The 54,967-nt window shown below is 70.3% G+C and carries 55 protein-coding genes, 2 pseudogenes and 1 riboswitch (2 of these 58 running past the window's edge); of the genes and pseudogenes, 40 read left to right on the top strand and 17 right to left on the bottom strand.

The window, feature by feature from the left end; genetic code table 11:
• From lepB (ACFY1E_RS23205) to ACFY1E_RS23155, 11 genes are all read left to right on the top strand, one after another.
• A protein-coding gene (gene lepB / locus ACFY1E_RS23205; protein WP_389078957.1) for a signal peptidase I crosses the window boundary here: on the top strand, window positions 1–544 show its 3' portion. 185 nt of this gene lie to the left of the window's left edge; the window shows 544 of its 729 coding nt (coding positions 186–729); its start codon lies off the left edge, out of view; it ends in the stop codon at window positions 542–544.
• Window positions 537–1,652: a signal peptidase I gene (gene lepB, locus ACFY1E_RS23200; RefSeq protein ID WP_389078954.1), complete on the top strand. Its 1,116-nt coding sequence runs from the start codon at window positions 537–539 to the stop codon at window positions 1,650–1,652. Before lepB (ACFY1E_RS23205) ends, lepB (ACFY1E_RS23200) begins: the two co-directional genes overlap by 8 nt.
• Window positions 1,540–2,547 carry a signal peptidase I gene (gene lepB / locus ACFY1E_RS23195; protein WP_389078952.1) on the top strand — a complete coding sequence of 336 codons (1,008 nt, stop codon included), beginning with the start codon at window positions 1,540–1,542 and terminating at the stop codon, window positions 2,545–2,547. The genes lepB (ACFY1E_RS23200) and lepB (ACFY1E_RS23195) overlap by 113 nt, the downstream gene beginning before the upstream one ends.
• Before the next feature lie 91 nt (window positions 2,548–2,638).
• Window positions 2,639–3,415 carry a signal peptidase I gene (gene lepB / locus ACFY1E_RS23190; protein ID WP_389078950.1) on the top strand — a complete coding sequence of 259 codons (777 nt, stop codon included), beginning with the start codon at window positions 2,639–2,641 and terminating at the stop codon, window positions 3,413–3,415.
• Complete coding sequence (locus ACFY1E_RS23185) at window positions 3,405–3,938, top strand: NUDIX hydrolase (RefSeq protein WP_389078948.1); 534 nt, start codon at window positions 3,405–3,407, stop codon at window positions 3,936–3,938. The genes lepB (ACFY1E_RS23190) and ACFY1E_RS23185 overlap by 11 nt, the downstream gene beginning before the upstream one ends.
• 56 nt (window positions 3,939–3,994) lie before the next feature.
• The gene (locus ACFY1E_RS23180; RefSeq protein WP_003965949.1) at window positions 3,995–4,303 is read left to right on the top strand and encodes a DUF2469 domain-containing protein; all 309 of its coding nucleotides are present in this window, start codon (window positions 3,995–3,997) and stop codon (window positions 4,301–4,303) included.
• An 87-nt stretch (window positions 4,304–4,390) separates the two neighbouring features.
• Window positions 4,391–4,795 carry a YraN family protein gene (locus ACFY1E_RS23175; RefSeq protein WP_344404833.1) on the top strand — a complete coding sequence of 135 codons (405 nt, stop codon included), beginning with the start codon at window positions 4,391–4,393 and terminating at the stop codon, window positions 4,793–4,795.
• Window positions 4,795–6,420, top strand: a complete 1,626-nt coding sequence (locus tag ACFY1E_RS23170; protein ID WP_389078947.1) for a YifB family Mg chelatase-like AAA ATPase — start codon at window positions 4,795–4,797, stop codon at window positions 6,418–6,420. The genes ACFY1E_RS23175 and ACFY1E_RS23170 overlap by 1 nt, the downstream gene beginning before the upstream one ends.
• Entirely contained in the window at window positions 6,417–7,577 is a 1,161-nt protein-coding gene (dprA, locus tag ACFY1E_RS23165; RefSeq protein ID WP_389078946.1) for a DNA-processing protein DprA, read from the top strand. Before ACFY1E_RS23170 ends, dprA begins: the two co-directional genes overlap by 4 nt.
• 272 nt (window positions 7,578–7,849) lie before the next feature.
• Window positions 7,850–8,692, top strand: coding sequence for an RNA polymerase sigma factor WhiG (gene whiG, locus ACFY1E_RS23160; RefSeq protein ID WP_344404831.1), 843 nt, complete (start codon window positions 7,850–7,852; stop codon window positions 8,690–8,692).
• Window positions 8,693–8,766: 74 nt separating this feature from the next.
• Window positions 8,767–9,324: a TetR/AcrR family transcriptional regulator gene (locus ACFY1E_RS23155; RefSeq protein WP_389079293.1), complete on the top strand. Its 558-nt coding sequence runs from the start codon at window positions 8,767–8,769 to the stop codon at window positions 9,322–9,324.
• A gap of 205 nt (window positions 9,325–9,529) precedes the next feature.
• On the opposite strand, the gene ACFY1E_RS23150 is transcribed toward ACFY1E_RS23155, so the two are convergent.
• Complete coding sequence (locus tag ACFY1E_RS23150) at window positions 9,530–10,093, bottom strand: M23 family metallopeptidase (protein WP_389078944.1); 564 nt, start codon at window positions 10,091–10,093, stop codon at window positions 9,530–9,532.
• A gap of 273 nt (window positions 10,094–10,366) precedes the next feature.
• On the opposite strand from ACFY1E_RS23150, the gene rpsB reads away from it, so the two are divergent.
• From rpsB to ACFY1E_RS23090, 12 genes are all read left to right on the top strand, one after another.
• Window positions 10,367–11,248 carry a 30S ribosomal protein S2 gene (gene rpsB / locus ACFY1E_RS23145; protein ID WP_389078942.1) on the top strand — a complete coding sequence of 294 codons (882 nt, stop codon included), beginning with the start codon at window positions 10,367–10,369 and terminating at the stop codon, window positions 11,246–11,248.
• 156 nt (window positions 11,249–11,404) lie between these two features.
• Window positions 11,405–12,241 carry a translation elongation factor Ts gene (tsf, locus tag ACFY1E_RS23140; protein WP_389078941.1) on the top strand — a complete coding sequence of 279 codons (837 nt, stop codon included), beginning with the start codon at window positions 11,405–11,407 and terminating at the stop codon, window positions 12,239–12,241.
• A gap of 193 nt (window positions 12,242–12,434) precedes the next feature.
• Window positions 12,435–13,196 carry a UMP kinase gene (pyrH, locus tag ACFY1E_RS23135; protein WP_030943206.1) on the top strand — a complete coding sequence of 254 codons (762 nt, stop codon included), beginning with the start codon at window positions 12,435–12,437 and terminating at the stop codon, window positions 13,194–13,196.
• Between the two features lie 147 nt (window positions 13,197–13,343).
• Window positions 13,344–13,901, top strand: a complete 558-nt coding sequence (gene frr / locus ACFY1E_RS23130) for a ribosome recycling factor (RefSeq protein ID WP_030943211.1) — start codon at window positions 13,344–13,346, stop codon at window positions 13,899–13,901.
• Window positions 13,901–15,037, top strand: coding sequence for a phosphatidate cytidylyltransferase (locus ACFY1E_RS23125; RefSeq protein ID WP_389078938.1), 1,137 nt, complete (start codon window positions 13,901–13,903; stop codon window positions 15,035–15,037). Before frr ends, ACFY1E_RS23125 begins: the two co-directional genes overlap by 1 nt.
• Before the next feature lie 141 nt (window positions 15,038–15,178).
• Window positions 15,179–15,628 (top strand): SRPBCC family protein, encoded by a 450-nt coding sequence (locus ACFY1E_RS23120; RefSeq protein ID WP_389078937.1) that lies wholly within the window; start codon window positions 15,179–15,181, stop codon window positions 15,626–15,628.
• 196 nt (window positions 15,629–15,824) lie between these two features.
• Window positions 15,825–16,226, top strand: a complete 402-nt coding sequence (locus ACFY1E_RS23115; RefSeq protein ID WP_389078935.1) for a hypothetical protein — start codon at window positions 15,825–15,827, stop codon at window positions 16,224–16,226.
• Window positions 16,227–16,392: 166 nt separating this feature from the next.
• Window positions 16,393–17,499, top strand: coding sequence for a 23S rRNA (adenine(2503)-C(2))-methyltransferase RlmN (gene rlmN / locus ACFY1E_RS23110; protein ID WP_389078932.1), 1,107 nt, complete (start codon window positions 16,393–16,395; stop codon window positions 17,497–17,499).
• A 23-nt stretch (window positions 17,500–17,522) separates the two neighbouring features.
• Window positions 17,523–17,630, top strand: a riboswitch (TPP riboswitch).
• Window positions 17,631–17,717: 87 nt separating this feature from the next.
• Complete coding sequence (locus ACFY1E_RS23105; protein WP_389078930.1) at window positions 17,718–18,797, top strand: thiamine ABC transporter substrate binding subunit; 1,080 nt, start codon at window positions 17,718–17,720, stop codon at window positions 18,795–18,797.
• Between the two features lie 44 nt (window positions 18,798–18,841).
• On the top strand, window positions 18,842–20,443 hold the full coding sequence (locus tag ACFY1E_RS23100) for an ABC transporter permease (RefSeq protein ID WP_389079291.1): 1,602 nt from the start codon (window positions 18,842–18,844) through the stop codon (window positions 20,441–20,443).
• Complete coding sequence (locus tag ACFY1E_RS23095) at window positions 20,444–21,478, top strand: ABC transporter ATP-binding protein (RefSeq protein ID WP_389078927.1); 1,035 nt, start codon at window positions 20,444–20,446, stop codon at window positions 21,476–21,478.
• A gap of 10 nt (window positions 21,479–21,488) precedes the next feature.
• Window positions 21,489–22,286, top strand: coding sequence for a maleylpyruvate isomerase family mycothiol-dependent enzyme (locus ACFY1E_RS23090; protein WP_389078925.1), 798 nt, complete (start codon window positions 21,489–21,491; stop codon window positions 22,284–22,286).
• A gap of 61 nt (window positions 22,287–22,347) precedes the next feature.
• Here ACFY1E_RS23090 and ACFY1E_RS23085 read toward each other — a convergent pair whose 3' ends face one another.
• The 9 genes and pseudogenes from ACFY1E_RS23085 to ACFY1E_RS23045 form a co-directional block, all read right to left on the bottom strand.
• Window positions 22,348–23,037, bottom strand: a complete 690-nt coding sequence (locus ACFY1E_RS23085) for an LAETG motif-containing sortase-dependent surface protein (protein WP_389078922.1) — start codon at window positions 23,035–23,037, stop codon at window positions 22,348–22,350.
• A 162-nt stretch (window positions 23,038–23,199) separates the two neighbouring features.
• Window positions 23,200–24,321: an LOG family protein gene (locus ACFY1E_RS23080; RefSeq protein WP_389078921.1), complete on the bottom strand. Its 1,122-nt coding sequence runs from the start codon at window positions 24,319–24,321 to the stop codon at window positions 23,200–23,202.
• A gap of 50 nt (window positions 24,322–24,371) precedes the next feature.
• Window positions 24,372–24,485, bottom strand: a pseudogene (locus ACFY1E_RS23075) (IS5/IS1182 family transposase); the annotation flags it as partial.
• A gap of 113 nt (window positions 24,486–24,598) precedes the next feature.
• The gene (locus ACFY1E_RS23070) at window positions 24,599–25,075 is read right to left on the bottom strand and encodes a hypothetical protein (RefSeq protein WP_389078920.1); all 477 of its coding nucleotides are present in this window, start codon (window positions 25,073–25,075) and stop codon (window positions 24,599–24,601) included.
• A gap of 195 nt (window positions 25,076–25,270) precedes the next feature.
• Window positions 25,271–25,678, bottom strand: coding sequence for a VOC family protein (locus ACFY1E_RS23065; RefSeq protein WP_389078917.1), 408 nt, complete (start codon window positions 25,676–25,678; stop codon window positions 25,271–25,273).
• A gap of 97 nt (window positions 25,679–25,775) precedes the next feature.
• Entirely contained in the window at window positions 25,776–27,236 is a 1,461-nt protein-coding gene (locus ACFY1E_RS23060) for a hypothetical protein (protein WP_389078915.1), read from the bottom strand.
• The gene (locus ACFY1E_RS23055) at window positions 27,218–27,958 is read right to left on the bottom strand and encodes an ABC transporter ATP-binding protein (RefSeq protein WP_389078912.1); all 741 of its coding nucleotides are present in this window, start codon (window positions 27,956–27,958) and stop codon (window positions 27,218–27,220) included. The genes ACFY1E_RS23060 and ACFY1E_RS23055 overlap by 19 nt, the downstream gene beginning before the upstream one ends.
• Window positions 27,959–28,156: 198 nt before the next feature.
• A complete protein-coding gene (locus ACFY1E_RS23050; RefSeq protein ID WP_389078910.1) occupies window positions 28,157–29,521 on the bottom strand; it encodes an aspartate aminotransferase family protein in 1,365 nt (454 codons plus the stop codon).
• A gap of 19 nt (window positions 29,522–29,540) precedes the next feature.
• On the bottom strand, window positions 29,541–30,059 hold the full coding sequence (locus ACFY1E_RS23045) for an Lrp/AsnC family transcriptional regulator (protein WP_389078908.1): 519 nt from the start codon (window positions 30,057–30,059) through the stop codon (window positions 29,541–29,543).
• Between the two features lie 175 nt (window positions 30,060–30,234).
• Here ACFY1E_RS23045 and ACFY1E_RS23040 point away from each other — a divergent pair, with 175 nt between their 5' ends.
• Both ACFY1E_RS23040 and ACFY1E_RS23035 read left to right on the top strand, forming a co-directional pair.
• The gene (locus ACFY1E_RS23040; RefSeq protein ID WP_389078906.1) at window positions 30,235–31,683 is read left to right on the top strand and encodes a gamma-aminobutyraldehyde dehydrogenase; all 1,449 of its coding nucleotides are present in this window, start codon (window positions 30,235–30,237) and stop codon (window positions 31,681–31,683) included.
• Window positions 31,684–31,821: 138 nt separating this feature from the next.
• Window positions 31,822–33,012 carry a spermidine/putrescine ABC transporter substrate-binding protein gene (locus ACFY1E_RS23035; RefSeq protein WP_389078903.1) on the top strand — a complete coding sequence of 397 codons (1,191 nt, stop codon included), beginning with the start codon at window positions 31,822–31,824 and terminating at the stop codon, window positions 33,010–33,012.
• 31 nt (window positions 33,013–33,043) lie between these two features.
• Here the strand turns inward: ACFY1E_RS23035 and ACFY1E_RS23030 are convergent, their stop codons facing one another.
• Window positions 33,044–33,709, bottom strand: coding sequence for a YceI family protein (locus ACFY1E_RS23030; protein ID WP_389078901.1), 666 nt, complete (start codon window positions 33,707–33,709; stop codon window positions 33,044–33,046).
• A 219-nt stretch (window positions 33,710–33,928) separates the two neighbouring features.
• On the opposite strand from ACFY1E_RS23030, the gene ACFY1E_RS23025 reads away from it, so the two are divergent.
• The 5 genes from ACFY1E_RS23025 (at window position 33,929) to ACFY1E_RS23005 (ending at window position 36,501) form a co-directional block, all read left to right on the top strand.
• On the top strand, window positions 33,929–34,306 hold the full coding sequence (locus ACFY1E_RS23025; protein ID WP_389078899.1) for a sortase-dependent protein: 378 nt from the start codon (window positions 33,929–33,931) through the stop codon (window positions 34,304–34,306).
• The gene (locus tag ACFY1E_RS23020; protein ID WP_389078896.1) at window positions 34,303–34,917 is read left to right on the top strand and encodes a class F sortase; all 615 of its coding nucleotides are present in this window, start codon (window positions 34,303–34,305) and stop codon (window positions 34,915–34,917) included. Before ACFY1E_RS23025 ends, ACFY1E_RS23020 begins: the two co-directional genes overlap by 4 nt.
• A gap of 87 nt (window positions 34,918–35,004) precedes the next feature.
• On the top strand, window positions 35,005–35,496 hold the full coding sequence (locus tag ACFY1E_RS23015) for an RNA polymerase sigma factor (protein ID WP_389078894.1): 492 nt from the start codon (window positions 35,005–35,007) through the stop codon (window positions 35,494–35,496).
• On the top strand, window positions 35,480–35,929 hold the full coding sequence (locus ACFY1E_RS23010; protein WP_389078893.1) for a hypothetical protein: 450 nt from the start codon (window positions 35,480–35,482) through the stop codon (window positions 35,927–35,929). Before ACFY1E_RS23015 ends, ACFY1E_RS23010 begins: the two co-directional genes overlap by 17 nt.
• Before the next feature lie 47 nt (window positions 35,930–35,976).
• Entirely contained in the window at window positions 35,977–36,501 is a 525-nt protein-coding gene (locus ACFY1E_RS23005) for a hypothetical protein (RefSeq protein ID WP_389078891.1), read from the top strand.
• Here the strand turns inward: ACFY1E_RS23005 and ACFY1E_RS23000 are convergent.
• On the bottom strand, window positions 36,480–37,616 hold the full coding sequence (locus ACFY1E_RS23000) for a serine hydrolase domain-containing protein (RefSeq protein ID WP_389078888.1): 1,137 nt from the start codon (window positions 37,614–37,616) through the stop codon (window positions 36,480–36,482). The two genes, ACFY1E_RS23005 and ACFY1E_RS23000, sit on opposite strands and share 22 nt — an antisense overlap.
• Before the next feature lie 353 nt (window positions 37,617–37,969).
• Here ACFY1E_RS23000 and ACFY1E_RS22995 point away from each other — a divergent pair, with 353 nt between their 5' ends.
• Window positions 37,970–39,649 carry an RNA polymerase sigma factor gene (locus ACFY1E_RS22995; protein WP_389078886.1) on the top strand — a complete coding sequence of 560 codons (1,680 nt, stop codon included), beginning with the start codon at window positions 37,970–37,972 and terminating at the stop codon, window positions 39,647–39,649.
• Window positions 39,650–39,653: 4 nt separating this feature from the next.
• On the opposite strand, the gene ACFY1E_RS22990 is transcribed toward ACFY1E_RS22995, so the two are convergent.
• Both ACFY1E_RS22990 and ACFY1E_RS22985 read right to left on the bottom strand, forming a co-directional pair.
• On the bottom strand, window positions 39,654–40,340 hold the full coding sequence (locus ACFY1E_RS22990; protein WP_389078884.1) for a glycerophosphodiester phosphodiesterase: 687 nt from the start codon (window positions 40,338–40,340) through the stop codon (window positions 39,654–39,656).
• Between the two features lie 34 nt (window positions 40,341–40,374).
• Window positions 40,375–41,531, bottom strand: a pseudogene (locus ACFY1E_RS22985) (adenosine deaminase); the annotation flags it as partial.
• A 112-nt stretch (window positions 41,532–41,643) separates the two neighbouring features.
• Between ACFY1E_RS22985 and ACFY1E_RS22980 the strand changes: the two are divergent.
• Entirely contained in the window at window positions 41,644–42,333 is a 690-nt protein-coding gene (locus ACFY1E_RS22980; RefSeq protein ID WP_389078882.1) for a DUF4190 domain-containing protein, read from the top strand.
• A gap of 436 nt (window positions 42,334–42,769) precedes the next feature.
• Here ACFY1E_RS22980 and ACFY1E_RS22975 read toward each other — a convergent pair whose 3' ends face one another.
• Window positions 42,770–43,327, bottom strand: a complete 558-nt coding sequence (locus ACFY1E_RS22975) for an NADAR family protein (RefSeq protein WP_389078880.1) — start codon at window positions 43,325–43,327, stop codon at window positions 42,770–42,772.
• A gap of 211 nt (window positions 43,328–43,538) precedes the next feature.
• Between ACFY1E_RS22975 and ACFY1E_RS22970 the strand changes: the two genes are divergently transcribed.
• The 7 genes from ACFY1E_RS22970 (at window position 43,539) to ACFY1E_RS22940 (ending at window position 51,294) form a co-directional block, all read left to right on the top strand.
• Window positions 43,539–45,074 carry a gamma-aminobutyraldehyde dehydrogenase gene (locus tag ACFY1E_RS22970; RefSeq protein ID WP_389078878.1) on the top strand — a complete coding sequence of 512 codons (1,536 nt, stop codon included), beginning with the start codon at window positions 43,539–43,541 and terminating at the stop codon, window positions 45,072–45,074.
• Between the two features lie 51 nt (window positions 45,075–45,125).
• The gene (locus tag ACFY1E_RS22965; protein ID WP_389078875.1) at window positions 45,126–46,373 is read left to right on the top strand and encodes a PotD/PotF family extracellular solute-binding protein; all 1,248 of its coding nucleotides are present in this window, start codon (window positions 45,126–45,128) and stop codon (window positions 46,371–46,373) included.
• A gap of 5 nt (window positions 46,374–46,378) precedes the next feature.
• Window positions 46,379–47,530 (top strand): ABC transporter ATP-binding protein, encoded by a 1,152-nt coding sequence (locus ACFY1E_RS22960; RefSeq protein WP_389078873.1) that lies wholly within the window; start codon window positions 46,379–46,381, stop codon window positions 47,528–47,530.
• Window positions 47,530–48,453, top strand: coding sequence for an ABC transporter permease (locus ACFY1E_RS22955; RefSeq protein ID WP_389078870.1), 924 nt, complete (start codon window positions 47,530–47,532; stop codon window positions 48,451–48,453). Before ACFY1E_RS22960 ends, ACFY1E_RS22955 begins: the two co-directional genes overlap by 1 nt.
• Window positions 48,454–49,254, top strand: a complete 801-nt coding sequence (locus ACFY1E_RS22950) for an ABC transporter permease (RefSeq protein ID WP_344404790.1) — start codon at window positions 48,454–48,456, stop codon at window positions 49,252–49,254.
• A gap of 29 nt (window positions 49,255–49,283) precedes the next feature.
• A complete protein-coding gene (locus ACFY1E_RS22945) occupies window positions 49,284–50,711 on the top strand; it encodes an NAD(P)/FAD-dependent oxidoreductase (protein WP_389078867.1) in 1,428 nt (475 codons plus the stop codon).
• 130 nt (window positions 50,712–50,841) lie between these two features.
• Window positions 50,842–51,294: a hypothetical protein gene (locus ACFY1E_RS22940; protein WP_389078864.1), complete on the top strand. Its 453-nt coding sequence runs from the start codon at window positions 50,842–50,844 to the stop codon at window positions 51,292–51,294.
• Window positions 51,295–51,316: 22 nt separating this feature from the next.
• On the opposite strand, the gene ACFY1E_RS22935 is transcribed toward ACFY1E_RS22940, so the two are convergent.
• Both ACFY1E_RS22935 and gabT read right to left on the bottom strand, forming a co-directional pair.
• Window positions 51,317–52,180, bottom strand: a complete 864-nt coding sequence (locus tag ACFY1E_RS22935) for a phosphatase PAP2 family protein (RefSeq protein ID WP_389078862.1) — start codon at window positions 52,178–52,180, stop codon at window positions 51,317–51,319.
• Window positions 52,181–52,401: 221 nt separating this feature from the next.
• Window positions 52,402–53,736 (bottom strand): 4-aminobutyrate--2-oxoglutarate transaminase, encoded by a 1,335-nt coding sequence (gabT, locus tag ACFY1E_RS22930; RefSeq protein ID WP_389078859.1) that lies wholly within the window; start codon window positions 53,734–53,736, stop codon window positions 52,402–52,404.
• A 235-nt stretch (window positions 53,737–53,971) separates the two neighbouring features.
• Between gabT and ACFY1E_RS22925 the strand changes: the two genes are divergently transcribed.
• Window positions 53,972–54,967 carry the 5' portion of an ATP-binding protein gene (locus ACFY1E_RS22925; protein WP_389078857.1) on the top strand. It continues 1,131 nt past the right edge of the window, so the window shows 996 of its 2,127 coding nt (coding positions 1–996); the start codon lies at window positions 53,972–53,974; the stop codon falls past the right edge of the window.

Here is a 54,967-nt window from a genome sequence, read left to right as displayed (position 1 = left end):
GTTTTTGCTGCTCCTCAACACTTTCGTGGTCCAACCATTCCAGATTCCCAGCGGATCCATGGAAAACGGATTGAGGATCGGCGACCGCGTTCTCGTAAATAAGTTGGCGTACCGTTTCGGTGCCGAGCCGCGGCGCGGCGATGTCGTCGTGTTCGACGGCACCGGGTACTTCGGAAACGCCGACTACATCAAACGCGTCGTGGGCGTAGGGGGAGACCATGTGGTCTGCTGCGACAAGGAGGGGAGGATCGAGGTGAACGGCCGGTCGGTCGACGAGTCGACGTTCCTCCACCCCGGTGACAGCCCCTCCACGGTGCCCTTCACCGTCGTCGTGCCCGACGGCACCCTCTTCGTCCTCGGCGACCACCGCAGCGACTCCAGCGACTCCCGCGACCACCTGGGCTCACCCGGCGGCGGCATGATCCCCGTCTCGGACGTCATCGGACGCGCCGACTGGATCGTCTGGCCCAGCGCCCACTGGACCCGCCTGCAGCGTCCCGGCGCCTACGCGCGCGTGCCCGCAGCGGACGGTGCGCATGGGTAACCGTGGCAAACCGCGCGGTGCCGCGAGCGGCCCGGCCGACGGACTGCTGCCCACCGGCTCCCGCCGCGCCTCCGGTCCGGTGCTGGCGGGGGGCGGCGGCCGCACCCGCGCCGAGCGGCGCAAGCTGCAGCGCAAGGTCAAACGGAAGCGCAGGCGCAGCGCGGTCAAGGAGATACCCCTCCTCGTCGGCGTCGCGGTCCTCATAGCCCTGGTCCTGAAGACGTTCCTCGTCCAGGCGTTCGTGATCCCGTCCGGCTCCATGGAGCAGACGATCCGGATCGGCGACCGCGTCCTCGTCGACAAGTTCACCCCGTGGTTCGGCTCGAAGCCCAAGCGCGGGGACGTCGTCGTGTTCAAGGACCCGGGCGGCTGGCTCGCGGGCGAGCAGACCACGACCAAGAAGAGCGACCCCGTCGTCGTCAAGCAGGTCAAGGAGGGACTCACCTTCATCGGCCTGCTGCCGTCCGACAACGAGAAGGACCTCATCAAGCGGGTCATCGGCGTCGGCGGCGACCACGTCAAGTGCTGTGACCAGCAGGGACGGGTGACCGTCAACGGCGTTCCCCTGACCGAGGGCGACTATCTGTATCCCGGAAACGCCCCCTCCACACAGCCGTTCGACATCACCGTCCCCCAGGGGCGGTTGTGGGTGATGGGCGACCACCGGGGCAACTCCGCGGACTCCCGCGCGCACCAGAACACGCCCTACGGCGGCACGGTCTCCGAGGACTCAGTGGTGGGACGGGCGATGGTCATCGCCTGGCCCTTCGGCCACTGGACCTCCTTGAAAGAACCTAAAACTTTCTCCTCCGTCTCCAACTCCGTGTCGGGGACGACCGCGGCCCCGCAGCTGTCGCATAGGGTTGCTCCTGACTATTTCAACGGAACGGTCCAGCTCCCGAGCCCTGCGGAACTCCCGCTCGTTATGGGAGTGGTGGGCCTGCACCGCGTCTGGGGCAGGCAGCGGCACAGAGTAAGGAGTTGGCGTGGGGGATGTGGCGGTTGGCGCACGATCCGGACACGACGGCGAGGAGCATCGCGGACAGCCCGGCCAAGGGGTTTCCGCAGCCGTCCCGGCCGCGGACAGCGCCGTGACCTCCGGGAGTGACTCCGGGGCGACCGACGACGGCACCGCGCCGGGCGAGCGGAGCCGGACCGAGGAAAAGGGGTCGGACGGTTCACCCCCCAAGTCCAAGAAGCAACGCTCCTTCTTGAAGGAGCTGCCCATCCTGATCGGCATCGCGCTCGTGCTGGCGCTGCTGATCAAGACGTTCCTGGTGCAGGCGTTCTCGATCCCTTCGGACTCGATGCAGAACACCCTTCAGCAGGGCGACCGGGTCCTGGTCGACAAACTCACCCCCTGGTTCGGCTCGAAGCCGGAGCGCGGCGAGGTCGTCGTCTTCCACGACCCGGACAACTGGCTGGCGGGCGAGCCCACGGCCAATCCGAACCCGCTGCAGAAGGCCCTCAGCTGGATCGGCCTGATGCCGTCCGCCGAGGAGAAGGACCTCATCAAGCGCGTCATCGGCGTCGGCGGCGACACCGTCTCCTGCAAGGGCTCCGGCCCGCTCAGGGTCAACGGCCATGCCCTCAACGACACGTCGTTCGTGTACGCGGGCAACACCCCCTGCAGCGTCGACGACCAGGGCGGCCAGTTCACGGTGAAGGTCCCCAAGGGCTACATCTGGGTCATGGGCGACCACCGTCAGAACTCGCGGGACTCGCGCTACAACCAGAGCGACAAGCACAACGGCATGGTTCCGGTCAGCAAGGTCGTCGGACGCGCCATCGTCATCGCCTGGCCCATCACCCGCTGGGACACCCTCCCGATCCCGGACACCTTCGACCAGCCGGGACTGAACGACCAGTCATCGGCGTCCGCCGCCCTGACGGCCGCCCCGAACGCGCTCGCCCTGACCGGGTTGGTGCCGGTGGCCCTGTGGCGTCGTAGGAGGATCGCGGCGGCCGAGCCCTGCAAAGCGGGCCCGGAGCACTCCGCCTGACCGTGCCTTGGTGAAGCCCTGGTGCAGCTGTGACCTCGGTCGGCCATGAGGGGCTGACCGGGTCAGGTACTGCCGGGTAGGGTGCGGACCCATGGGTGGCGAGAGCACTACGCGTACGGCACCGCGCAGCGGTGGCAAGAGCACGGGCCCGGTGGGCAGCAAGGCCGGACAGCGACTGTCCGGACTGGCGGTCGCGCTGGGCATAGTGCTGTTCCTCGGCGGATTCGGCTGGGGAGCGCTGGTCTACCGGCCGTACACCGTGCCGACCACCTCGATGACGCCGACGATCGACGCCGGCGACCGGGTCCTGGCCCAGCGTGTCGACGGCAGTGAGATCCGCCGGGGAGACGTCGTCGTCTTCAACGACAAGTCCTGGGTGACCAACGCCTCCGTCGTCAAGCGCGTGGTCGCGGTCGGCGGTGACACGGTCTCCTGCTGCACGAACGGCAAGCTGACCGTCAACGGCAAGCAGATCGCCGAGGGCTATCTCAAGGGCAGCGTCGTCGAGGACAAGAACATCCCGACCGTGAAGGTCCCCCAGGGCCGCCTGTTCCTGCTCGGCGACGAGCGCCAGGGGTCGCTGGACTCCTCCGCCCACCTCAGTGACGCCGCCCAGGGCACCGTCGCGCGCTCGGCCGTGACGGCTCGCGTGGATGCCGTCGTCTGGCCCATGAAGGGCATGCTGGAACGCCCCACCGGCTTCGAGGCCCTCGGCGTGCTCTCCCAGCCGGGCCCGTTGCGGATCATCGTCACGCTGATCGTGGCCGGCGCCGTCCTCGTCCTCGGCGGCGGCGCGTACGGCCCGATCGCCAAGCGGATGGGCGGGCGCCGCACCCGGGCGCGGACGGAGCCCGTGGGTGCCCGCTGAGGCCGCGGGCGGGTACGAGGACTCGTACCGGGGCGGGCTGCGCAAGGTGGCCCGGGTGGTTCTGCTCGACCCCGAGGACCGCATCCTGCTCCTGCACGGCCATGAGCCGGACGATCCGGCCGACGACTGGTGGTTCACACCCGGCGGCGGACTGGAGGGCGACGAGAGTCGTGAGGAGGCCGCTCTCAGGGAACTCGCCGAGGAGACCGGCATCACCGATGTCGAACTCGGCCCGGTGCTTTGGCGGCGGATGTGCTCCTTCCCGTTCGCGGGCCGCCGCTGGGACCAGGACGAGTGGTACTACCTGGCCCGTACGACGGACACGTCCAGGGTGGTGCCCGGGGCCACGGGCCTCACGGAACTGGAGCGGCGCAGCGTCGCCGGAGCACGCTGGTGGACGTGTCGGGAACTTGCCCGGGCGCATGAGACCGTGTACCCGACCAGACTCGCCGAGCTGCTGTGCAGGCTGCTCGACGAAGGTCCCCCGGCCAGGCCCGTGACCCTTGACCCCGAAATCGTCTAGGGGCTCACGGGACTGGCGCACAATGGTGGGATCGCACGCCTGAAGGGGAAGCTGCCATGAGCGCCGAGGACCTCGAGAAGTACGAGACCGAGATGGAGCTGAAGCTCTACCGGGAGTACCGCGATGTCGTCGGTCTGTTCAAATACGTGATCGAGACCGAGCGGCGCTTCTACCTGACGAACGACTACGAGATGCAGGTGCACTCGGTCCAGGGCGAGGTGTTCTTCGAAGTGTCGATGGCGGACGCCTGGGTCTGGGACATGTACCGGCCGGCTCGGTTCGTGAAGCAGGTCCGGGTACTCACGTTCAAGGACGTGAACATCGAGGAGCTGAACAAGAGCGATCTCGAGCTGCCGGGCGGCTGACGCCCACGGTAGGTCGCTCGTGCGGGTGACGAGTTTGTCCACAACCGCCGAGTGGTCCACCAAGATCCACTCGGTGGGAGCGGATGCGTGACGGTTGGCGCCGGAGGTGGTGCCGACATGAGGACACGCAACGCACAACGCAGTGCCATGGGCAGGTACGGCGAGGATCTGGCCGCGCGGCGGCTGGCGGACGCCGGTATGACGGTCCTGGAGCGCAACTGGCGCTCGGGCAGGACGGGTGAGATCGACATCGTGGCCCGGGACGGGGACGTCCTGGTGGTCTGCGAGGTGAAGACCCGCAGGGCGGGCATCTTCCAGCACCCCATGGCCGCGGTCACGCCGACGAAGGCGCAGCGCCTGCGCGGCCTGGCGGAACGCTGGGCGCAGGAACACGGCGGGGCCCCACCGGGCGGCGTCCGTATCGACCTGGTCGGCGTCGTGCTCCCCGACCGCGGCGCACCCGTGGTCGAACACGCGCGGGGGGTGGCCTGATGGGGTTCGCGCGTACGTGCTCGGTGGCCCTCGTCGGTGTCGAGGGTGTGGTGGTCGAGGTCCAGGCCGATCTGGAGCCGGGGGTGGCGGCGTTCACGCTGGTGGGGCTGCCGGACAAGAGCCTGAGCGAGAGCCGGGACCGGGTGCGGGCGGCCGTCGTCAACTCGGGCGGCGAATGGCCGCAGAAGAAGCTGACGGTGGGGCTGAGCCCGGCCTCGGTGCCGAAGGCCGGCAGTGGCTTCGACCTGGCCGTCGCCTGCGCGGTCCTCGGCGCCTGCGAGCGCATCGACCCGCGGGTGCTGGCCGACATCGTCATGATCGGGGAGCTGGGTCTGGACGGCCGCGTCAGGCCCGTGCGGGGCATCCTGCCGGCGGTGCTGGCCGCCGCGGACGCGGGCTACGAGCAGGTGGTCGTGCCCGAGTGTGCGGCCGCCGAGGCCTCGCTGGTGCCCGGCGTCTCCGTCCTGGGGGTGCGCAGCCTGCGCCAGCTGATCGCCGTCCTGGCGGACGAGCCCGTACCCGAGGAGGAACCGGACGAGCAGGGCCGCCCCGATCCACTGCTGGCCGGTCTGCGAGTGCCCGGCACGGGCGCGGCCACAGGGATGCACAGCCTGGGCGCCGCCCAGTGCGACCAAGGTCATGACCTCGCCGACGTGGTGGGCCAGATCTCGGCGCGGACGGCGGTGGAGGTCGCCGCGGCGGGCGGCCACCACCTGTTCCTGGAGGGCCCGCCCGGTGCGGGGAAGACCATGCTCGCCGAGCGGCTCCCCGCGATCCTCCCGCTGCTCAGCCGACAGGAGTCCCTTGAGGTCACGGCGGTGCACTCGGTCGCAGGCCTGCTCCCACCGGGCAAACCCCTGATCGACGTCGCTCCGTACTGCGCCCCGCACCATTCGGCCACCATGCAAGCGCTCGTGGGCGGCGGCCCGGGCGTCGCGCGGCCCGGCGCGGTCTCGCTCTCCCATCGGGGCGTGCTCTTCCTGGACGAGACGCCCGAGTTCAGCAGCCACGCGCTCGACGCGCTGCGGCAGCCACTGGAGGCGGGGCACGTGGTGATCGCGCGCAGCGCGGGTGTCGTGCGGTTCCCGGCGAAATTCCTGATGGTGCTCGCGGCGAACCCCTGCCCCTGCGGCCGCTTCTCCCGGGCGGACGACTTCTGCGAATGCCCGCCCTCGGCGATCCGCCGCTACCAGGCGCGGCTGTCCGGCCCGCTGCTCGACCGGGTCGACCTGCGCGTCGAGGTCGACCGGGTGACCCGCGCCCAGCTGACCCAGCGGGGCGCCGGCGGCGAGTCCACCACGACCGTCGCCGACCGCGTGAGGGCGGCCAGGGAGCGTGCGGCGGCCCGGCTCGTGCGCACGCCGTGGCGGACCAACAGCGAAGTCCCCGGGCGGGAGCTGCGCAGCCGCTGGCACGCCGCGGCCGGTGCGATGGACGAGGCGGAACGGAATCTGGAGCGGGGCGTGCTGACCGCCCGTGGTCTCGACCGCGTGCTGCGTGTCGCCTGGACCGTCGCGGACCTCGTGGGCCATGACCGGCCTGACGCGACCGACGTCGCCCTGGCGCTGCAACTGCGCACCGGCGTGCCCCGCGGGGTGCCCATGGCCATCGGGGCGCTGACATGAGCCCCGGTGACGATCCGGCCGGCGAGCTGCTCGCCCGTGTCCTTCTCAGCCGTGTGCTCGAACCGGGGGACGAGGTCGGCGGACGGTGGCTGCGGGAGCTCGGCGCGGTGGAAGTGGCGCGACGGCTGCGCGAGGGCGGGCCGCAGCTCGTCGGGGTCACCGACAAGCGGTGGGCCGGGCTGCTGGACCGGGCCGCGCAGGCCGAGCCCGAGCGGGATCTCGCCGCCGCAAGGGAGGCCGACATGCGGTTCGTGGCGCCCGGGGACGGCGAGTGGCCCGGGCAGCTCGACGACCTGGGGGACGCGCGGCCGGTGGGGCTGTGGGTGCGGGGGCGGCCCAGTCTGCGGATGTGGGCGCTCAGATCCGTCGCCGTCGTCGGGGCACGGGCCTGCACCGAGTACGGGGCGCACATGGCGGCCACCCTCGGCGCCGGGCTTGCCGAGCACGGGTGGGTGGTGGTGTCCGGCGGTGCCTACGGGGTCGACGGCGCCGCCCACAGGGGCGCGCTCGGCGCCGGCGGTGCCACCGTCGCCGTGCTGGCCTGCGGGGTCGACCGGGCCTATCCGCGCGGCCATGCCGAGTTGCTCGGGAGGATCGCGGAACAGGGACTGGTGATCGGGGAGTTGCCGCCCGGCGATCACCCGACACCGAGCAGATTCATCGTCCGCAACCGGGTGATCGCCGCCCTGACCAGGGGCACCGTGGTCGTCGAGGCTGCGCACCGCAGCGGCTCGCTGGTCACGGCACGGGCCGCGCAGCGGCTGGGGCGCCACACGATGGGCGTGCCCGGGCCGGCCACCAGCGGCCTGTCCGCCGGAGTGCACGAGCTTCTGCGAGGCGACGCCGTGCTCGTCACCGACGCCGCGGAAGTCGTCGAGCTGGTCGGCGACATGGGCGAGCTGGCCCCGGACCGGCGGGGACCCGTGCTGCCCCGCGATCTGCTGGAGCCCGCCGCCCGCCGCGTCCTGGCCGCACTGCCCGGCCGCGGAGCGGCGCCGCCCGGTGACATCGCGCGGGGTGCGCAGACCACGCAGGACGACGCGATCGCGAGACTGTACGAACTCCGATCACTCGGTTACGTCGAACGACACGGCGACGGCTGGAAGTTGACACGCCAGGCGATGATCTCCGTCCGTGGGGGTCGCAGTCCGTGTTGACCGAGCGTGTTCGGCCGTCCGGGGGAAGCCTGACACCTGTGCAAATGCGCGTAGTTGGCGTCCCCCGGCGGTCACGCACAGCGATCGCCATGACTCTGTGGGGCGTCCTGCGGAACGTATCTGCGCACCCGATCCGCGCCGGTCTTCGCGCACCGCGACACTTCAGTCACGCTACGCTCACGAGGATTCCGGCACAGACCGGCATGCTCGACACCAGACCGACAGCTCCCCCAGGCACCCCCACTTCACAGCAGAACGGCACAAGGCGACGAATGCCCCAGCACACCTCCGGGTCCGACCGGGCGGCGATCCCCCCAGCCGCCCGTGACGGTGGCAGCGTGCGGCCGCCCGCTCCCTCGACGCTCGACGAGCTGTGGCGGTCGTACAAGGACACGGGCGACGAGCGGCTGCGGGAGCAGCTGATCCTGCACTACTCGCCGCTGGTGAAGTACGTGGCCGGACGGGTGAGCGTCGGTCTGCCGCCGAACGTGGAGCAGGCCGACTTCGTCTCCTCCGGCGTCTTCGGGCTCATCGACGCGATCGAGAAGTTCGACATCGACCGGGAGATCAAGTTCGAGACGTACGCGATCACCCGCATCCGGGGCGCGATGATCGACGAGCTCAGGGCGCTGGACTGGATCCCGCGATCGGTGCGGCAGAAGGCGCGGAACGTGGAGCGGGCGTACGCGACCCTGGAGGCGCGTCTGAGACGGACGCCGTCGGAGGGCGAGGTGGCCGTCGAGATGGGCATTCCCGTCGATGAACTCCACGCCGTGTTCAGCCAGTTGTCGCTGGCCAACGTGGTGGCTCTGGAAGAGCTGCTGCACGTGGGGGGCGAGGGCGGGGACGGGCTCAGCGTGATGGACACGCTGGAGGACACCGCCGCCGACAACCCCGTGGAGGTGGCCGAGGACCGCGAGCTCAGACGGTTCCTGGCCCGGGCGATCAACACCCTGCCCGAGCGGGAGAAGACCGTCGTCACGCTGTACTACTACGAGGGCCTCACGCTCGCCGAGATCGGGAACGTGCTCGGTGTGACCGAGAGCCGGGTGAGTCAGATCCACACCAAGTCGGTGCTGCAGCTGCGGGCGAAGCTGGCGAGCTTCGGACGCTGAGCGTCCCGACTCACTCCCGTCGGGGGTGGTCCGTCCGTAAAGTGGTTGACGTGCCAAGGATTCGAGCGGCCTCCGTGGCCGAACACCGGTCGATGCAGCGAGCCGCCCTGCTGGACGCGGCCCGGTCTCTGCTGTCCGAGGGTGGGACGGAGGCGCTGACGTTCCCGGCCCTCGCCGAGCGGACGGGGCTCGCACGGTCGTCCGTGTACGAGTACTTCCGCTCCCGGGCGGCCGTCGTCGAGGAACTGTGCGCGGTCGACTTCCCGGTGTGGGCCGCGGAGGTCTCGGCGGCGATGGAGCGGGCGGGGTCGGCCGAGGGCAAGGTCGAGGCGTATGTGCGGCAGCAGCTGGTGCTGGTCGGGGACCGGCGGCACCGGGCTGTCGTGGCGATCTCGGCGAGCGAGCTGGATGCAGGAGCCCGGGAGAAGATCCGGGCCGCGCACGGGGGGCTGGTCGCGATGATCGTCGAGGCGCTCGGGGAGATGGGGCATTCTTCGCCGCGGCTGGCTGCGATGTTGGTGCAGGGGGTTGTGGACGCGGCGGTGCGGCGGATCGAGCTGGGGGCGGCGGAGGAGCCCTCGGAGATCACTGAGGCTGCGGTGGCCATGGCTTTGCGGGGGGTTCGCGGCTGAGGGCGGTGGCTGCCGGGCGGAATGCGCCCGGCCCGCGGCTGCGGGGTGCCGCCCGCGCCCACCCGTGCCGCCCCAAGCGGCACGACTGCCCGCAGGCGGTGGAGGCTGTGCGACTGACGCCGGGCTGGCGGCTGGTGCGATTCCGAGGCTCTGGCAGCTGTTCGACTGCCCCCCCAGCTGCGGCGGCTGTGCGGCTGCCCGCAGGCTACGGCAGCGGGACGCCCAGTACCGGCAGCAGCCTCGACGGGCCCCCGTGCAGGAGCCACGGTGGGAGCAGGGACAGAGGGTTCAAGTAGGTGTCGCCCCTCAGGAGGCCCCAGTGCACGCACGTGACCGTGCAGTGGCCGGATCCCGGTTCGACCGTCCCCACCACCTCACCCGGCGTCACCTCGTCGCCTTTCTGCACCGACGCCGTCACCGGTTCGTATGTCGTTCGCAGGTTCGTGGCCGTCAGCTGTACGGAGATCACGCCGCGGCCTGCCACGCGGCCCGCGAAGGAGACGCGGCCGGCCGCCACCGCTCTTACCGGGCTTCCGGCCGGGGCTGCCAGGTCCACGCCCCGGTGGCCGCGGCCGTAGACCGTCGCCGGGGGCTCCCAGCCTCGTAGGACAGTGGGGCGGGTGCCCACCGGCCAGGCGCGGCCGACGGCAGGGACCGGTGGGCCCGGGGCCGGCGGCGGGTCGTCCGCCCAGGCCCAGGTGGACAGGACGGTCAACGCCAGTCCCAGCAGTGCCGCCCACGTCATCTGCACGTATCGCCTCGCTCGCATGCGAGAAGCCTCCCGCGCCGCCCCCGATCACGGCCGGGAGCTGTGGACTACTCCGCGGTTGTGGACAGCGGCGTCACCCGGTGCCTCGCGGGTCCCGTACACTTCTTCTGGCGATCCGGGTCACCGGGTCGACTTCGCACGCCCCGACATCGGGCCGCCACGCGGTCGGTGTCAGCGCCTCTCGGTCCCTCGTGGCAAGGCGCATCGCGGGCGTCAGGCGCGGGAGCCGTCCGGTCCCCGCGGCACAACCGAGAAACTCAAGGAGATACGGCCATGGCCGTCGTCACGATGCGGGAGCTGCTGGAGAGCGGCGTCCACTTCGGTCACCAGACCCGTCGCTGGAACCCGAAGATGAAGCGCTTCATCTTCACCGAGCGCAACGGCATCTACATCATCGACCTGCTCCAGTCGCTGTCGTACATCGACCGCGCCTACGAGTTCGTCAAGGAGACCGTCGCCCACGGCGGCACGGTCATGTTCGTCGGTACGAAGAAGCAGGCGCAGGAGGCCATCGCCGAGCAGGCCACCCGCGTCGGCATGCCCTACGTCAACCAGCGCTGGCTGGGCGGCATGCTCACCAACTTCTCCACCGTCTACAAGCGTCTGCAGCGCCTCAAGGAGCTCGAGCAGATCGACTTCGAGGACGTCGCCGCTTCGGGTCTGACCAAGAAGGAGCTTCTCGTGCTCTCGCGCGAGAAGGCCAAGCTGGAGAAGACCCTCGGTGGTATCCGCGAGATGCAGAAGGTGCCCAGCGCCGTCTGGATCGTGGACACCAAGAAGGAGCACATCGCGGTCGGTGAGGCCCGGAAGCTCAACATCCCGGTCGTCGCGATCCTCGACACCAACTGCGACCCGGACGAGGTCGACTACAAGATCCCGGGCAACGACGACGCGATCCGCTCCGTCACCCTGCTCACCCGTGTGATCGCCGACGCGGTCGCCGAGGGCCTCATCGCCCGTTCCGGTGTTGCCACCGAGGGCAAGGAGAAGGCCGCGGGCGAGCCGCTCGCCGAGTGGGAGCGCGACCTGCTCGAGGGCGAGAAGAAGGCCGACTCCGAGGAAGCCGCCGAGAAGCCGGCCGAGGCCGCTGCCGAGGCCCCCGCGGCTGAGGCTCCGGCCGCCGAGGCTCCCGCCGCGGACGCCGAGCAGGCCTGACCCGTCAGCGTCAGAGGTTGACGGCGGGGGCGGCGTGAAGTCCGCCCCCGCCGTTCACCCGTAGGTCAGCGGCGAGTCAGCGGCCCCCGGCTACATGGGGGCCGTAGACCCCGTAGATCTTCGATCTTCCAGACTTCGAGAAAGATTCACAGACTCATGGCGAACTACACCGCCGCCGACGTCAAGAAGCTTCGTGAGCTCACCGGCGCCGGCATGATGGACTGCAAGAAGGCGCTGGACGAGGCCGAGGGCAACGTCGACAAGGCCGTCGAGGCGCTCCGCATCAAGGGCCAGAAGGGCGTCGCCAAGCGCGAGGGCCGCTCCGCCGAGAACGGCGCCGTGGTCTCCCTCATCGCCGACGACAACACCTCCGGTGTCCTGGTCGAGCTGAAGTGCGAGACGGACTTCGTCGCCAAGGGCGAGAAGTTCCAGGCCGTCGCGAACGCGATCGCCGAGCACGTCGCCAAGACCTCCCCGGCCGACCTCGAGGCCCTGCTCGCCTCCGAGATCGAGGCCGGCAAGACCGTCCAGGCGTTCGTGGACGAGGCCAACGCCAACCTCGGCGAGAAGATCGTCCTGGACCGCTTCGCGCAGTTCGCCGACGGTTTCGTCTTCTCCTACATGCACCGCACCATGCCCGACCTGCCCCCGCAGATCGGTGTCCTGGTCGAGCTGGACAAGGCCGACGCCGAGCTGGCCAAGGGCGTCGCCCAGCACATCGCCGCCTTCGCGCCGAAGTACCTCTCCAAGGAGGACGTGCCGGCCGAGGTCGTCGAGTCCGAGCGCCGCGTCGCCGAGGAGACCACCCGCGCCGAGGGCAAGCCCGAGGCCGCCCTGCCGAAGATCGTCGAGGGTCGCCTCAACGGCTTCTTCAAGGACGCCACGCTGCTGGGCCAGCCGTACGCGCTCGACAACAAGAAGTCCGTCCAGAAGGTCCTGGACGAGGCCGGTGTCACCCTGAAGCGCTTCACGCGTATCAAGGTCGGCATCTGAGTCCGTGCCGCGATCGGCGTCTCGGCCCGATAGGGTCGAGTGCAGCCGTCCGGCCGTCCGGCCGTCCGGTACGCACGCGCGTGACGGACGACAGCAGATCTGACGAGGAGGCCATTGCCGAGCATGGGATGCCAACACCCCAGCGGCAATGGCCTTCTTCGTATGTGCAACACGTGAAAGAGGCGGGATCTCCATGACCACCACCAAGCCCCAGAAGAGCGACGACGGCAAAGTACGCGGCCGGTTTCTGCTGAAGCTGTCCGGTGAGGCCTTCTCCGGCGGCGGGGGCCTGGGAGTGGACCCGGACGTGGTGCACAAGATCGCCCGCGAGATCGCGGCCGTCGTGCGGGACGGGGCGCAGGTCGCGGTCGTCATCGGCGGCGGCAACTTCTTCCGCGGCGCCGAGCTGCAGCAGCGCGGCATGGACCGGGCCCGCTCCGACTACATGGGCATGCTCGGCACCGTGATGAACTGCCTCGCCCTCCAGGACTTCCTGGAGAAGGAGGGCATCGACAGCCGGGTGCAGACCGCCATCACCATGGGCCAGGTCGCCGAGCCGTACATTCCGCTGCGCGCCGTGCGGCACCTGGAGAAGGGCCGGGTCGTCATCTTCGGCGCCGGTATGGGCATGCCGTACTTCTCCACCGACACCACCGCCGCCCAGCGCGCCCTGGAGATCGACGCCGAGGCGCTGCTGATGGGCAAGAACGGCGTGGACGGGGTCTACGACTCCGACCCCAAGCGCAACCCGGACGCCGTCAAGTTCGACTCCCTCGGCTACGGCGAGGTGATCACCCGCGACCTGAAGGTCGCCGACGCCACCGCGATCACGCTGTGCCGCGACAACAAGCTCCCGATCCTCGTCTTCGAGCTCCTCGCGGAGGGCAATATCGCCCGCGCCGTCAAGGGTGAGAAGATCGGCACGCTTGTGGGTGACCACGGCAGCCGGGACTGACCAGCAACACCCACGGACCCTGACCGGGGGATGGACAATGTCCCGCAGGTCGGGAACCGTGCAGGAAGAAGACGCGACGCAGCCGGCCGCCGCCCCCACGCTTATGGAACAGCAGCCGGGCCTACTCAAGACACGCAGGAGCAAGTGGTGATCGAAGAGACCCTCCTCGAGGCCGAGGAGAAGATGGAGAAGGCCGTCGTGGTCGCCAAGGAGGACTTCGCCGCGATCCGCACCGGTCGTGCGCACCCGGCGATGTTCAACAAGATCGTGGCCGACTACTACGGCGCGCCGACGCCGATCAACCAGCTGGCTTCGTTCTCCGTGCCGGAGCCGCGCATGGCGGTCGTGACCCCGTTCGACAAGACGGCGCTGCGCAACATCGAGCAGGCGATCCGCGACTCCGATCTGGGCGTCAACCCGAGCAACGACGGCAACATCATCCGGGTGGTGTTCCCGGAGCTGACCGAGGAGCGCCGTCGCGACTACATCAAGGTCGCCAAGGGCAAGGCCGAGGACGCACGCGTGTCCATCCGCTCCGTGCGCCGCAAGGCCAAGGACGCCATCGACAAGCTGATCAAGGACGGCGAGGTCGGCGAGGACGAGGGCCGCCGTGCGGAGAAGGAACTCGACGACTCCACCCACAAGTACGTGGCTCAGGTGGACGAGCTCCTGAAGCACAAGGAAGCGGAGCTGCTCGAGGTCTGATGAACGACTCTTCCTGGGGAACGCCGCCCCACACCGGGTCGCAGGCGGGGTACTGGGGGCCGTCCGACCAGGGACCTGTCCAGGGGGCTGCCCCGGCGGGTCCCGCGTACGATGCGCCCAAGGCGCAGCAGACTCGCCCCATGCCCATCGTGCCCGAGGTACCCGCATACGGCGGTGACCAGGATGACGACCGGGGGGCCGCTCGGCTGAGCGGTCCCTTGTTCCGCGACGAACCCCCTCACCCGCCGCCCTACCCGGCGGCGCAGCAGAATCCGGAGCCCATGCCCGACGCCCCGCAGCCGGCGCCCCGCCCGCAGAAGAAGAGCGCGGGCCGCGACCTGGGCGCGGCCATAGGGGTCGGTGTCGCGCTCGGTGTGGTGATCATCGCTTCGTTGTTCATCGTCAAGGCCGTCTTCGTCGGTGTCGTCGCGGTCGCCGTCGTGGTCGGCCTGTGGGAGCTGACCAGCCGCCTCCAGGAGCGCAAGGGCATCAAGGCGCCCCTGGTTCCGCTGGCACTCGGCGGGGCGGCGATGGTCGTCGCGGGATATGTGCGGGGCGCCGAGGGCGCCTGGGTCGCCATGGCACTCACGGCGCTCGCCGTCCTCGTATGGCGCATGACGGACCCACCGGAGGGCTACCTCAAGGACGTCACGGCGGGCGTCTTCGCGGCCTTCTACGTGCCCTTCCTCGCGACGTTCGTGGCATTGATGCTGGCGGCCGGGGACGGGCCGTGGCGGGTGCTGACCTTCCTGCTCCTCACCGTGGTGAGCGACACCGGCGCGTACGCCGTCGGCTGGCGCTTCGGGAGCCACAAGCTGGCCCCGCGCATCAGCCCCGGCAAGACCCGCGAGGGCCTGCTCGGTGCGGTCACGTTCGCGATGGTGGCGGGCGCGCTGTGCATGCAGTTCCTGATCGACGACGGCGCCTGGTGGCAGGGCCTGATCCTCGGCCTCGCGGTCGCGGCCAGCGCCACTCTGGGAGACCTCGGCGAGTCGATGATCAAGCGGGACCTGGGCATCAAGGACATGGGCACGCTGCTGCCGGGGCACGGCGGCATCATGGACCGGCTGGACTCGCTGCTGCCCACGGCGCCGGTGGTGTGGCTGTTGATGGTGCTGTTCGTGGGGTCCGGCTGACCTGCGGTGACATGTGGAGCCCCCGCCCCTACGAGGGCGGGGGCTCCAGGCTTTTCGGACGATGGCGCGCCGGTCGGCCGAGTGGGACGATTCCGATGTAAGCCCTCAAAGGGGATCTCCCGAACCCGAAGAGGAGGCGCCATGTCCACCATCCATGAGGAGTTCGACGTGGACTGCCGTCCCGAGGACGCCTGGGCGTACATCATCGACCCCTCCCACATGCCGGAGTGGCAGCTGAGTGCGGTCGCCACCGAACAGCTCGACGACCGCCCCTTCGGACTCGGATCCCGGGTCCGCGTCACCCGCCATGTGGGCCGCCGCGACATCCCGATGACCATGGAGTGCACCCAGTTCGAGCCGCAGCGCTCCTGGACCGTGCGCGGGATCGACGGCCCGGTCAGGGGCAACTTCCACGGCGAGATCACGCCCATCGACGACGGCCGCCGTACCCACGTCACCATGGACCTCGACTTCGAGGGACACGGCATCGGCAAGATCCTGCTCCCGCTGGTCGTCCGCCCGCAGGTCCGCAAGGAGATGCCGCGCAACGAGCAACTGCTCAAGGACAAGCTGGAGCACACCACCGCCTAGGCAGGCCTTTTATCCGTCCCCGGCTTCCTGGAGGGCTCCCTGAGCCCGGAGAACTGGCAGTGATCCGGCATCAAAAGGCCCCCGACCTGCACCAGCGGCGTGGATCGAGGGCCTGTGCCGCTTGCGGATGGCGGATGGCGGATTCCAACGGGGAACTCGCTTGCGGTTCCTCCCGGACCTGCGGTGATACTCAGCCATGAGCAGAATCGCCGAGGTCATCGTGCTGGCCGGCAATGCAGAAGAGGTCATGGAACCGCTGACCCGGCCCGACCCCAACCGTAAGTGGTCTGGACAATTCGCCGCTGCCGGGCATGGCTGGGTCGCCGAGTTCGTGCGACGGAGTAGCTGGGTCGGACTGCTGGATGACCTGGAGTCGCAGCCGTGGCCCTCCCCGCACTCCGTACAGGTACTGATCCACGACGAGGAAGATGACTGCTTCGGCCTGTGGATGATGCACGACGGCCGACTGGTGGAGGTGCCGCTGCCGCGCACCAGTCGCTACTTCTGGCCAAACCACTACACGGGCGAAGTCGATTCGGACTGCCCCGGCATTCTCATGCGCACGGACAGGCCCGACGGCTCACCCGAAGGAGACTGAGCGCCGGCCATCACACTGCCCTGTCCAGGCAGGCCGCCCCGGGCTGCGGTACAGCATGCTCTGACCTGCGGGAGCCTGATGTTCACCATGGTCACGACCACCAACGACAGGTGCCCCGGCCCGCAGCCCCAGGTCACCCAATTGGATCTGCGACACTGGTACAGCCATGCCTAAGCCCGGAGAACTCACTTTCGTCGCCCCCCGCGGAGCCAAGAAGCCGCCGCGGCATCTTGCCGATCTCACGCCCGCCGAGCGCAAGGAAGCGGTGGCCGAGATCGGCGAGAAGCCGTTTCGTGCCAAGCAGCTGTCGCAGCACTACTTCGCGCGGTATGCGCACGACCCGGCGGAGTGGACCGACATCCCGGCCGGTTCGCGCGGCAAGCTGCAGAAGGCGCTGCTTCCCGAGCTGATGACGGTCGTACGGCATCTGTCGACCGACCAGGGGACGACGCGCAAGACCTTGTGGCGGCTGTTCGACGGGACGCTCGTCGAGTCGGTGCTGATGCGCTACCCGGACCGGGTGACCATGTGCATCAGCTCGCAGGCCGGCTGCGGGATGAACTGCCCGTTCTGTGCGACCGGGCAGGCCGGGCTCGACCGGAATCTGTCCACCGCCGAGATCGTGCACCAGATCGTGGACGGGATGCGGGCGCTCAGGGACGGAGAGGTGCCCGGAGGGCCTGCGCGGCTCTCGAACATCGTCTTCATGGGGATGGGTGAGCCGCTCGCCAACTACAAGCGGGTGGTCGGGGCCGTCCGGGCGCTCACCGATCCCGCCCCCGACGGGCTCGGGCTGTCGCAGCGCGGCATCACCGTCTCGACCGTCGGCCTTGTGCCAGCGATCCACCGGTTCGCCGACGAGGGCTTCAAGTGCCGGCTCGCCATCTCGCTGCACGCGCCGGACGACGAGCTGCGCGACACCCTCGTCCCCGTCAACACACGGTGGAAGGTGCGCGAGGTCCTCGACGCCGGGTTCGAGTACGTCGAGAAGAGCGGGCGGCGGCTCAGCATCGAGTACGCGCTCATTCGCGACATCAACGACCAGGCGTGGCGCGGTGACCGGCTCGGGCGGCTGCTGCGCGGCAAGCCCGTGCACGTCAACCTCATCCCGCTGAACCCGACACCCGGCTCGAAGTGGACCGCCTCCCGGCCCGAGGACGAGAAGGCCTTCGTCGAAGCCATCGCCGCGCACGGTGTGCCGGTGACGATCCGGGACACCCGGGGGCAGGAGATCGACGGGGCCTGCGGCCAGCTCGCGGCCACCGAGCGGTAACCTGAGCCCGTACGTACATCTTCATATTCCGACAGGGGAGCGCCACAGCGCTGAGAGTGCGGCAACCGGGCCGCAGACCCTCTGAACCTTGCCCAGGTCATTCTGGGTAGGAAGTTCGGTCTTCACTCGAGCTGTTGCGCCCTGCCCGGGAGCCGGCGGACTTCTCCGGCGGTCCCGGGCAGGGCCGCGTCTCTTCCTGGTCAGCCAGGAGGAATTCAGTGCACACCAAGACGTTCGTGGCCGCCGCGGTCGGCCTCGGTCTCGTCACGTTGTCCGCGTGCGGTTCGTCGTCGTCCGGCAGCGCGGGCTCCGGCGGCTCCAAGACCGTCACCCTCGTCAGCCACGACTCGTGGGCCGTCTCGAAGAGCGTCCTCGCGGACTTCGAGAAGCAGTCCGGATACAAGGTCAGGGTCCTCAAGAGCGGCGACGCCGGGCAGGCCGTCAACAAGGCCATCCTCACCAAGGACAACCCGCAGGGCGACGTCTTCTTCGGCGTCGACAACACCCTGCTCTCGCGGGCGCTCGACAACGGGCTGTTCCAGTCGTACGAGGCGAAGGGCGCGGACCGGATCCAGGCGCAGTACCGGGTCGACCAGGCCAAGCACCGGGTCACCCCGATCGACTCCGGTGACATCTGCGTCAACTACGACAAGGCGTACTTCAGCAAGCACAAGCTGGCACCGCCCCAGTCGTTCGACGATCTCGTCAAGCCCGCGTACAAGAACCTCCTCGTCACCGAGAACGCCTCCACCTCCTCGCCCGGCCTGGGGTTCCTGCTCGGCACCGCCGCCAAGTACGGCGACGACGGCTGGCAGGGCTACTGGAAGAAGCTCAAGGCGAACGGCGTGAAGGTCGTCGACGGCTGGGAGCAGGCCTACAACGAGGAGTTCTCGGGGTCCGCGGGCGGCAAGAAGGCCAAGGCGGACCGACCGCTCGTCGTCTCCTACGCCTCCTCACCGCCCGCCGAGGTCATCTACGGCAACCCCAAGCCGAAGACCGCGCCCATCGGAACGTCGTACGGCACCTGCTTCCGGCAGATCGAGTACGCCGGGCTGCTCAGCAACGCCGGGAACACCAAGGGCGGGAAGGCGTTCATCGACTTCCTGGTCGGCAAGGAGTTCCAGGAGGACATGCCGCTCAACATGTTCGTCTACCCGGTGATCGAGGGCGCCAAGGTGCCGCCGGAGTTCGTGAAGTACGGACAGCCGGCCAAGGACCCCGAGACCATGACCCCGAGCAGGATCGCCGCCAACCGTGACCAGTGGGTCAAGTCGTGGACGTCACTCGTACTGAAGTAGCCGTCCGCCATAGGCGCACGGGGAGCGCGGTGCGGCTCGGCCTGATGGCCGTGCCGGTCGCGTTCTTCGCCGCCTTCTTCGCCTGGCCCGTCGCCGCCATCGTGGCGCGCGGGCTCAAGGTCGACGGGAAGTGGCAGTTCGGGCGGATCGCGGACGTCGTCACACAGTCGGACATCCGGCACGTCCTGTGGTTCACCACCTGGCAGGCGCTCGCCTCCACGGCACTCACGCTGCTGGTCGCGCTCCCCGGCGCGTATGTCTTCGCGCGCCTCGACTTCCCCGGCAAGCAGGTGCTGCGGGCCGTCGTCACCGTCCCCTTCGTGCTGCCGACGGTCGTGGTCGGTACGGCGTTCCTGGCGCTGGTCGGGCGCGGGGGACTGCTCGACGAGCTGTGGGGCGTACGGCTGGACACCACCGTGTGGGCCATCCTGCTGGCGCATGTCTTCTTCAACTACGCCGTGGTCGTACGGACCGTCGGCGGCCTGTGGGCGCAACTCGACCCACGGCAGGAGGAGGCGGCGCGGATGCTGGGCGCGTCGCCGCTGCGGGCCTGGCGGAAGGTGACCCTGCCGGCGCTCGGGCCCGCCGTCGCCGCCGCCGCGCTGATGGTCTTCCTGTTCACCTTCACCTCCTTCGGCGTGGTGCAGATCCTCGGCGGCCCGGCCTTCTCCACCCTCGAGGTCGAGATCTACCGGCAGACCTCGGAGATCTTCGACCTGTCCACCGCCGCCGTGCTCACGATCGTCCAGTTCGTCGCCGTCGGCGCGATCCTCGCCGTGCACGCCTGGACCGTACGGCGGCGGGAGAGCGCCCTGCGGCTGGTGGACGCGAACGTCACGGCGCGGCGGCCGCGCGGGGCCGGGCAGTGGGCGCTGCTGGCCGGGGTCCTCGCCACGGTCCTCGTGCTGCTCGTGCTGCCGCTGGCCGTGCTGGTGCAGCGGTCCCTCGGCGCCTCCGGCTTCGGCTACTACCGGGCGCTGACCCACGACGACGGCGGGACCTTCCTCGTACCGCCGATCCAGGCCGTCGGCAACTCGCTCCAGTACGCCCTCGCCGCGACCGCGATCGCCGTGGTGATCGGTGGTCTGGCCGCCGCGGCGCTCGCGCGCCGGGACGCGGGCCGGCTGGTCCGTGGCTTCGACGCGCTGCTGATGCTGCCGCTGGGCGTCTCCGCCGTGACCGTCGGCTTCGGGTTCCTGATCGCGCTGGACAAGCCGCCGCTGGATCTGCGCAGTTCATGGATCCTGGTGCCGCTCGCGCAGGCGCTGGTGGGCGCCCCCTTCGTCGTACGGACCATGCTGCCGGTGCTGCGGGCCGTGGACGTGCGCCTCAGGGAGGCGGCGGCCGTGCTCGGGGCGTCGCCGTGGCGGGTGTGGCGGGAGGTCGACCTGCCGATGGTGCGGCGGGCGCTGCTGATCGCGGCCGGGTTCGCGTTCGCGGTGTCCCTGGGGGAGTTCGGGGCGACCGTGTTCATCGCGCGGCCGGACAACCCGACGCTGCCGGTCGCCGTGGCGCGGCTGCTGGGCCGGCCGGGCGATCTCAACTACGGCCAGGCGATGGCCCTTTCGACGATTCTGATGGTGGTGTGCGCGGTGGCGCTGCTGGTCCTCGAGCGGCTGCGCACCGACCGGAGCGGGGAGTTCTAGATGCTGCTGAGCCTTGAGGACGCGACCGTACGGTTCGGCGGGCGGGCCGTGCTCGACGCCGTCGGCCTCGATGTCGCCGAACACGAGATCGTGTGCGTGCTCGGGCCCAGCGGCAGCGGCAAGTCGACGCTCCTGAGGGCGGTTGCCGGGCTCCAGCCCCTGTCCTCGGGGCGGGTGCTGCTCGACGGACGCGACCAGTCGGGCGTGCCCGCGCACAAGCGGGAGGTGGGCCTGATGTTCCAGGACCACCAGCTGTTCCCGCAGCGGGACGTGGGCGGCAACGTCGCCTTCGGGCTGCGCATGCACGGCGCCGGGCGCCCTCAACAGGACGAGCGGGTACGGGAGTTGCTGGACCTCGTCGGGCTGCCGGGTGCCGTACGCCGGGCCGTCGCCTCGCTCTCCGGCGGTGAGCAGCAGCGCGTCGCACTGGCCCGTGCGCTGGCGCCGCGCCCACGGCTGCTGATGCTGGACGAGCCGCTCGGCCAGCTCGACCGCTCGCTGCGGGAGCGCCTCGTCGTCGAACTCCGGGAACTCTTCGGGCGGTTGGGGACCACCGTCCTCGCCGTGACGCACGACCAGGGCGAGGCCTTCGCGCTCGCCGACCGGGTCGTGGTGATGCGGGACGGGCGGATCGCCCAGTCCGGTACGCCACTGGAGGTGTGGCAGCGTCCCGCGGACGAGTTCGTGGCCCGGTTCCTCGGCTTCGACAACGTGGTCGAGGGCATGGTGAGCGGCGAGGCCGCGGACACCCCCTGGGGCAAGCTGCCGGTGCCCCAGGACGCCCCGCAGGGCACGCGCACACTGCTCGTGCGGCCCGCCGGAGTCCGGCTCGTCCCCGCCGACGAGGGCCTGCGCTGCACCGTGGCCGCACGCACCTTCAAGGGCACCCATGTCGCCGTACAGGTGCAGCCGGAGGAGGCACCGCGGCTCGAGGCGGCGGTGGCGCTGCGGGAGGCGCCGGAGGTAGGCGACGCGGTCGGGGTGGAGTTCGACGCGGCGGAAATCGTGGTGCTCGGTGGAGGACATCCCGCATAGGGTGCGCGGGATGACACTTCTTGAGCATGATCGCTACTGCGACGAGATCGCCCACCAGGTGGAGCAGTTGAGGGCGGTGGTGACGAGCGGCGCCGATCTGACCGCGACCGTGCCGACCTGCCCGGACTGGACCCTGGAGATGCTCGTCCTGCACATGGGCGGAGCCCTGCGCTGGTCGGGGACGCTGGTGCGCACCCGGGCGCAGGAGAACATCCCCGACGAAGACGTGCCGCGCGGCGACGGCCCCGAGGCCACGGGTGACGCCGCCGCCCTCGACGCCTGGCTTGCCGAGGCCGGCGAGCTGGCGGTGGCCGCGCTGCGCGAGGCCGGGCCCGACGCGAAGGTGTGGGGCTGGGCGGAACCCCAGACCGCCGGCTTCTGGGCCCGTCGCATGGCCCACGAGATCACCGTGCACCGCGCCGACGCCACGCTCGCCGCGGGCCTGCCGTACGAAGTGGCCCCCGACATCGCCGCGGACGCGATCGACGAGTGGCTGGAGATCGTGGAGTACATCCAGCGCACGAACCCGCACGAGGCCGCCAAGGAGCTGCGGGGATCCGCCCGCAGTATCCATCTGCATGCCACCGACACCGGGCCCGGGCTGAACGCCGAGTGGATCGTGGAGATCGGGGAGGACGGCGTCGGCTGGCGCCGCGGCCATGAGAAGGCGACCGTAGCCCTGCGCGGACCGCTCACCTCCGTATTGCTGGCCTTCTACCGCCGACTGCCCCTGGACAGCCCGGAGCTGGAGATCCTCGGCGACCGGGAGCTGCTGGAGTTCTGGCTGGAGCGGGCGAGCTTCGGCTGAACGACCGCGGCCCGTCCCCCGGGATACGGGGACGGGCCGCGGTGTTGTTCTGCGGGAGGCGTCAGCGGCTGCTGTTCGCCCCACGACGGCGCATGCCGAAGAAGACGGCGCCGCCGCCGACCACGACCAGCGCGCCCGCGATACCGGCGATCAGGCCGGTGTTGGAGTTCGCACCGGTCTCGGCGAGGTTGGAGTCACCGGCGGCCGGGGACGGGGCGTTGGACGAGGTGTCCGCCGGGGGAGTGCTGTCCGAGGCGGACGGGGTCGGGGACTCCGAGGCCGGGGTGGAGGCGGACGGGGTCGGCGTCGGCGAAGCCGGCGGCGTGGTCTCGTCCTTCGAGCAGCCCTCGGACGGAGTCGTCAGGCTTGGCGTGATGTCCTTGTCGACGATCAGGTGTTCCTTGTCGCGCCCGGCCTGCACGCGGATGCGGTACTCGGCGTTCGGCGACCAGTTCTCGTCGAAGGTGATGGTGACACCCTCGCGGGAACCGGTGACGTCCTTCGAGCCGACCGTCTTCACGTCGGCACCGTTGTTCTCCAGGTACACGGTGACCGTGGCGGGGGTACCGGAGGCATCCTGGTCGGTGACCGTGATGACGCCCTTGCTGCCGACGCACTTGGCTTCGGCGGAGAACTCATTGATGTTGCAGGCGAGCGCGGAGCCCGCGGCGCTCAGGGCGAGCGCGGAGGACGCGGCGGCGACGCCCAGGATCTGCACGGAACGACGTGCGGTACGGCGAGATATGGACACGTTTGCCCTTCACGGGAGGTGCAACTGCGGGGGGCTGACGAGGAACGTGACGCGACTGTGGAGGTGAAGCCTCACACTCCCCAGGAGACTCAAAGGTTTATAAGCGTTCGATAAGGAGTGTCAATGCGCAGGCGTACCAGGGTCATTGACTTTACACTCTTATTAACCGCCGAGACGTTTCAGCGCCGCCGGAGCCTCCTCGATACGGTCAACGAGGGCTATACGGGACTCCATCGAGCGTTCCCGGGCGAGTGACTGCAAGAGGGGCCAGGTCGGCAGGTGCTCCGTCCAGTGCGTGCGGTCGACGAGCACCATGGGTGTCGGTTCGCCGCGCGACTCGTAGTAGTTGGGCGTCGCGTTGTCGAAGATCTCCTGTACGGTCCCGGCGGCGCCCGGCAGGAAGACCACACCCGCGTTCGAGCGGGCCAGCAGACCGTCCTCGCGGGTGGCGTTGGCGAAGTACTTGGCGATGTGCGAGGCGAAGGGGTTCGGCGGCTCATGGCCGTAGAACCAGGTGGGGATGCCGATCGAGTGGTTGCCCTTCGGCCAGCGGGTGCGCACCTCGAAGGCGGCGCGGGCCCACTCGGTGATCGAGGGCATGAACGACGGTGATTTCGCGAGGAGTTGGCAGGCCTCCTCCAGCATGCCGTCCTCGTACGGTGCCGCGTAGGCGCCCAGGTTCGCCGCTTCCATGGCGCCCGGACCGCCGCCGGTCGCGACCACGAACCCGGCGCGGCTCAGCTCGCGGCCGAGACGCGCCGCCCCTGCGTACGCGTCCGTCCCGCGCGCCATCGCATGGCCGCCCATCACGCCCACCACCCGTGCCCCGCGCAGCAGTTCGTCGAGGGCGTCGGAGATCGAGTCGTCGTGCACGGCACGCAGCATCGAGGCGAATATGTCGCCGTCGGCCTTGGTGCGCTGGAACCAGGCGTAGGCGAGGGCGTCCGGTGTCTGCTCGTACCCCTTCTCCAGGGAGGCGAACAGCTCGCCCGGTGTGTACAGGTGCCCGCGGTAGGGGTCGAAGGGCAGATGCGGGACGGGCGGAAAAACCAGCGCCCCGTCGGCGCGGACCTTCGCCGCCGCCTCCTCCCGCATCCGGCAGCCGAGGAAGACCGCTTCGGCGGTGTCGGTGGTGAGCAACTCCCTTGTACGGTCCGTCAGATCGACGGCCTGTACCCGGTAACCGGCGAGGGTGCCGCGGGCCGACACCGTCGCGTCGAAGTCCTCCAGCGTCTCGATCTCACGCTCGTCGTGGTGGGCCGCATGGGCCGGGCTCGTCTGCACGGGCCCATGCTAGGCACGCCGTTCCTCGAAGGTTTCCGTCGGCGGCCCTCTGCCTGTCCGGCGGTGTGGAGGAAAACCAGAGGCCGGCCGCGGCCACCGGTGGCCAGGTGGATCTTGGTGGTCAGTCCGCGGCGGGACCGTCCAAAGGCATGGTCGTCGGGTTCGCCGACCAAGGGCCCCTTTCTGCGGGCCTCGGTCGCCGTGGCGCCGCGCAGGACACAGGGTTTGCCCAGGACAGCGCAGTGTCGCTGCGCGACGTCCCGGCACTCCGGGAACCTCACGTCATCGGATCTTCGGGCGGCTCAGAGGGCGACCACTGTGACGGCAACGCCTCCGGGTCCGCATCAGCGTCGACCCTCACCCACGGCAGTTCCTCGAACTGCGCGATGATCCGGCTCCAGCCACCGCTTCGCGCTTCGCCGGTGGGAGCCGTATCGTCCAGCCAGATCTCCGTGCCCGGCGGAAGGTCCTCCGGCCCGCGCTCGGTGCCGATGACGAGGACGAACTCGGGGTCATCAGGACTGCTCCGGCAGTAGTACGTGTCCCCGTCGCGCCAAGCTTCCAGGGCGAAGTCTGCAAGGATCGCGCGCCCGTGGCGGCCCTCGGGAAAAAGCAGAAGGAGAGTGTCGCCCCGCACGGGCACGTCCGTGTCAGACACACGGCCGGCCAACGCCTTGATGGAGACGGCGGGCTCGACCTGGAGACCGAAGCCAGTGCGGTGCGATCCCGTCACGGTCACGATGTGGTAGGGCACGCCGTATCTTCCCACCCTGTCGTCGGTACCTCGTTCTGAGGTATTTGGCTCGCTCGGCGCGGCTGGAGATGTCTGTCTCCCAGCCGCGCCGGGCGGTCAAAGGCACCGGAGGAGCTCCAGGAGGTGGCACCGGTGGCGGTGGCGGCAAGGGCGCAATTGGCGTACAGCGATGGGGGAGCGGGTCCCGCGGCGGCGTCAGCCCTGGACCGCCGCCGGGTCCATCCACACGACCTCCCAGCTGTGGCCGTCGAGGTCGTCGAAGGAGCGGCCGTACATGTAGCCGTGGTCCTGGACGTCGTCGTTGGCGGTGCCGCCGGCCGCGACCGCCTTGCCCACCAGTTCGTCGACGTTCTCGCGGCTCTCGGCGCTCAGACAGATCAGCACCTCGCTGGTCTTCGTCGAGTCCGCGATCTCCTTCTTCGTGAAGTCCGCGTACCGCTGCTTGCTGAGCAGCATCGTGATGATGGTGTCGCTGATCACGACACAGGCGCAGTCGTCGCCGCTGAACTGCGGGTTGATCGTGTAGCCGAGCTCCGTGAAGAACTTCTTCGACGCCTCGACGTCGTCGGTGGCCAGGTTCACGAAGATCATCTGCTGGTACATGTGAGGTCTCTCCCATCGGATGCGTGGCGTTCGCAGGGGTAGACGGGAGGCCCGCACGGAACTCATCGGTTCCCGGGAAATTTCTTCGTACGAGTTCTCAGCGGGCCAGCGGCAGGGCCGCCAGCTCCGCCACGATCAGGGTCAGCGGGACGAACAGGGCGAGCAGTGCGCCCACCCGGAGGGCGGCGGCGCTGCGCAGCATCGCGGCGGGGGCGCCGAGGCGCAGCAGGGCTGCCGTGGTGTCGGCCCGGGCGTGCTTGGCCTCCACGGCCGCGGTGAGCAGCGTGGCGACGGTGCAGCCGGACACCAGGAGCGTGCCGAAGGTGGTGAGCGGCCCGAAAACGGGGGTGCTCGTTTCGTACAGGGCGGCCATGGCGTAGGTGCCGGAGCCGACCGCGCAGACGATGCCGAGGGGGCGGCCGATGCGGGTGGCCTCCTCCATGAGGACGCGACCGGACAGCAGCCGGAGGGCGCCGGGGCGTCCCGCCTGGAGGAGGCGGCCGCACAGATACACGAGGCCGGGGCCAGCGACGGCGAGGCCGAGGGTGGTGAGCACCCAGCCGAGGAGGACCGCGGGGGCGCCGGTGGCAAGGCCGCCGGGGAGGCGGGGTGCTGGGGTGGCCGAGGCACGGGTGGCGTAGGCCTGCACGGCCAGGCCCGCGGTGAGGACGGCGACGCCCCAGGGGAGGCCTGCGGGGACGGTGCTGGGTGCGGGGGAGTGGTCAGGAGAGGGGTTCGGCTGAGCAGCGGCCGAGTCGTCGCCGAGGGGCGGTGTTGTGGGGGTGGGTTCGCTTGCCCGCGCGTGCGGGGTGCCGCCTGCGCCCACCTGTGCCGCCCAAGCGGCACGACTGCCCGCAGGCTGGGGTGGCGGAGTGCCGCCCGTCTTCGGCTCGGGAGCCGCGCCGCCGGTACGGCTGTCCGTGGGCCGGGTACGGGAGCGTGCGCCGAAGCGGCCGTACGTCCCGAAGGTCTCCCGTGCCACCGTCCGGCCGTATGCCCCGAAGCGGCCGTAGTGCCGTGCCACCGCCCGTGCCGCGGCCGGCCTCGCGTCGCGTGGGAGGAGGACGAGCGCCACCGTCACCGACGCGGTCGCCGGGATCAGCGCCAGCAGGGTGAGGGCCGCGGGGACGGGCAGTGGCTGGTCGGCGGCCAGGAACACCGAGGCCGCGCCGTCGAAGGGGGTGCCTGTGAGGTCGCCGCGGAGGTCGACGAAGACGAGGAGGGCCAGCAGCGAGCCCAGCGTGCAGGACAGAGCCGTCGTCGTGGCCGACACCGCCATCAGACGGAACGGGCCCAGCCCGATGGCCGAGAGGCCTCCGCGGGGTTTCGTGCCGGGGTCGGTGCGGGCCACCGCCACCGCGAAGTGAACGGTGGCGGCCAGCGGGGTCAGGCACAAGGCGAGACGGAGGGCCGAGCCGCTGGGGTTGCCCGGATGGCTCATCGCGTAACCGAGGGCGCACAGCAGGAGGAAGCCCGTGCCGGCCGCGGCCACCGCCACCAGGAGGCGGCGCAGCTGTACGGCCGGGTGGGCGCCGCGGGTCAGACGGAGAGCGAGCACGGGGCCCGGCCTTCCGTCTCGGCCACCGGCGGCAGGTGGACCGTGTTCACACAGCGGCCGTCGAGGAGCGACAGCGTACGGTCGGCGATGGCCGCGGTCTCCTGGTCGTGGGTGGCCACGACGACCGTGATGCCGTGCGAACGGGCCGCCGTGGTGAGCGTACGCAGGACGTGGGCGCGGTCGGCACGGTGCAGGGGGGCGGTGGGCTCGTCGGCGAAGAGGACGGTGGGGCCCAGGGCCAGGGCCCGGGCGATCGTCACGCGCTGCCGCTCGGACTGCTTCATCTCGTGCGGGCGCCGGCGGGACAGGTCGCCGACGTCGAGGCGTTCGAGCCACTCCAGGGCGGCCGTCCGAGCGCGCTCGCGGCTGGTGCCGCGCAGCATCAGCGGGAGGGCGGCGTTCTCCCAGGCGTTCAGTTCGGGTACGAGCACGGGGGCCGGGTCGATCCAGCCGAAGCGGTCGCGGCGCAGCCGCTCCCGGGCCGGCTGGGCCATGGTGTGGACCGGCACGCTGTTGAACCAGACCTCGCCCCGCTGGGGCGTCACCAGGCCCGACAGACAGCGCAGCAGGGTCGTCTTCCCGCTGCCCCGGGGGCCGCTGACGGCGAGGATCTCGCCCTCCCGGACGCCGAACGAGACGCCGCTGAGCGCGGGCGAGCCGTCACTGTGCTGGAAATGCAGTGAGCGTGCCCAGAGCACGTCGTTGTCCGGCGGGGCCTCCATGGGCGTACACCTCGGTTCGGATCTGTGGTTCCCGTGATCTTTGTTCCCCCGTGCGGGGGAACGAGGACAGGGCCGATCGGTTACCAGGCACGCTAAGGAGCGGGGGCGCCGACGCCGGACAGCACGCGGCCCGGGGTGCACCCTTCTCACTCGAACGGGTGCACCCCGGGCCGTATAAACGGCTGAACCGCCGGGAGGTCAGAGCTTCGTCCAGGCCTCCGTCAGCGTGGCGCGCAGGATCTGCTCGATCTCGTCGAAGGTCTGCTGGTCGGAGATCAGCGGCGGGGCGAGCTGGATGACCGGGTCGCCGCGGTCGTCGGCACGGCAGTACAGGCCGTTGTCGAACAGGGCCTTGGAGAGGAAGCCGTACAGGACGCGCTCGGTCTCCTCGTCGTTGAAGGACTCCTTGGTGGCCTTGTCCTTCACCAGCTCGATGCCGTAGAAGAAGCCGTTGCCGCGGACGTCGCCGACGATCGGCAGGTCGTGCAGCTTCTGCAGGGTGGAGAGGAAGGCACCCTCGTTGTCGAGCACGTGCTGGTTGAGGCCCTCGCGCTCGAACAGGTCGAGGTTGGCGAGGCCGACCGCGGCGGAGACCGGGTGGCCGCCGAAGGTGTAGCCGTGCAGGAAGGTGTTGTCGCCCTTGTAGAACGGCTCGGCCAGGCGGTCGGAGACGATGCACGCGCCGATCGGGGAGTAGCCCGAGGTCATGCCCTTGGCGCAGGTGATCATGTCCGGGACGTAGCCGAACTTGTCGCACGCGAACGTGGTGCCGAGGCGGCCGAAGGCGCAGATGACCTCGTCCGAGACCAGCAGCACGTCGTACTGGTCGCAGATCTCGCGCACGCGCTGGAAGTAGCCGGGCGGCGGCGGGAAGCAGCCGCCGGCGTTCTGCACCGGCTCCAGGAAGACCGCGGCGACCGTGTCCGGGCCCTCGAAGAGGATCTGCTGCTCGATCTGGTCGGCGGCCCAGCGGCCGAACGCCTCCGGGTCGTCGCCGTAGATCGGCGCGCGGTAGATGTTGGTGTTCGGGACCTTGTGCGCGCCCGGGACCAGCGGCTCGAAGGGGGCCTTCAGGCCCGGCAGGCCGGTGATCGACAGGGCGCCCTGCGGGGTGCCGTGGTAGGCGACCGCACGGGAGATGACCTTGTACTTGGTGGGCTTGCCGACCAGCTTGAAGTACTGCTTGGCGAGCTTCCAGGCGGTCTCGACCGCCTCGCCGCCACCGGTGGTGAAGAAGACCTTGTTCAGGTCGCCCGGGGCCTCGTCGGCGAGGCGCTCGGCCAGCTCCACGGCCTTCGGGTGGGCGTAGGACCACACCGGGAAGAACGCCAGCTCCTGCGCCTGCTTGAAGGCGGTCTCGGCGAGCTCCGTGCGGCCGTGACCGGCCTGGACCACGAACAGGCCCGCGAGACCGTCGAGGTAGCGCTTGCCCTTGTCGTCGTAGATGTAGGTGCCCTCGCCGCGCACGATCGTCGGCACGGGGGAGTTCTCGTACGAGGACATGCGGGTGAAGTGCATCCACAGGTGGTCGTACGCGGTCTTGCTGAGGTCCTTGGAGCTCACGGTTATCGGGTCCTCACGGTTATCGGGTTCCCCACATGTATGTCTGCTTCTTCAGCTTCAGATAGACGAAGCTTTCGGTGGAGCGCACGCCGGGCAGCGCCCGGATGCGTTTGTTGATGACGTCCAGCAGGTGGTCGTCGTCCTCGCAGACGATCTCGGCGAGGATGTCGAACGAGCCCGCGGTCATCACCACGTACTCGACTTCCGACATGTCAGTCAGCGCTTCGGCGATCTTCTCCACGTCGCCCTCGACGTTGACGCCGACCATCGCCTGCCGGCGGAAGCCCACGGTGAGCGGGTCCGTGACGGCGACGATCTGCATCACGCCCTGGTCGAGCAGCTTCTGGACGCGCTGGCGCACGGCCGCCTCGGACAGGCCCACGGCCTTGCCGATCGCGGCGTACGGCCGGCGGCCGTCCTCCTGGAGCTGTTCGATGATGGCGAGGGAGACGGCATCCAGATGGGGACTGCCGTTCCTGGACTCGCGGGACGAGTCCCTTTGCTCTGCGCTTCGACTGGCCACGACCTCACTGTGCACGACGTCTCGACGGTTCCGCAAGGGCAGACCGATGAAATTCGTTGTTTACATGAGCGAGACCTGCGGATTTCGCAGCCTTGGTGCGACTGGGGGTGTTGAAAACGTGGGCGATCGGATTAGTGTGGGTGTCTCATTCAATGGACACGTTGGATCACTCGAACCTGGAGGGTCGGCAGTGGGCACCGAGCTGGGACGGCTGCGCAAGCTACAGAACTACATCGCCGGTGAGTTCCGGGACGCCGCCGACGGACGGACCACCGAGGTGGTCAACCCCGCGACGGGCGAGGCGTACGCGACCGCGCCGCTGTCGGGTCAGGCGGACGTGGATGCCGCCATGGCCGCGGCCGCCGCTGCCTTCCCGGGCTGGCGCGACACGACCCCGGCCGAGCGGCAGAAGGCCCTGCTGAAGATCGCGGACGCCTTCGAGGAGCGGGCCGAGGAGCTCATCGCGGCCGAGGTGGAGAACACCGGCAAGCCGATCGGGCTCACGCGGTCCGAGGAGATCCCGCCGATGGTCGACCAGATCCGCTTCTTCGCGGGCGCGGCCCGGATGCTGGAGGGCCGCTCGGCCGGTGAGTACATGGACGGGATGACGTCCATCATCCGCCGCGAGCCGGTCGGCGTCTGCGCGCAGGTCGCGCCGTGGAACTACCCGATGATGATGGCCGTGTGGAAGTTCGCCCCGGCGATCGCGGCGGGCAACACGGTCGTGCTCAAGCCGTCGGACACCACTCCCGCGTCGACCGTCCTGATCGCCGACATCATCGGGTCGATCCTGCCCAAGGGCGTCTTCAACGTCATCACCGGCGACCGCGACACCGGCCGGCTGATGGTCGAGCACCCGACCCCGGCGATGGCCTCCATCACCGGCTCCGTGCGGGCGGGCATGTCGGTCGCCGAGTCGGCGTCCAAGGACCTCAAGCGGGTCCACCTGGAGCTGGGCGGCAAGGCGCCGGTCGTCGTCTTCGAGGACACCGACATCGCCAAGGCCGTGGAGGACATCTCCGTCGCGGGCTTCTTCAACGCCGGCCAGGACTGTACGGCGGCCACCCGCGTCCTCGTCCAGGAGGGCATCCACGACGAGTTCGTGGCGGCGCTCGCGAAGGCCGCGGCCGAGACGAAGACCGGGCAGCCGGACGACGAGGACGTGCTGTTCGGCCCGCTCAACAACCCCAACCAGCTCAAGCAGGTGGCCGGCTTCATCGAGCGGCTGCCCGCGCACGCCAAGGTCGAGGCCGGCGGTCACCAGGTCGGCGACAAGGGCTACTTCTACGCGCCGACCGTGGTCTCGGGCCTGAAGCAGGACGACGAGATCATCCAGAAGGAGGTCTTCGGTCCCGTCATCACCGTCCAGTCCTTCACGGACGAGGACCAGGCCGTGGAGTGGGCCAACGGCGTCGAGTACGCGCTCGCCTCGTCGGTGTGGACCAAGGACCACGGCCGTGCGATGCGGATGTCCAAGAAGCTGGACTTCGGCTGCGTGTGGATCAACACGCACATCCCGCTGGTCGCGGAGATGCCGCACGGCGGGTTCAAGAAGTCCGGCTACGGCAAGGACCTGTCGGGGTACGGGTTCGAGGACTACACGCGGATCAAGCACGTGATGACCTCGCTGGACGCCTAGTTCCTAGGGCGTGACGCGGCCCCGGACGGATCAACCACCGTCCGGGGCCGCGCCGTTCGACAGGGTGTCCGGCCCGTGCGGGCGCACTCGACGCTGCGTCGATTGTCGGCGTACAGGCAGGGACGGCATGCTGCGCCCATGCCCCTCACGCCGAAGACCTCCGCCCCCTCCCGTCGGTCCCTGCTGCGCGCGCTGGGCGGTGGTGCGGTGTTCGGCGGTCTGGCCGGCTGCGGGGTGCCCGCCGCGTATGTGCGGCCCGGTGACCGTGCCGTCGCTGATCTGTCCGCCCGCGACAAGCGGCTGAGCTGGGCGAACTGGCCGCTGTACATCGACACCGACGACGACAACCCGAACCGGCGGCCCACGCTGGAGGCCTTCGAGAAGCGCACGGGGATCTCCGTCGAGTACACCGAGGAGATCAACGACAACGACGAGTTCTTCGGCAAGATCAGCCCCGCTCTGATGAACCATCAGCGCACCGGCCGCGATCTGATCGTCATGAGCGACTGGATGTGCGCGCGGTTCGTGCGGCTCGGATGGGTCCAGGAGATGGACCGGGCCGGGCAGCCGAACGTGGCCGAGCACCTTGACCCACAGCTGCGTTCGCCCGCCTTCGACCCGGGCCGCAGGTACTCGGTGCCGTGGCAGTCGGGCATCACCGGCATCGCGTACGACCGCAGCCGGCTCGGCCGCGAGATCCGCCATGTCTCGGACCTGTGGGCGAGCGACCTCAAGGGGCGGGTGACCCTGCTGTCCGGCCTGGACGAGGCGTTCGCGCTGCTGATGCAGGGCAACGGCGTCGACATCACCAGGTGGAGGGCGGCCGACTTCCACAAGGTCTGCGACCAGGTCGAGAAGTACGTCGCGCAGGGCCACATCCGCCGCTTCACCGGCAACGACTACACCAAGGACCTGGTCAGCGGCGACGTCCTGGCCTGCCAGGCGTACTCCGGCGATGTCATCCAGCTGCAGGCCGACAACCCGCACATCCGCTTCGTCGTGCCCGAGGAGGGCGCGGAGCTGTGGGCCGACTCCCTGATGATCCCGGACCGCGCGGCGCACAAGAGGAACGCCGAGCGGCTCGTCGACTACTACTACGCGCCCGAGGTCGCCGCCGAACTCGCCGCCTGGGTGAACTACGTCTGCCCCGTCCCCGCCGCGCAGGACGTCCTCGCGGCCGCCAAGGACAAGGACACCGCGGCCCTCGCCGAGAACACGCTGATCTTCCCGGACGCCGAGATGCGCAAACGGCTCGTGATCGCCCGGGACATCACGTCGACGGAGCGGGTGGAGTTCGCGAAGAGGTGGAACAGGATCGTGGGGTTGTGAGGCGCGGGGGCGGGCAGCGGCACCGCCCCGGTCAGGCGGGCAGGGTGCGGATGGCGGCGATGTCGAACTGGAGGCGTACCTTCTCGCTCACCATGGCGCCGCCCTCCGCCAGCTTCTGGCTGTACGTCAGGCCCCATTCGGAGCGGTTGATGGTGGTCGTGCCGTCGAAGCCCACCCGCTCGTCCCCGAACGCGTCGACGACGTGCCCGATGTAGGTGAGCTCCAGGTCGACGGGGCGGGTGGTGTTCTTGATGGTGAGCTCGCCGTTCATGCGGTAGACGTCGGGCTCCACGAGCTGGACCGTCGTACTGACGAAGCGCATCCGCGGATGGTTCGCCGCATCCAGGAAGTCACGGCCGATCAGATGCGCGTCGCGCTGTTCCACGCCGGTGTCGACGGACGCCGTGGACAGGACGATCTCGGCGCGTGAACGGGAGGGATCGCGGCCGTCGAAGTAGAGCCGGCTCTGGTACTCGGTGAATGCCCCGCGCACGGTGGTCACCATGGCGTGGCGGACGGAGAAACCGATACGGCTGTGCGCCGGGTCGATCACCCACTCTCCGGTCAGCGCCGCGAGAGCGGGGTCCGGGCGGTTCGCTGTGGGGGCGAACGCCGGGGGACCGAGGGGGCGTTGCGGGGCGGTGGCGGTGGGGGGAACCGGGCGGCGCAGGGACGCAGCACGGGTGAAAAGGTTCATGATTCACGTACCTACGTCATGACAAGAACGGCCGCAAGCCACCTTCAAGACCCGCGCACACGGTCGTCACCAATTCCCCGATGAATGGCCGGATCCCGCCCCCTCGAGCGGCTTTGCCAGCTCTTTACAACCTCCCTCCGTGCTGCCTCGTCTCTCCGCTCGATCAGTCACACAGTCCGCCGGTCGACCACCGGGCGGACCGACGAAAGAGAGCGATTCATGCGCCGAACCGGCCTCAGTGCCATGGCACTTGCGTGCACCGCCGTGCTGGCGGGCGCGGTGCCCGCGTTCGCCGACGGGGTGAAGACGAGCCCGAGCCCCGTCCCCAGCGCCAGCCAGGCACCCACCTCCGCCCCCAGTGCCCGTCCCAGCGCCACCACCGCCCCGAGTGCCCGGCCGAGCGCGGCCCCGAGCCGGGTGCCGTCCTCGGGCCAGGTCTCCGTCGTGCCGAGCGGTGCGCCGAACACCGGTGTGGCGCCGACGACTTCGGGCTCCTCCCACACGGGTGCGCTGGTCGGCGGGGGCGCCGCCGCGGCCGTCGTCCTCGGCGGCGGCGCCGTCTTCCTCGTACGCCGCCGGCAGGCGAACGGGGCATGAGTCCGCGCTCCGGGCGTGCCCTCGCCGCCATGGCGCTGGCCGCACTGCTGGTCGCCTGCGGCGGCCCCGGTGCCACCACCGGGAGCCCCACGAGCACGCCGTCCGCCTCCGCGCCGCCCCCGGCCAGGTCCGCCAAGTCGGTGTCCGCGGTGGGGCGATCCATCCCGGTCGGGCTCCGGATACCGGCCATCGGGGTCGACACCCCGGTGATGAAGCTGGGCCTTGCGGCGGACGGCAGCGTGCAGGTGCCGCCGATCGCGGCGCACGACCGGGCGGGCTGGTACGAACACTCCCCGACGCCGGGCCAGACCGGACCGTCGGTGATCCTCGGTCATGTCACGGTCGGCGCCTACGGGGACGGCGTCTTCCGGCGCCTGGGGGAGCTGCACCGCGGCGAGAAGATCGTGACACGCCTGGAGAACGGCACGGCTGCGGTGTTCGCCGTGACCGACGTCCGCACGGTGGCCAAGGCCCACTTCCCGTCGGAGGAGGTGTACGGGAACGTGAACCGGCCGGAGCTGCGGCTCATCACCTGCGGCGGCAAGCGGACCGGTGACGGCTATCTCGACAACGTGATCGTCTTCGCGACGCTGAGCTCCGCCGGCCCCTGACCCGGCCACCCGGAACCCGGGCCGGCGGAACGTACGCCGTCGGCCCGGGGTCTTCCTCCACAAGCGCCCCTACGACCCTGGAGAACGTTGAAACGGTCCCGTGAGAAGGCCGCGTCCGAGCTGTTCGCCGCCCTCTATCCGCGTCTCGCCGGCTGGTGCCGCCGGCTGGTCGACGACGACGAGACGGCCCACGAGATCGCCTCGGAGGCGTTCACCCGGCTCTGGGCCCGCTGGACGTCCGTGGCGGAGCCGCGGGGCTTCCTCTACGTCACCGCGGCCAACCTCGTCCGGGACCACTGGCGCAAGCTGGAGCGCGAACGCAGAGCCGTGCGCCGGGCGACCACGGAGGTCGCGGTGGCCCCGCATCCCGAACAGACGGACCCCTCGGTGCGGCTGCTCGTGCAGTCCCTCCCGGAACGACTGCGCGTCCCGATCCTGCTGCACTACTACGCTGACATGCCGATCCGGGAGGTGTCCGTGCTGACCGGACGCAAGGAAGGAACCGTCAAGGCCGACCTCCACACGGCCCGCGAACTGCTCCGCGCCCACCTGAGGAGAAGCCTTGATCACACACTCTGACGAGGGCCCGGACTTCGACCCCGAGGACCCGCTCACCGTCCTCCTGCGGCCCCCCGCCGAGTACCTCGGCGCACCCCCCGGCCGCTACGAGGAGATCCGCCGCGGCGCATCCCGCCGCCGCCTCCTGCGCGCGGCCGCCGGAGCGGCCCTGACCTGCGGTGTCGCCGCTCTCGTAGCGCTGCCCCTGCATCTGACCGCCTCCGACGGCCCGGCCTCCCCGGTGGTCCCTCTGGCCCCGCCGCCGGCGAGCAGTCCCTCGACGCTGCCTCCGTCGAAGACGGCACGCACCCCGGACACTCCCGCTCCCAGCGTCAGCCCCTCCACGGTCCCCAGCCGTCCGCCGGCCCGCCGAACCGTCCAGCCGTCCGCAAGCTCCGTGCCGACGGTCGCACAGTCGGCCCGTATCGGAGGTGCCGTCCCCTCCAGCAGGTGACCGACAGCGGTTTTGAACACGTTCAACAATGGGCGTACGCTGCTGCAATGAGCGACAGAGCCGCCCTGTTGAAGGGCATCCGCGCCTGGCTGGTCTTCTTCGTCGTCTGCCTGGTGCTCAGCGGTGCCACGGCCTTCCCTCTGGTCCACGAACTGCACTGGACCGAGGACCTGCTGAGGTCGCTGTCCGTACCGGACCACGTGCCCGCCCTCATGGACTGGATCGAGCGCGTCCGGCACGGACTCGACACCGCCGACGCCGACTACCCCTTCCTGCTCTACGGCACGGACTGGCTCGCCTTCGCCCACCTCGTCATCGCGGTCGCCTTCTACGGCCCCTACCGGGACCCGGTCCGCAACATCTGGGTCGTCGAGTTCGCGATGATCGCCTGCGCCGGGATCATCCCGCTCGCCCTGATCTGCGGACCGCTCCGGGGGATCCCCTTCTGGTGGTCGGTGATCGACATGTCGTTCGGGGTCTTCGGGGTGCTCCCGCTGTACGTCGTACGGAAGAAGATCAAGCGGCTGGAGGGGCTGGGTGTGGGGGCTTCTCAGCGGTTGAAGGCGGGGTAGGCGAAACGCTCGGCGGTCGCCTGGCCGTCGCCCTTGGCGTCGGTCGAGGTGACCGAGTAGACCAGGGTGCGGGAGAGATCGGGGGTGGCGGCGATCACCGTGGCGTAGCCGGGCCGCGAGCCGGTCTTGCCCCAGATCACCCTGCCGTTCAGTTCGAACCGCTCCAGTGCCGCCGCGTACCGTGCACCGGGCGCGTCGGGAAGCGTGAACATCTCCCTGAGCTGCGGCTCGGGCACGACCCTGGCGCGGAACAGCCCCACCAGCAGTCGCTGCAGATCGGCGGTCGTGGAGATCAGGTCCCCGGCGGCGAACCGGTCGGACATGTTCCAGTCGGTCACGTCCACCAGCCTGCCGTCGATCCAGTCGTACCCGCGGTTGTGGGGACCGTGGATGCGGGGGTCGGCGCCGACGGGGAACGAGCTGTCCCGCATGCCGAGCGGCCGGAAGATCCGAACCTCGGCCTGGTGCGCGTACGAGTCGCCGGTCACCTTCTCGATGAGCATGCCGAGGACCGTGTAGTGGATGTTGTCGTAGTCCTGCCGTGTGCCGGGTGCGTACGCCGGGCCCTTGGCGACGGAGGCCGCCACGACCTGCCGCGGGGTCAGCGTCTCGAAACGGTGCGGGTACCCGTCCTCGACCGTGTCCCCGAGGGAGGCGCCCGACTGCAGACCGCTGGTGTAGTTGAGCAACTCCCGTACCGTTATGGGCTCGAACTCCTGGGTGAGGAGGCCGGGCAGATACTGCTGCACGGTGCCGTCCAGGTGGATACGGCCCTCCGCGGCCAGTTGCAGCACGATCGCCGCGGTGACCACCTTCGTCACGGAACCGGCCCGGAAACGCCCGTTCTCCAGCGCCGGCGCCCCGGTCCGGGCGTCCCGCACGCCGGCCGTGCCGTGCCACGTCCCGTTGCCGCCGACGCGGATGGTCGCGGAGGTCGCGTCCGTGTCGGGCAGCCCCGCGATGGCGGCACGCAGCGCGTCGGTGTCGGGGCCGGTGGCGGCGGGGGCGGACACGGAGGCGGGCGTGGTCGCGGCGAACGCGGGCGCGGCCAGCGGACCGGCGGTCAGGGCGAGGACGAGGGAGGCGGCGAGGATCGTCGAGGTGCGGGCGCGCATCGGCTGCTCCTGAGGCTCGGTGGCAGGGGGTCGTAGATCATCCTCGGGGTGGCGGAGGCGACACGGATCGTCGCTGAGGAGGGCATGAATCCCTGACCGGTCCCGGAGCAAGTCCCTTACGGAGTGCGGGCGTTGTGGGGGATCGCCCCTACGGGCACTGACGGTCACCGGCCGTCGGGCGCGGCTCACCGAAAAAGTGTTATCCCGTCCGACTCCATCGCGTCTCCTCTCGCGTCCCGCATTCCCCTCACACCCGGGAGCCCCCACATGCCCCGCCCGCACCCGGCGCCCACTGTGATCCCCGACATAGCCACCACCCCCGGTACGCCTGAGAAGGTGCGGTCCAGCGGCATATGACCCGGGAGAGGACGTACGTGGACGAGAGGGCCGGGCAGCAGTGGCGCTCCACCATCGCGGCAGCGCAGGCCGGTGACCGGCAGGCGCTGGACGATCTCGTCGCGGGCTGGCTGCCACTGGTCTACAACGTCGTCGGCCGTGCCCTGAACGGCCATGCCGACGTCGACGACGTCGTCCAGGAGACCATGCTGCGCGCCGTGGACAACCTCGGCTCGCTCCGTGACCCGGACAGCTTCCGGTCCTGGCTGATGGCGATCGCCATGCGGCAGATACGGGACCGGGCGCGCCGCAGGTCCCCCCGGCAACTGGACGAGGGCGCCGCCCGCGAAGCCACCGACTTCGCCGAACTCACCGTGCTGCGGCTGCAGTTGGAGGGGCAGCGGCGCGAGGTCGCGGAGGCGGTGCGCTGGCTGGACGACGAGGACCGGCAGTTGCTGTCGCTGTGGTGGCTGGAGGTCGCGGGCGAGCTGACCCGGCGGGAGCTGGCGGCGGCCGTCGGCATCAGCAGGCAGCACGCCGCCGTACGCGTCCAGCGGATGAAGGAGCGTCTGGAGATCTCGCGCGGGATCGTACGTGCGCTCGACGGAGCATGTCCGCAGCTGCGGGAGCTGACCGGCCGCTGGGACGGGCGTCCCGACTCGGTCTGGCGCAAGCGGCTGGCCCGGCACATCAGGGGCTGCGGCTACTGCGGCGACGCCCGCGAGTCGGTCGTACCGGCGGAGCGGCTCCTGGCCGGCATCGCGCTCGTGCCGGTGCCGGTCGGCTTCACGCTCTCCCTGGCCCTCGGCGGCAAGACGGCGGCGGCCGCCACTTCCGTCGGCTGGTCCGCCAAGGTGCTCGGCGTCCTGACCAAGCCCGCCGTCGCCGTCACGGCGAGCGCGACCATCGTCGCGGGCGGCGCCTACGTCGTCACACAGACCCCGAGCCTCCCGCCCCCGCGTGCATCGGACACCCCCACGGCGTCGAGCACCCACCGCCCGCCGCCCCCGTCCGCCTCGCCCACGCCCTCCCCGTCCCCCTCGGTGACGAGGACGAAGCAGAAGACCGAGCTCTACGGCAGCGTCGTCGACGCCGTGGACAAGGCGCCCGCCCCGGACAGACCGCCCGCCGCCCTCCCGCACCGGCCCGCGTCCGGCATCACCAGCACCGGCGGCGCGCACGCCCAGCTGAACCACCGCGGGGACAGCGTCACGCTCACCGGCCAGGGCTATGTCCAGGTCGTCTGGCAGGTCGCGCCGCAGTACCGGCCCGGTAGCCTGGTCCCGCCGAGCTGGACCGGCCTCAAGGGAAAGCTCTTCCATGTGGCCTCGGGCGGCGGCCGCCGCATGGACGACCGTGTCAGCAGCACCGACCCCACGGCCACCGGCATGGGCAGCAAGGCCACCGGCTTCGCCGTCCTGCCGCCCGGCACCCAGCAGATGTGGCAGAACGAGTACTTCTACGTCGACGGCAGCGTCACCCTCACCGTGAACGAACGCGGCGCCGACTACAACCTGTACGTCTCCCCGACCACCTGGGACGCCGTCGAGAAGGACGTCACCACCGGCCCTGCCCAGGGCGCGATCCGCTACGGCCTGGTCCGCGACACCGGCAAGGACGACACCCCGGTCCCGCAGTACGTCACCCGCGCGACCCCGGGCGATCCGGCGACGGTGCCCCAGCGCTCACGGGTGTAGCCGGTCAGCCGCCGTTCCGCAGGGCGCAGAGGACGTCGATGCGGTTGGTCGTGATCGAGTCGACGCCGAGGTCGATGAGGCGGCGCATGGAGCGGCGGGTGTCCGGGGTCCAGACCGACAGCAGATACCCGTCGTGGTGGACGCGGGCGGCCAGGTCGCGGTCCACCAGGGAGAAGCGGTAGTTGAGCCAGCGCGGCTTCACCGCCGCGAGCAGCGCGGGGCGCGGCGGCGCCACGCTGGTGCAGGTCAGGGCGATCTCGGCGGAGGTGTCGGCGGCGCGGACGGCGAGCATCGCGGTGGCGTCGGCGGTGTAGTAGACGCGGTCGGCCGCCCCCGCCTCCCGTACGGCGTCCACGATGCGGCGCGCCGCCCGCACGTCCCGCAGCCCCGGAAGGTCCAGCATCATCCGGGTGCCGTCGGTGGCGGCCAGCGCCTCCGCGAGCGTCGGCACCCCGCCGTCCGTGAGACCGCGCACCTCGGCCGCGGACAGCGAGCGGAGCGGGCGCTCGTGCTCCCACAGCCGTTTCAGCGTCTCGTCGTGCAGCAGCACGGGCACGCCGTCCTTGGTGAGCCGTACGTCGACCTCGACCGCGTCCGCGCCCTGTCGGAGCGCGGAACGCAGCGAGCCGATCGTGTTCTCGCGGACGCGGTAGGGGTCGCCGCGATGGGCCACGGCGGTCAGGTTCTGCATGGCCCCATTGTGGAGGTCGTCCTGCGGGAGGGCGTCAGGGGGCGAGCCAGGCCGAGGTGTAGGAGTCGATCTCGTCCCGGATCGCGGCCTTGCCGCTCTCGTCGAGGAAGGAGGCGTCGACGGCGCTCTTGGCGAGCGCGGCGATGCCCTCCGCGTCGAGGTTCAACAGCCGTGCGGCGACCGCGTACTCGTTGTTGAGGTCGGTGCCGAACATCGGCGGATCGTCGGAGTTGATGGTGACCACGATCCCGGCCTTCACGAACTCCTTGATCGGGTGCTCGTCGAGGCTGCGGACCGCGCGCGTGGCGATGTTGGAGGTCGGGCAGACCTCCAGCGGGATCCGGTGCTCGGCGAGGTGCGCGAGGAGCTTCGGGTCCTGGAAGGAGTTCGTGCCGTGCCCGATGCGCTCGGCCCGCAGATGGGTGAGCGCGTCCCACACCGTCTCCGGTCCTGTGGTCTCGCCGGCGTGCGGCACGGAGCGAAGCCCCGCCGCGATCGCCCGGTCGAAATACGGCTTGAACTGCGGCCTCTCCACCCCGATCTCGGGCCCGCCGAGCCCGAACGACACCAGCCCCTCAGGCCGCAGCCGGTCGTCGGTGGCGAGCCGCGTCGTCTCCTCGGCGGCCTCGAGACCTGCCTCGCCGGGGATGTCGAAGCACCAGCGCAGCACCGTCCCGAACTCGGCCTCCGCCGCCTTGCGGGCGTCCTCGATGGCGTCCATGAAGGCGCGCTCGTCGATGTTGCGGCGGGTCGAGGACCACGGGGTGACGGTCAGCTCGGCGTAGCGCACCTGCTGCCGGGCCAGATCCCGGGCCACCTCGTACGTCAGCAGCCGTACGTCCTCCGGGGTGCGGATCAGGTCCACGACGGACAGGTACACCTCGATGAAGTGGGCGAAGTCCGTGAAGGTGAAGTAGTCGACCAGGGCCTCGGGGTCGGTGGGCACCTTGGAGTCGGGGTGCCGGGCGGCCAGCTCCGAGACGATCCGGGGGGAGGCGGAGCCGACGTGGTGGACATGGAGTTCGGCCTTGGGCAGTCCGGCGATGAAGGCGTGCAGGTCGCGCGGCGCAGCGGCGAAAGCGCCCAGGTGCTGGGTCAAGGGTTCCTCCCCGGAACGGCGCCCCGGGGCGGCTGGCCCGGGCGGGACGCGGGTGATCGGCTGATCGGTGGGTCGGGATCATCGTAGGACGGGTCCCGACGCGGCGGTGCCGCCGTCGCGGGAAGCGCTGACCGACCGGGCGGCCCGACCGCTGGGACAGGGCTTATACGATGGCGTGACGATCGACCGAGGGGGACACGGAACGTGGCGGACCAGACAGAGCCGCGCGGGGGCGCAGGAGCAGACCACGACCCGTGGGCGCCGCCGGAGCGCAAGACCTCGCTGGAGAAGGGCGGCCCGCCGCCCGTGTCGCCGCCGCAGGTGCACGACCAGGCCACGGTGACGTCCCTGCCGGGCGACGGCTTCGCCCCGCCCGGGTTCGGCGCCCCCGGCTATGTGCCCCCCGCCCCCGACGGCTGGTCCGAGTCCGCCGTACCGCCCCCGCCGATAGCGCCGACCGGCCCCGGCGTCGGCCCGCAGGGCCCGGCGGCACCCGGCGGATACGGCTACCCCGCCTACCCGCAGGGCTACGGCTGGCCCGGTATGCAGCCGTACCCCCAGAACGGCATGGGTACCGCGGCGTTGGTGCTGGGCATCCTGTCCTGCTGCCTGTTCTGCATGTACGGCATCGTCTCCGTCGTCCTCGGAGTGCTCGCGGTCGTCTTCGGCGTCAAGGGGAAGCGGCGGGCGGACCGGGGCGAGGCCAACAACCGTGGCCAGGCCCAGGCGGGCTTCATCACGGGCATCGTCGGGATCGTCCTCGGCATCGCCACGCTGGCCCTGATGATCGTCGCGCTCGTCGCCACCGTGCACGACGAGCGGAACAACGTGGACGAGGGCCCCTCCTACAACTCCGCCCCCAGCCTGTCGGCCCCACTGACGACCAACGCCTGACACCGCCCACCCCGTCTGCCTCACCGGCCGGCCCGCTGCACCCGGCTCGGGTCGCCCCGCTGGCCTGTCTGGCGCGCCTGGCTCGGCTCGTATCGCCCAGCTGCCCGGCTGCCCGCCTGTCTCGCCTGGCGGGGCTCGTGTCGCCCGGTCGCCCGCCTGCCTCGCCCGCTTGTTCGGCCCGGCTCGCAGGAGACCGCAGTGGTGCGGCCGGTGCGCGAGGAGAAGCCGGACGCTGCGCGGACCGGCGGGTCCGAGTCCGAGGTGACGGCGGACCTGCCGCAGCCGCCGGCTCCCTCGGGAGCGACGGACGAGACTGGTGCGCTGCCGCCCGCCTGGTCCGGCGTGCCTGCCTCGCCTGGCTTGGCTCGCTCGCCTCGCTCGGCCCGGCTCCGTGTCGCCCGGCCATCCGCCCCGCCCGGCGCGGGCGGGGGCCCGGTCACTCCTCCCGCAACCGTTCCCGTGCCTCCATCAGCGCGAAGCCCAGCAGGTTCGGGCCCCGCCAGCGTTCCGGGTCGGTTGCCGCCTCGTCGTCCGCCGCGAGGCCTATGCCCCACACCCGGTCCACGGGGCTTGCCTCGACCAGGACCCGATCGCCGGTGTTCACCAGGAACTCCCGCAGATCCGCGTGCGCGGCGAACTTGTGGACGCTGCCCTCGAGCACGATTCCGAAGCGCTCGCGCTCCCATATCGCCTCGTCGAAGCCGCGCACCAGCCGCCCCGCCTTCTTGGCCTGGGACGGATGCTCCGCGGCCAGCACCCGCTGCTCCGCCTCCGTGTCGTCGAACAGCCGCGCCTTGGCCGCCATCATCCAGTGCTCGGCGGTCGCGTAGGCCACCCCGTCCACCGTGAACGGCGACCGCCACCACTGGCTCAGACAGCTCGGCCCCACCCGGCCATCGGCCCGCGCCCGGTGGCCCCAGAAGTGCAGGTACTTGACCCGGGCCCCCGCGCTGACCGCCTTGACCAGTGCCTCTCGGGAGTTGATCTTTTCCATGCATGCGAGTCTCGCAGCCACCACTGACACTCCGTCCCCCCTTTTCCGAGCTCACTCGACACCTGGTCGACAGATTCCGTCGCGTAACCGAAAGGCAACAACGGAATCCCTTGTAGGAGTGCCATAGCTCTGTCAGGATCGGCACTCAAATCGAGCTGGAGCTACGCCACCCGCCCCCTGAATCCACGGGGCGACGGCGGAGGAGAGCGACATGCAGAACCCGGGCACCGCCACCCCGGAACGATTCCCCGCCCAGGACCGCTTCGCGGACGGCGCGCAGTTCATCGCGGGCCGCCTGACGAAGGGCACCTCCGGCCGTACGCACGCGGTCGTCGACCCGGCGACGGGCGAGGAGGTGTACACCTACGAACTGGCCGGCCCCGACGACGTCGACGCGGCCGTGGCCGCCGCGCGCGAGGCCTTTCCCGGCTGGGCCGCCACCACCCCCGGCGAACGCTCCGACGCGCTGCACCGCTTCGCCGCCGTACTCGCCGACCGCGCCGAGCAGTTCGCCCGCGCGGAGAGCCTGCAGTGCGGCAAGCCGCTGAAGCTGACCCGCGAGTTCGACGTCCCGGGCACCATCGACAACACCGCCTTCTTCGCGGGCGCCGCCCGTCATCTGCAGGGGCAGTCGGCCGGTGAGTACTCCGGGGATCACACGTCGTACGTGCGGCGGGAGCCCATCGGGGTCGTCGGGTCGATCGCGCCCTGGAACTACCCCCTCCAGATGGCGGCCTGGAAGATCCTCCCGGCGATCGCCGCGGGCAACACCATCGTGCTGAAGCCCGCCGAGCTGACCCCCCTCACCTCCTTGCTGTTCGCGCAGGCGGCCACCGACGCCGGAATCCCGGACGGTGTCATCAACATCGTCACCGGTACCGGCAAGGAGGCCGGTGAGCGTCTCGTCGGCCATCCCGACGTGGCCATGACCTCCTTCACCGGGTCCACCGCCGTCGGGAAGCGCGTGGCCGAGATCGCCACCGCCACCGTCAAGCGCCTCCACCTCGAGCTCGGCGGCAAGGCGCCCTTCGTCGTCTTCGACGACGCGGACCTGGAGGCCGCCGTCAACGGCGCGGTCGCGGGCGCCCTCATCAACACCGGACAGGACTGCACGGCCGCCACGCGTGCGTATGTGCAGCGCCCGCTCTACGAGGCGTTCGTCGAGCGGACCGCCGCGCTGATGGAGACCGTCCGGCTCGGCGATCCCTTCGCGGCCGGCACCGACCTCGGCCCGCTGATCTCGCACGTCCAGCGTGACCGCGTCGCCGGTTTCGTCGACCGGGCGCGCGCCTACGCGCGCGTGGTGACCGGCGGCGAGGCCCCCAAGGGCGAGCTCGAGAGCGGCGCCTACTACCGGCCCACCCTGGTGGCGGACGCCGCCCAGGACAGCGAGATCGTCCAGTCGGAGATCTTCGGACCGGTGCTGGTGGTCCTGCCCTTCGACAGCGAAGACGACGGCATCAGGCTCGCCAACGACACCCCGTACGGCCTCGCCGCCTCCGCGTGGAGCCGCGACGTCTACCGGGCGAACCGCGCCACCCGCGAGATCAAGGCGGGTTGTGTGTGGATCAACGACCACATCCCGATCATCAGCGAGATGCCGCACGGCGGGTACAAGGCGTCCGGCTTCGGCAAGGACATGTCCGCGTACTCGTTCGAGGAATACACGCAGATCAAGCACGTCATGTTCGACAACACGGCGGTGGCCAGGAAGGACTGGCACCGCACCGTCTTCGGGGACCGCTAGCCGAACCGGCCGCACGACCGGCGGCCACACTCCCGAAAGGGCACCACGCGCATGGAGCAGTACGAGCCCGACCGCCCGACACCGGCCGTGGCGGCCGCGATGCGGCGCAGCCTGAGCAACGGCCGGGCGGCGATGACCCGACGGTCCCTGATGCGCGCCTCCGCGGGCGGCGCGCTCACCGTCGGGGGTCTCGCGGCGCTGACCGGCTGCGGGATCCCCGCCGCGGGCAAGACACAGGGCGGTGTGTCCGCCGACGACCACTCGGCGAAGGAGAAGGTGATCAACTTCTCCAACTGGCCCGAGTACATCGACGTGGACGACAGCGGCAAGCACCGTCCGACGCTGGACGCGTTCCGCAAGCGGACCGGCATCACGGTCAAGTACACCGAGGACATCAACGACAACGACGAGTTCTTCGGCAAGATCCAGCCGCAGCTCGCCGCGGGCCAGGACACCGGCCGCGACCTCGTCGTGCTCACCGACTGGCTGGCCGCCCGCATGATCCGCCTCGGCTACGTCCAGAAACTGGACCCGTCCAACCTGCCGCACGCCTTCGCCAACCTCTCGGACCAGTTCCGCAGCCCCGACTGGGACCCCGGGCGCGCCTACTCGTACCCCTGGCAGGGCATCTCGACGGTCATCGCCTACAACAAGAAGGCGCTCGACGGCGTCGAGGTGAAGTCGGTCTCCGACCTGCTCGACAACCCCAAGCTGAAGGGCCGCGTCGGCTTCCTGACCGAGATGCGCGACAGCATCGGCATGACGATGCTGGACATGGGCAAGGACCCGGCGAAGTTCACCGACGACGACTACGACGCGGTGATCGCCCGGCTTCAGAAGGCCGTCGACAAGGGCCAGATCCGCCGCTTCACGGGCAACGACTACACGTCCGACCTCACCAAGGGCGACTTCGCGGCCTGTATCGCGTGGGCCGGTGACATCGTGCAGCTCCAGGCGGACAGCCCCAATGTCGGCTACATCATCCCGGACAGCGGCTACATGACGTCCACCGACAACATGCTGATCCCCAACAAGGCACGCCACAAGACGAACGCCGAACGGCTCATCGACTACTACTACGAGCCGGAGCCGGCCGCCGAACTCGCCGCGTACATCAACTACGTGAGCCCGGTCGCGGGCGTGAAGCCCTACCTTGCCAAGATCGACAAGTCGGCGGCGGAGAACCCGCTGATCCTTCCCGACCAGGCCATGCAGGCGAAGTCCCACGCCTTCCGCTCGCTGAGCTCGAAGGAAGAGACGGCCTACCAGCAGAAGTTCGCGAAGCTCACAGGGGCGTGACGAAGATGACGACAGACAACAGCGGCGACGTCCGCCTCTCGGGCATCAGCAAGACCTACGGCTCCTTCACCGCCGTGCACCCGCTCGACCTGACCGTGCCACAGGGCTCCTTCTTCGCCCTGCTCGGCGCCTCCGGCTGCGGCAAGACCACCACCCTGCGCATGATCGCCGGCCTGGAGGAGCCCAGCAGCGGCACCGTCCACCTCGGCGACCAGGAGGTCACGCATCTGCCGCCGTACAAGCGGCCGGTGAACACGGTCTTCCAGTCCTACGCCCTCTTCCCGCACCTCGACATCTTCGAGAACGTCGCCTTCGGTCTGCGCCGCCGCGGCATCAAGTCGGTGAAGAAGCAGGTCGAGGACATGCTGGAGCTGGTCCAGCTCGGCGAGCAGGCCCGCAAGAAGCCGCACCAGCTCTCCGGCGGCCAGCAGCAGCGCGTGGCCGTGGCCCGCGCCCTGATCAACCACCCGAAGGTGCTCCTCCTCGACGAGCCCCTCGGCGCCCTCGACCTCAAGCTGCGCCGCCAGATGCAGCTGGAGCTCAAGCGCATCCAGACCGAGGTCGGCATCACCTTCATCCATGTCACGCACGACCAGGAGGAGGCCATGACCATGGCCGACACCGTCGCCGTGATGAACGCGGGCCGCGTCGAACAGCTCGGCTCGCCCACCGACCTCTACGAGAACCCGAACACCACCTTCGTCGCCAACTTCCTCGGCACCTCCAACCTCATCGAGGCCGAGGTCGACACCAAGAACGGCGACGACATCGTCCTCAAGGCGGGCGGCGGCAAGCTGGTGCTGCCCGAGGCGCGATGTTCCGCACCGACGACGACCGGCGGCAAGGTCCTGGTCGGCGTCCGCCCGGAGAAGATCTCCCTCACCCACGCCGACGACGCGGGCGAGATCGCCGAGGGCCGCAACCGCATCACCGGCAGGATCGCCGACTCGAGCTTCATCGGCGTCTCCACGCAGTACGTCATCGACAGCCCCGTCTGCCCCGAGTTCGAGGTCTACGCCCAGAACATCGACCGCGACGCCCGGCTGGTGCCCGGCGCCGAGGTCGTCCTGCACTGGAACCCGGCGCACACCTTCGGCCTCGACGCGGCTCAGGACATCGACGCCGGTGTCGCCGAGGTCGAGGAGGACGCCGCCTGATGGCCGCCGTCACCGAGGCGCCACCCCTGGCGCCCGCCCCCGAGACCAAGCCCCCGCGCAAACGCGGCCGCCTGGTGCCGTACTGGCTTCTGCTCCCCGGCATCCTCTGGCTGATCGTCTTCTTCGCGCTGCCGATGATCTACCAGGCCTCCACGTCCGTACAGACGGGCTCCCTGGAGGAGGGCTACAAGGTCACCTGGCACTTCGCCACCTACTGGGACGCGCTGTCCGAGTACTGGCCGCAGTTCCTGCGCTCGGTCCTCTACGCGGCCGCCGCGACCGTCCTGTGTCTGCTGCTGGGCTACCCGCTGGCGTATCTGATCGCCTTCCGCGCGGGCCGCTGGCGGAACCTGATCATGGTGCTGGTGATCGCGCCGTTCTTCACCAGCTTCCTGATCCGCACCCTCGCCTGGAAGACGATCCTCGCGGACAGCGGCCCGGTGGTGAGCACCCTCCACACGCTGCACGTCCTCGACGTCACCAACTGGCTCGGCTGGACCTCCGGCGACCGCGTCCTGGCCACGCCACTCGCGGTCGTCTGCGGACTGACGTACAACTTCCTGCCGTTCATGATCCTGCCGCTCTACACCTCGCTGGAGCGCATCGACGGGCGGCTCCACGAGGCGGCCGGCGACCTGTACGCCAAACCCTGGACCACCTTCCGCAAGGTCACCTTCCCGCTGTCGATGCCCGGCGTGGTCTCCGGCACGCTGCTGACCTTCATCCCGGCGGCCGGCGACTACGTCAACGCCGAACTGCTCGGCTCGACCGACACGCGCATGATCGGAAACGTCATCCAGACGCAGTTCCTGCGGATCCTGGACTATCCGACGGCGGCGGCCCTCTCCTTCATCCTCATGGCCGCGATTCTCCTCATGGTCACCCTCTACATTCGCAAGTCCGGGACGGAGGATCTGGTTTAAATGTCCGTCCTCAACTGGCTCAAGCGCCATCTCGTCGTCATCGCGGGACTGCTGACGCTCGGATATCTCCTGCTTCCGAACGTCATTGTCACGGTGTTCTCCTTCAACAAACCGAAGGGGCGCTTCAACTACCAGTGGCAGCAGTTCTCCACGGACGCCTGGAAGGATCCCTGCGGTGTCGCCGACATGTGCGGCTCGCTGTCGATCAGCCTCCAGATCGCCCTCTGGGCGACGATCGGCGCCACCGTCCTCGGCACGATGATCGCCTTCGCGCTGGTCCGCTACCGGTTCCGCGCGCGGGGCACGGTGAACTCGCTGATCTTCCTGCCGATGGCGATGCCCGAGGTCGTCATGGCGGCCTCGCTGCTCACCCTGTTCCTCAACCTGGGTGCCCAGCTGGGCTTCTGGACGATCCTCATCGCCCACATCATGTTCTGCCTCAGCTTCGTCGTCGTCGCCGTCAAGGCGCGCGTGATGTCCATGGACCCGCGCCTGGAGCAGGCGGCGCAGGACCTCTACGCCGGCCCGGCGCAGACCTTCCTGCGCGTCACCCTGCCCATCGCGGCCCCCGGGATCGCCGCCGGCGCGCTGCTGTCCTTCGCGCTCTCCTTCGACGATTTCATCATCACCAATTTCAACGCGGGCTCGACCGTCACCTTCCCCATGTTCGTCTGGGGCTCGGCACAGCGCGGAACGCCCGTCCAGATCAATGTCATCGGTACGACGATGTTCCTCGTCGCCGTATTGTTGGTCCTTTCCTCGATGCTCATCGGGAATCGCCGCAACAAGCAAAAGGCGTAATCGCAGAAACCCTGTAGGGAGTTGAAATCATGGCCCCAAGCGCCATGAGCCGTGGCAACAACTGGACAAAGTCTCTCTCCGACGCACAGCCGGTCCCGTACTGGCTGGAAGACCCCGGCAAGCCCCACCCCGAGCCCGCGCTCACCGGCGCCGAGACCTGCGATCTGCTGGTCGTCGGCGGCGGCTACAGCGGACTGTGGACCGCGCTCATCGCCAAGGAGCGCGACCCTGCACGGGATGTCGTCCTGCTGGAGGGCCGCGAGGCGGGCTGGGCCGCCTCGGGCCGCAACGGCGGCTTCTGCGCCGCCTCCCTCACCCACGGCCTGCCCAACGGCCTGACCCGCTGGCCCGACGAGATCCACAAGCTCCAGGAACTGGGCGCCCGCAACCTCGACGAGATCGAGAAGGCGGTCGCCCGGCACTCCCTCGACTGCGACTTCGAGCGCACCGGCGAGGTCGACGTGGCGACCGAGACGTACCAGGCGTGGGAACTGCGTGACTGGTACGAGGAGATGGAACGCGCGGGCCTCGCCGAGGGCGTCGAGTTCCTGGACGCGGAAGCGGTACGGGAACAAGTCGCCTCACCGACGTTCCAGGCCGGCCTCTGGGACCGCCGAGGCGTCGCCATGCTCCACCCGGCGAAGCTCGCCTGGGGCCTCAAGCGCGCCTGCCTCGCCCTCGGCGTCCGCATCTACGAGCACACCCCCGCCCTCACTCTGAAGCCGTACGGCGCCGGCATGGCCGTACGCACCCCCTACGGCTCCGTCCGCGCCCGCAAGGTCGCGCTCGGCACCAACATCTTCCCGAACCTGATCAAGCGCGTACGCGCCTACACCGTCCCGGTCTACGACTACGCGCTGATGACCGAGCCGCTCAGCGAGGAGCAGCTGGCGTCGATCGGCTGGAAGAACCGCCAGGGCCTCGGGGACAGCGCCAACCAGTTCCACTACTTCCGGCTGTCCGCCGACAACCGCATCCTGTGGGGCGGTTACGACGCGGTCCACCACTACGGCGGCCGGGTGCGCCGCGAGTACGACGACCGTCCGGAGACCTACGCCAAGCTCGCCGGGCACTTCTTCACCTGCTTCCCGCAGCTGGAGGGCGTCCGCTTCACCCACGCGTGGGGCGGTGCGATCGACACCTGCTCGCGTTTCTCGGCGTTCTTCGGCACCGCGCACCAGGGCAACGTCGCCTACGCCGCGGGCTACACGGGCCTCGGCGTGGGCGCCACCCGCTTCGGCGCCGAGGTGATGCTGGACCTGCTGGCGGGGGAGAGCACGGAGCGGACCTCGCTGGAGATGGTCCGCAAGAAGCCGCTGCCGTTCCCGCCCGAGCCGTTCGCCTGGACCGGCATCGCGCTCACCAAATGGTCCCTGGCCCGCGCGGACGCACACGGCGGCCGCCGCAACCTCTGGCTGCGGACGATGGACCGGCTCGGGCTCGGTTTCGACAGCTGAGGCACCCGATGCGCGATGATTGTGACCCAGCTCACTTCATCGGGTCGGGAAAACCCGCGTAATGCCCGCCGGGGGGCCACCCTCTCTCCCGTGACGCGACCAGCGTCCAGGAGAGACAGGAGGTCTCCTCATGGCTGGGGCGAACACGGCGGTCGAGTGGCTGGCGTCCGTTGCTCCGGATCCCGAGGCCTGCCGTTGGGAGTGGGAGCGCAATCCCCTGGGGATCGCGCTGCTGCCCGCGGGCAAGGCCTGGGACGTGCTCATCCTTCCGGCCGAGCTCGGCTACGCCACGCTCGACGTCCTGACCCGTTTCCTCGACCGGCCGGGCCCGGTGCTCGTCGACTTCGGGGACGCCCGCATGGGCTTCTTCGTGCCGCCGGGCACCGCGGCCCGCTGGCTCGGCACCGGCATCCGTACGGCAGGGGCCGGCACCTGGATCGTGGTGCCGTACCCGGGACGCTCGACGGGCGGTGTCCGCTGGCTGGTCCCGCCGGACGGCTCGGGCACCCTCACGGACCCCTCGCTCCTCGAACTGGCCATGCACGAGGCGGCGGCGCGCCTGGCGCGTGAGGAGGACAGCTGACGGGCCATTGATGGCCAGAGGTCTACACAGGCGGCGGCTGCAAAGACGGTTCGCAAGACGGGCTACGCGCACTCACCGCACTCGCGTCGGCCCCCGCGCGGCCGACGCGGGCCAGGAACATCCACAGGGACGCGATCAGCACCGTGCACAGACACCAGCTGGCCACGACGTCCAGGGGCCAGTGATAGCCGCGCCGCACCAGCCCGAAACCGACGGCGAGATTGACGACGGCGCAGGCGGCGAGCAGCGCACGGCGGGCGTGCACCGCGCGGAGCCAGGGGAGCAGAAGCAGGGTCGCCGAGCCGTAGGCGACGGCGGCCGTCGCGGTGTGGCCGGACGGGTAGTAGCCGGTCGCCGGAGGCACGAGGGGGGTGCCCGGGCGGTCGATCAGTTCCTTGAGGGGGACGACCAGGGCCGGGACCAGCGCCATCAGCAGCGCGGCCGCGAGCGGCGGCAGCCACCAGCGGTGCGTCCCCACCGCACGGGCCCGCCAGGCCACGTACCCCAGGACGAGGGCGAGCACGGGCACCGCCACCCCGATGTTGCCCAGGTCGGCGAGGAGTTCCGAGAAGCGGTCGGGGTGGGCGAGGGCGCCGCTGACCCGCCGGTCCACGCCCAGCAGCAGGCCGTCCGAGACGACCTGCCAGGTGATCAGCGCGAAGAGGAGGGCGGGAAGCCCGAGAAGGAGAAGGAAGGAGGCCGGCCGCCCCGGAACAGGGGGGAGAGTTCCGAGGCGGCCGATCAGATCGGATCGACGCCCACCCCGGGGGGTTTGGGGCGGGCGACTGTCCGATCGGTGAGGAGATCCGGAGCCGGAAGCTCCGTGTGTGTGCGCGAGGGCACGACCAGGTCGTAGCTGGGGAGGCCACGGCCTGAAATCGCCCACAGTCCCCTGTGAGCGGGGTGTATCTCTCATCTGGGTAGAACCTACGGCAGGGGATGGGCGGAAGACAGACGGAATCGCGTCCCGACATCCACCTCGCACACGTTCTTCACACGGCCTGACGCCCACCGCCCCGGCCCCGGAATCGCGAGGGATGCCGGAGCTGGGGCGGGTGGTGCGCATGGGACGCGCATCCTGTGCGTGAGCTGGGGATTCCGCTTGGCTCAGATCCGCGCGAAGGCCTGCTCGATGATGTCGAGACCCTCGTTCAGGAGGTCCTCGCCGATGACCAGCGGGGGCAGGAAGCGGAGGACGTTGCCGTAGGTGCCACAGGTCAGGACCAGCAGGCCCTCCTGGTGGCAGGCCTTGGCCAGCGCGGCGGTCGCCTCGGGGTTCGGCTCCTTGGTCGTCCGGTCCTTGACGAGCTCGATGGCGATCATCGCGCCGCGGCCGCGCACGTCACCGATGATGTCGAACTTGTCGGCCATGGCGCCGAGGCGGGCCTTCATGGTCGCCTCGATGTTCTTCGCCTTCGCGTTGAGGTCGAGCTCCTTCATCGTCTCGATCGAGCCGAGCGCGCCCGCGCAGGCGACGGGGTTGCCGCCGTAGGTACCGCCCAGGCCGCCCGCGTGCGCGGCGTCCATGATCTCGGCGCGGCCGGTGACCGCGGCCAGCGGCAGACCGCCCGCGATGCCCTTCGCGGTGGTGATCAGGTCCGGGACGATGCCCTCGTCCTCACAGGCGAACCACTGGCCGGTGCGGCAGAAGCCGGACTGGATCTCGTCGGCCACGAAGACGATGCCGTTGTCGGCTGCGAACTTCCGGATCGCGGGCAGGAAGCCCTTGGCGGGCTCGATGAAGCCGCCCTCGCCGAGCACCGGCTCGATGATGATCGCAGCGACGTTGTCCGGGCCGACCTGCTTGCTGATCTGGTCGATGGCCTGCGCGGCGGCCTCCGGGCCGGCGTTCTCCGGGCCGGTCGGCCAGCGGTAGCCGTAGGCGACCGGGACGCGGTAGACCTCGGGCGCGAACGGCCCGAAGCCGTGCTTGTACGGCATGTTCTTCGCCGTCAGCGCCATCGTCAGGTTGGTACGGCCGTGGTAGCCGTGGTCGAAGACGACGACGGCCTGGCGCTTGGTGTACGCGCGGGCGATCTTGACGGCGTTCTCGACGGCCTCGGCGCCGCTGTTGAACAGCGCGGACTTCTTGGCGTGGTCACCCGGGGTGAGCTCGGCGAGGGCCTCGGCGACCTCCACGTAGCCCTCGTACGGGGTGACCATGAAACAGGTGTGGGTGAAGTCCGCGAGCTGCGCGGACGCCCGGCGTACGACGGCCTCGGCGGACGCGCCGACGGAGGTCACCGCGATGCCGGAACCGAAGTCGATGAGCCGGTTGCCGTCGACGTCCTCGATGATGCCGCCGCCCGCGCGCGCGGTGAACACGGGCAGCACGGAGCCCACGCCCTGCGCGACCGCGGCGGTACGGCGGGCCTGCAGTTCCTGCGACTTCGGGCCGGGGATGGCGGTGACGATCCGGCGCTCCTGCGGAAGTGCACTCATGAGGGGCTCCTGGGGGTGTGCGGCCTTGCGGACTCTTGGGTTCTTTTCTCGCAGGTTAGGACCGGGGGAGGGGGGTGGGCATGCTCCATGTGGGCGCTGTCGGGGGTTCGGGTTTGTCCGCGGTGGACATGGCGGCCGGTGCGGGGCCCGGCCGCGTAAGCGGTGAACTCCCCGTGCCGGGGCGTTAGATTGACCGCTGACGGTGGACGGAACGGCTGGTCAGGGAGCGAGGGCGATGGACAGCGACGGGACGCAGGACACACGGGGTACGCATGCGAATCCTGTGCCGCGTCCGGCAGGTCCGCCGGAGGTACCGCCGAGGCCCATGGCCGCACCCGGCGTGCCGCCGCGGCCGGACGGCTCGGCGTTCCTGACGTGGCTCCGGGCGCCGCGCCCGGAGACACCGCCCGGTGTGTGGCGGTTCGGGCATCGGCCGCGGGCTCAGGAGGAGCCCGAACTGATCCCCGCCCGCCAGCTGGTCAGCGGTGCGGTGATCGCGTTCCTCGTCGGCTGGCTGATCTGGTCGCTGCTGTGGAACGGCTACCTCGGCGGCTGGTGGCTGCTCCCGCTCTACGCCATGATCCCCGACTCCTGGGCCCAGCCGCACAGCATCGCCTCGGTCGTGGTCGTCTACGCCTACTACGTGCTGATCGCCCTGATCATCATGATCGGCGTCGGGAGGCTCGGCCGCTGGGGTGAGATCTGGCGCCGCTACGGCCCGCCCGCCTGGAACCGGGCGGCGCCCCGCGCCGAACGCCCGCCCGCCCCGGAACAGGACCCCGCCGAGTGGCCCCAGCTCCGCGCCGCCGGAGCCGCCGACGCCGCCGAACGCCTCGCCGCCGAGGCGCGGGCCGGGCTGATGCGGGACGTCGACCACGCCCGGATCGTGCGCGCCTGGCAGGGCGTGCGCACCGGTCGGCACAGCCTCGCCGCGTTCACCGGGGCGGTGCTCAAGGACGGCGCCGCCGCCTGTCTGCACCCTTCCGGGGAGCGCGACCTGCCGGCCCGGATCGCCCGGCACGACCTGCTGACCGGTCAGGTACGGCTCGGCACGACCGCCGACGACCCCCGCAACCCGTACGCCTACCGCGGCGCCGGTCTTGGTCTCGGCCCCGAGCTGCTCGGCACCTCCCTGCTAGCCGTCGGCCCGGCCGGCTCCGGCAAGACCGGCACCGTGGTGCGGCCGCTCGCCGAGTCGCTCTGTCTGCACGCCCTCGCCGGACGGGCCGCG

The organism is Streptomyces sp. NPDC001604, assembly GCF_042893475.1.
Taxonomy (GTDB): domain Bacteria; phylum Actinomycetota; class Actinomycetes; order Streptomycetales; family Streptomycetaceae; genus Streptomyces.
The sequence above is the reverse complement of the archived record's forward strand: the minus strand, read 5'-3'. Positions and strand labels throughout refer to the sequence as shown.

What these genes read in the sequence shown, in the direction of transcription:
- lepB (WP_389078954.1), top strand. Translation starts at nt 537, where the DNA reads ATGGGTAACCGTGGCAAACCGCGCGGTGCCGCGAGCGGCCCGGCCGAC.
- lepB (WP_389078950.1), top strand. Translation starts at nt 2,639, where the DNA reads ATGGGTGGCGAGAGCACTACGCGTACGGCACCGCGCAGCGGTGGCAAG.
- ACFY1E_RS23180 (WP_003965949.1), top strand. Translation starts at nt 3,995, where the DNA reads ATGAGCGCCGAGGACCTCGAGAAGTACGAGACCGAGATGGAGCTGAAG.
- ACFY1E_RS23170 (WP_389078947.1), top strand. Translation starts at nt 4,795, where the DNA reads ATGGGGTTCGCGCGTACGTGCTCGGTGGCCCTCGTCGGTGTCGAGGGT.
- dprA (WP_389078946.1), top strand. Translation starts at nt 6,417, where the DNA reads ATGAGCCCCGGTGACGATCCGGCCGGCGAGCTGCTCGCCCGTGTCCTT.
- whiG (WP_344404831.1), top strand. Translation starts at nt 7,850, where the DNA reads ATGCCCCAGCACACCTCCGGGTCCGACCGGGCGGCGATCCCCCCAGCC.
- ACFY1E_RS23150 (WP_389078944.1), bottom strand. Translation starts at nt 10,093, where the DNA reads ATGCGAGCGAGGCGATACGTGCAGATGACGTGGGCGGCACTGCTGGGA.
- rpsB (WP_389078942.1), top strand. Translation starts at nt 10,367, where the DNA reads ATGGCCGTCGTCACGATGCGGGAGCTGCTGGAGAGCGGCGTCCACTTC.
- tsf (WP_389078941.1), top strand. Translation starts at nt 11,405, where the DNA reads ATGGCGAACTACACCGCCGCCGACGTCAAGAAGCTTCGTGAGCTCACC.
- pyrH (WP_030943206.1), top strand. Translation starts at nt 12,435, where the DNA reads ATGACCACCACCAAGCCCCAGAAGAGCGACGACGGCAAAGTACGCGGC.
- ACFY1E_RS23125 (WP_389078938.1), top strand. Translation starts at nt 13,901, where the DNA reads ATGAACGACTCTTCCTGGGGAACGCCGCCCCACACCGGGTCGCAGGCG.
- ACFY1E_RS23120 (WP_389078937.1), top strand. Translation starts at nt 15,179, where the DNA reads ATGTCCACCATCCATGAGGAGTTCGACGTGGACTGCCGTCCCGAGGAC.
- ACFY1E_RS23115 (WP_389078935.1), top strand. Translation starts at nt 15,825, where the DNA reads ATGAGCAGAATCGCCGAGGTCATCGTGCTGGCCGGCAATGCAGAAGAG.
- rlmN (WP_389078932.1), top strand. Translation starts at nt 16,393, where the DNA reads ATGCCTAAGCCCGGAGAACTCACTTTCGTCGCCCCCCGCGGAGCCAAG.
- ACFY1E_RS23100 (WP_389079291.1), top strand. Translation starts at nt 18,842, where the DNA reads ATGGCCGTGCCGGTCGCGTTCTTCGCCGCCTTCTTCGCCTGGCCCGTC.
- ACFY1E_RS23095 (WP_389078927.1), top strand. Translation starts at nt 20,444, where the DNA reads ATGCTGCTGAGCCTTGAGGACGCGACCGTACGGTTCGGCGGGCGGGCC.
- ACFY1E_RS23090 (WP_389078925.1), top strand. Translation starts at nt 21,489, where the DNA reads ATGACACTTCTTGAGCATGATCGCTACTGCGACGAGATCGCCCACCAG.
- ACFY1E_RS23065 (WP_389078917.1), bottom strand. Translation starts at nt 25,678, where the DNA reads ATGTACCAGCAGATGATCTTCGTGAACCTGGCCACCGACGACGTCGAG.
- ACFY1E_RS23055 (WP_389078912.1), bottom strand. Translation starts at nt 27,958, where the DNA reads ATGGAGGCCCCGCCGGACAACGACGTGCTCTGGGCACGCTCACTGCAT.
- ACFY1E_RS23035 (WP_389078903.1), top strand. Translation starts at nt 31,822, where the DNA reads ATGCCCCTCACGCCGAAGACCTCCGCCCCCTCCCGTCGGTCCCTGCTG.
- ACFY1E_RS23030 (WP_389078901.1), bottom strand. Translation starts at nt 33,709, where the DNA reads ATGAACCTTTTCACCCGTGCTGCGTCCCTGCGCCGCCCGGTTCCCCCC.
- ACFY1E_RS23025 (WP_389078899.1), top strand. Translation starts at nt 33,929, where the DNA reads ATGCGCCGAACCGGCCTCAGTGCCATGGCACTTGCGTGCACCGCCGTG.
- ACFY1E_RS23020 (WP_389078896.1), top strand. Translation starts at nt 34,303, where the DNA reads ATGAGTCCGCGCTCCGGGCGTGCCCTCGCCGCCATGGCGCTGGCCGCA.
- ACFY1E_RS23005 (WP_389078891.1), top strand. Translation starts at nt 35,977, where the DNA reads ATGAGCGACAGAGCCGCCCTGTTGAAGGGCATCCGCGCCTGGCTGGTC.
- ACFY1E_RS23000 (WP_389078888.1), bottom strand. Translation starts at nt 37,616, where the DNA reads ATGCGCGCCCGCACCTCGACGATCCTCGCCGCCTCCCTCGTCCTCGCC.
- ACFY1E_RS22995 (WP_389078886.1), top strand. Translation starts at nt 37,970, where the DNA reads ATGACCCGGGAGAGGACGTACGTGGACGAGAGGGCCGGGCAGCAGTGG.
- ACFY1E_RS22990 (WP_389078884.1), bottom strand. Translation starts at nt 40,340, where the DNA reads ATGCAGAACCTGACCGCCGTGGCCCATCGCGGCGACCCCTACCGCGTC.
- ACFY1E_RS22975 (WP_389078880.1), bottom strand. Translation starts at nt 43,327, where the DNA reads ATGGAAAAGATCAACTCCCGAGAGGCACTGGTCAAGGCGGTCAGCGCG.
- ACFY1E_RS22970 (WP_389078878.1), top strand. Translation starts at nt 43,539, where the DNA reads ATGCAGAACCCGGGCACCGCCACCCCGGAACGATTCCCCGCCCAGGAC.
- ACFY1E_RS22965 (WP_389078875.1), top strand. Translation starts at nt 45,126, where the DNA reads ATGGAGCAGTACGAGCCCGACCGCCCGACACCGGCCGTGGCGGCCGCG.
- ACFY1E_RS22960 (WP_389078873.1), top strand. Translation starts at nt 46,379, where the DNA reads ATGACGACAGACAACAGCGGCGACGTCCGCCTCTCGGGCATCAGCAAG.
- ACFY1E_RS22955 (WP_389078870.1), top strand. Translation starts at nt 47,530, where the DNA reads ATGGCCGCCGTCACCGAGGCGCCACCCCTGGCGCCCGCCCCCGAGACC.
- ACFY1E_RS22950 (WP_344404790.1), top strand. Translation starts at nt 48,454, where the DNA reads ATGTCCGTCCTCAACTGGCTCAAGCGCCATCTCGTCGTCATCGCGGGA.
- ACFY1E_RS22945 (WP_389078867.1), top strand. Translation starts at nt 49,284, where the DNA reads ATGGCCCCAAGCGCCATGAGCCGTGGCAACAACTGGACAAAGTCTCTC.
- ACFY1E_RS22940 (WP_389078864.1), top strand. Translation starts at nt 50,842, where the DNA reads ATGGCTGGGGCGAACACGGCGGTCGAGTGGCTGGCGTCCGTTGCTCCG.
- gabT (WP_389078859.1), bottom strand. Translation starts at nt 53,736, where the DNA reads ATGAGTGCACTTCCGCAGGAGCGCCGGATCGTCACCGCCATCCCCGGC.